34 protein-coding genes and 1 pseudogene are annotated in these 41,525 nt (G+C 43.6%); 20 read left to right on the top strand and 15 right to left on the bottom strand.

Annotated elements, in window-relative coordinates:
• Positions 1-258: 258 nt before the first annotated feature.
• The 3 genes from ACED59_RS20165 to ACED59_RS20175 form a co-directional block, all read right to left on the bottom strand.
• Positions 259-876, bottom strand: coding sequence for a hypothetical protein (locus tag ACED59_RS20165; protein ID WP_241762565.1), 618 nt, complete (start codon positions 874-876; stop codon positions 259-261).
• A 152-nt stretch (positions 877-1,028) separates the two neighbouring features.
• Positions 1,029-1,592 carry a hypothetical protein gene (locus tag ACED59_RS20170; protein WP_017091626.1) on the bottom strand — a complete coding sequence of 188 codons (564 nt, stop codon included), beginning with the start codon at positions 1,590-1,592 and terminating at the stop codon, positions 1,029-1,031.
• 420 nt (positions 1,593-2,012) lie between these two features.
• On the bottom strand, positions 2,013-3,152 hold the full coding sequence (locus ACED59_RS20175) for an HNH endonuclease (protein ID WP_017098759.1): 1,140 nt from the start codon (positions 3,150-3,152) through the stop codon (positions 2,013-2,015).
• A gap of 307 nt (positions 3,153-3,459) precedes the next feature.
• Here ACED59_RS20175 and ACED59_RS20180 point away from each other — a divergent pair.
• A pseudogene (locus tag ACED59_RS20180) lies at positions 3,460-3,636 on the top strand (DUF3187 family protein); the annotation flags it as partial.
• 96 nt (positions 3,637-3,732) lie between these two features.
• On the opposite strand, the gene ACED59_RS20185 reads toward ACED59_RS20180, so the two are convergent.
• Positions 3,733-4,476 carry a sporulation protein gene (locus ACED59_RS20185; RefSeq protein ID WP_016789246.1) on the bottom strand — a complete coding sequence of 248 codons (744 nt, stop codon included), beginning with the start codon at positions 4,474-4,476 and terminating at the stop codon, positions 3,733-3,735.
• 181 nt (positions 4,477-4,657) lie between these two features.
• On the opposite strand from ACED59_RS20185, the gene hutC reads away from it, so the two are divergent.
• The 7 genes from hutC (at position 4,658) to ACED59_RS20220 (ending at position 13,180) form a co-directional block, all read left to right on the top strand.
• On the top strand, positions 4,658-5,371 hold the full coding sequence (hutC, locus tag ACED59_RS20190; protein WP_017098758.1) for a histidine utilization repressor: 714 nt from the start codon (positions 4,658-4,660) through the stop codon (positions 5,369-5,371).
• A gap of 113 nt (positions 5,372-5,484) precedes the next feature.
• The gene (hutI, locus tag ACED59_RS20195) at positions 5,485-6,735 is read left to right on the top strand and encodes an imidazolonepropionase (RefSeq protein WP_029224033.1); all 1,251 of its coding nucleotides are present in this window, start codon (positions 5,485-5,487) and stop codon (positions 6,733-6,735) included.
• Positions 6,722-7,768 (top strand): formimidoylglutamase, encoded by a 1,047-nt coding sequence (gene hutG / locus ACED59_RS20200; protein ID WP_017098756.1) that lies wholly within the window; start codon positions 6,722-6,724, stop codon positions 7,766-7,768. The genes hutI and hutG overlap by 14 nt, the downstream gene beginning before the upstream one ends.
• A gap of 96 nt (positions 7,769-7,864) precedes the next feature.
• Positions 7,865-9,559, top strand: coding sequence for a urocanate hydratase (gene hutU, locus ACED59_RS20205; RefSeq protein ID WP_017098755.1), 1,695 nt, complete (start codon positions 7,865-7,867; stop codon positions 9,557-9,559).
• Between the two features lie 14 nt (positions 9,560-9,573).
• A complete protein-coding gene (gene hutH / locus ACED59_RS20210; protein ID WP_032499955.1) occupies positions 9,574-11,106 on the top strand; it encodes a histidine ammonia-lyase in 1,533 nt (510 codons plus the stop codon).
• Between the two features lie 75 nt (positions 11,107-11,181).
• Positions 11,182-12,288 (top strand): histidine ammonia-lyase, encoded by a 1,107-nt coding sequence (locus ACED59_RS20215; RefSeq protein WP_371705094.1) that lies wholly within the window; start codon positions 11,182-11,184, stop codon positions 12,286-12,288.
• A 166-nt stretch (positions 12,289-12,454) separates the two neighbouring features.
• Positions 12,455-13,180: a DUF3581 domain-containing protein gene (locus ACED59_RS20220; RefSeq protein ID WP_010438254.1), complete on the top strand. Its 726-nt coding sequence runs from the start codon at positions 12,455-12,457 to the stop codon at positions 13,178-13,180.
• Positions 13,181-13,318: 138 nt separating this feature from the next.
• Here ACED59_RS20220 and ACED59_RS20225 read toward each other — a convergent pair whose 3' ends face one another.
• Both ACED59_RS20225 and ACED59_RS20230 read right to left on the bottom strand, forming a co-directional pair.
• Positions 13,319-13,780, bottom strand: coding sequence for an isoprenylcysteine carboxylmethyltransferase family protein (locus tag ACED59_RS20225; protein ID WP_017098752.1), 462 nt, complete (start codon positions 13,778-13,780; stop codon positions 13,319-13,321).
• A 66-nt stretch (positions 13,781-13,846) separates the two neighbouring features.
• Positions 13,847-16,882 carry an FAD-binding and (Fe-S)-binding domain-containing protein gene (locus ACED59_RS20230; RefSeq protein WP_017098751.1) on the bottom strand — a complete coding sequence of 1,012 codons (3,036 nt, stop codon included), beginning with the start codon at positions 16,880-16,882 and terminating at the stop codon, positions 13,847-13,849.
• Between the two features lie 219 nt (positions 16,883-17,101).
• Here ACED59_RS20230 and ACED59_RS20235 point away from each other — a divergent pair, with 219 nt between their 5' ends.
• The 7 genes from ACED59_RS20235 to ACED59_RS20265 all read left to right on the top strand — a co-directional run bounded on the left by ACED59_RS20235 (position 17,102) and on the right by ACED59_RS20265 (position 23,191).
• Positions 17,102-17,785: a DUF3334 family protein gene (locus ACED59_RS20235; protein ID WP_009846485.1), complete on the top strand. Its 684-nt coding sequence runs from the start codon at positions 17,102-17,104 to the stop codon at positions 17,783-17,785.
• A 220-nt stretch (positions 17,786-18,005) separates the two neighbouring features.
• The gene (locus ACED59_RS20240) at positions 18,006-18,695 is read left to right on the top strand and encodes a DUF2786 domain-containing protein (RefSeq protein ID WP_009846484.1); all 690 of its coding nucleotides are present in this window, start codon (positions 18,006-18,008) and stop codon (positions 18,693-18,695) included.
• Between the two features lie 105 nt (positions 18,696-18,800).
• The gene (locus ACED59_RS20245; protein ID WP_009846483.1) at positions 18,801-19,469 is read left to right on the top strand and encodes an OmpA family protein; all 669 of its coding nucleotides are present in this window, start codon (positions 18,801-18,803) and stop codon (positions 19,467-19,469) included.
• A 142-nt stretch (positions 19,470-19,611) separates the two neighbouring features.
• Positions 19,612-20,712, top strand: a complete 1,101-nt coding sequence (locus ACED59_RS20250; protein WP_017098750.1) for a tetratricopeptide repeat protein — start codon at positions 19,612-19,614, stop codon at positions 20,710-20,712.
• Between the two features lie 165 nt (positions 20,713-20,877).
• Complete coding sequence (locus ACED59_RS20255) at positions 20,878-21,066, top strand: hypothetical protein (RefSeq protein WP_017098749.1); 189 nt, start codon at positions 20,878-20,880, stop codon at positions 21,064-21,066.
• A 360-nt stretch (positions 21,067-21,426) separates the two neighbouring features.
• Positions 21,427-21,834 carry a SulA-like leucine-rich domain-containing protein gene (locus tag ACED59_RS20260; protein WP_009846480.1) on the top strand — a complete coding sequence of 136 codons (408 nt, stop codon included), beginning with the start codon at positions 21,427-21,429 and terminating at the stop codon, positions 21,832-21,834.
• A gap of 253 nt (positions 21,835-22,087) precedes the next feature.
• Positions 22,088-23,191, top strand: a complete 1,104-nt coding sequence (locus tag ACED59_RS20265) for a phosphoribosylaminoimidazolesuccinocarboxamide synthase (protein WP_017098747.1) — start codon at positions 22,088-22,090, stop codon at positions 23,189-23,191.
• 168 nt (positions 23,192-23,359) lie between these two features.
• Here ACED59_RS20265 and ACED59_RS20270 read toward each other — a convergent pair whose 3' ends face one another.
• Both ACED59_RS20270 and ACED59_RS20275 read right to left on the bottom strand, forming a co-directional pair.
• Positions 23,360-23,737 (bottom strand): hypothetical protein, encoded by a 378-nt coding sequence (locus ACED59_RS20270; protein WP_009846478.1) that lies wholly within the window; start codon positions 23,735-23,737, stop codon positions 23,360-23,362.
• Positions 23,738-23,940: 203 nt separating this feature from the next.
• Positions 23,941-26,325, bottom strand: coding sequence for a helicase-related protein (locus ACED59_RS20275; protein WP_017098746.1), 2,385 nt, complete (start codon positions 26,323-26,325; stop codon positions 23,941-23,943).
• A gap of 184 nt (positions 26,326-26,509) precedes the next feature.
• Between ACED59_RS20275 and ACED59_RS20280 the strand changes: the two genes are divergently transcribed.
• The 3 genes from ACED59_RS20280 to ACED59_RS20290 all read left to right on the top strand — a co-directional run bounded on the left by ACED59_RS20280 (position 26,510) and on the right by ACED59_RS20290 (position 30,775).
• Positions 26,510-28,198 (top strand): NAD-dependent malic enzyme, encoded by a 1,689-nt coding sequence (locus ACED59_RS20280; RefSeq protein WP_012603704.1) that lies wholly within the window; start codon positions 26,510-26,512, stop codon positions 28,196-28,198.
• A gap of 171 nt (positions 28,199-28,369) precedes the next feature.
• Complete coding sequence (locus tag ACED59_RS20285) at positions 28,370-29,206, top strand: ElyC/SanA/YdcF family protein (protein WP_029224031.1); 837 nt, start codon at positions 28,370-28,372, stop codon at positions 29,204-29,206.
• 198 nt (positions 29,207-29,404) lie between these two features.
• A complete protein-coding gene (locus ACED59_RS20290) occupies positions 29,405-30,775 on the top strand; it encodes a DASS family sodium-coupled anion symporter (RefSeq protein ID WP_009846474.1) in 1,371 nt (456 codons plus the stop codon).
• Between the two features lie 262 nt (positions 30,776-31,037).
• Here the strand turns inward: ACED59_RS20290 and ACED59_RS20295 are convergent, their stop codons facing one another.
• A complete protein-coding gene (locus ACED59_RS20295) occupies positions 31,038-32,333 on the bottom strand; it encodes a GGDEF domain-containing protein (RefSeq protein WP_017098744.1) in 1,296 nt (431 codons plus the stop codon).
• A gap of 303 nt (positions 32,334-32,636) precedes the next feature.
• On the opposite strand from ACED59_RS20295, the gene ACED59_RS20300 reads away from it, so the two are divergent.
• A complete protein-coding gene (locus ACED59_RS20300) occupies positions 32,637-33,461 on the top strand; it encodes a DUF2797 domain-containing protein (RefSeq protein ID WP_017098743.1) in 825 nt (274 codons plus the stop codon).
• A 132-nt stretch (positions 33,462-33,593) separates the two neighbouring features.
• On the opposite strand, the gene ACED59_RS20305 is transcribed toward ACED59_RS20300, so the two are convergent.
• Positions 33,594-34,844: a diguanylate cyclase gene (locus ACED59_RS20305; RefSeq protein ID WP_371705093.1), complete on the bottom strand. Its 1,251-nt coding sequence runs from the start codon at positions 34,842-34,844 to the stop codon at positions 33,594-33,596.
• Positions 34,845-35,091: 247 nt separating this feature from the next.
• Positions 35,092-35,976, bottom strand: a complete 885-nt coding sequence (locus ACED59_RS20310) for a LysR family transcriptional regulator (RefSeq protein WP_017103769.1) — start codon at positions 35,974-35,976, stop codon at positions 35,092-35,094.
• A 217-nt stretch (positions 35,977-36,193) separates the two neighbouring features.
• On the opposite strand from ACED59_RS20310, the gene ACED59_RS20315 reads away from it, so the two are divergent.
• Positions 36,194-36,865: a type 1 glutamine amidotransferase domain-containing protein gene (locus ACED59_RS20315; protein WP_102486484.1), complete on the top strand. Its 672-nt coding sequence runs from the start codon at positions 36,194-36,196 to the stop codon at positions 36,863-36,865.
• 192 nt (positions 36,866-37,057) lie between these two features.
• Here the strand turns inward: ACED59_RS20315 and ACED59_RS20320 are convergent, their stop codons facing one another.
• The 4 genes from ACED59_RS20320 to ACED59_RS20335 all read right to left on the bottom strand — a co-directional run.
• Complete coding sequence (locus ACED59_RS20320; protein WP_371705092.1) at positions 37,058-38,293, bottom strand: cysteine desulfurase-like protein; 1,236 nt, start codon at positions 38,291-38,293, stop codon at positions 37,058-37,060.
• Positions 38,277-38,933 (bottom strand): 2OG-Fe dioxygenase family protein, encoded by a 657-nt coding sequence (locus ACED59_RS20325; protein ID WP_371705091.1) that lies wholly within the window; start codon positions 38,931-38,933, stop codon positions 38,277-38,279. Before ACED59_RS20325 ends, ACED59_RS20320 begins: the two co-directional genes overlap by 17 nt.
• A 1,017-nt stretch (positions 38,934-39,950) precedes the next feature.
• A complete protein-coding gene (locus tag ACED59_RS20330) occupies positions 39,951-40,781 on the bottom strand; it encodes a hypothetical protein (RefSeq protein ID WP_102548917.1) in 831 nt (276 codons plus the stop codon).
• A partial coding sequence (locus ACED59_RS20335) for a hypothetical protein (RefSeq protein WP_371705090.1) occupies positions 40,781-41,525 on the bottom strand: 745 nt, incomplete at its 5' end. The genes ACED59_RS20335 and ACED59_RS20330, both read right to left, overlap by 1 nt.

Consider the following 41,525-nt stretch of genomic DNA (forward strand, 5'->3'; position numbering starts at 1 on the left):
GTTAGTGATTGTACTCACTTAACTCAGTGTCCAAAACTTCTGGTGCGGATCAGTCGTTGCACACCCACTCAATACAAACAAGAAAACAACCCAAAAACCATACTTCATACAAGACAATTCCTTTAACAAACGATGACTTGGTAGTCAATTGACAACGAACACCTACATCAAGCAACACAGAAGCCATCGCGTACCACACAACGCACAATAAAAACACCATGCGTTTTTAATTAATCTTGAACGGTTTGTTATATGAATTTATTTTAACCGTTGTTCTAAACAGAAATCGATAAAATCTTTTCCAAAATCAGAGAGTGTGAATGCTGTAATTTCCCCCCAACTAATACCAGGACTAATGGGACCACTTAAGCTAGAGTTAAAGAAACCGCCAGATTTTAAACGCTCAAGAGCGACATTAATATCAGAAGAATTTGGTGTATCACTTTTCAAATATTTGTAGCATGACCCTGACTCCGCCTTGTATAGATCTGTTAAAAGATTTATATCCAATTCTGACATTTTCATCAGCTGAGAGATAAAATACTTCTTTTTCTCGTATTCTTGCTCCGCACCTTCAGACAATGAATTAATAAAACAATTATGAAGATAATCTAATTTACTCTCTGTAAAATCCGACTCCACAGCTTCATTTATTTCTTCAATGATAGAAGCTAAAGCAGAACTATCCATTTTGTCAAAATTGATAGCGCTTGGTTCTTGGATCTTATCTTTGAGTTCACTGTAAAATCGCTCTAAACGCTTAAACCGTTTCTCTTGCTTCGCCCCAAAATACAACGCAGAAAGCGAGCCACCAACAACAGGAATTGCACATAAACCGGCATCAATAACTAATGCCCCTTGATCTTTTAAGCTCAATTTATCTTCCGACCTCAATTGTTTCTCCTTATTTACATAACGTCTTGCTAAGTAGCAAGTAGCAGCTAAAGACACTCAAGCAAAGCCACCGTAAACACTCATCTCGACCGAACCAAAAGTGCCAAACGTTAACTGTCTGTTTGAGTGATTTATTAGACTTGCGATTCTGGTGATAGCTGATTTGAGGCTTTATGAAACTGCTCTATCGGGAAAACTTCACCGTTTACATAAAAATACTTTTTAGTGATTTTTCCCTTTAAGCAATCCGGTTGGTTAAGCTCTAACGAGTATTTAGATTCGTAGAAATAATCTAACTCTAGGGAATTGTTTTTTATCTTACTCGTATCAACTCCCGCTTTGAATAAGAATACTCGTTGTTCGGGAGTTGGTGTACTTACAGGCTTTTCTAACTGTATACCTGACACAATCTCATTATTTGTTGTTTTGATATGCCAACTTGAAGTGAAGGGAGTCTCATTTTTCGCGGTTATTTGAAGCACTAGTTCACCTGTTGGCAGAAACTTAGCCAGCGTAACATCCAAATCAGGTGCAGTGTTCTTAAGTGTAATTTCTGCTTCTTGTTTCAAAAACACTACTCGTTCTTCCACTTTCGCTTTTACAAACTGACCCGAAAGTGCCACAACAAAACCCAACGAAATAAAAGCGTAAGGGATAAATTTTATGATCTTTGTTAATTGTTCAACATCATTCCACATTCTGATTATCCTACAAAAAGCCTAACACTTTATCTACTGCAAGCCGCCGCAGAGCATACTTACATTTCCGTCATCCATTTCTCACTCATGCCATTACACATTTATAACTAACCACATGAAAACAGCCGGTTGCACTATGTAGCAACTATCATAGATCAGATTATGTTGTTTTTTGCGACATAACTTGATTAAGGCAAACCAAATGCAGAAATAGTCCAATCAACCAGCGCTAAGTATGCAATTAGCTGAACTTCAAATTGACGCACATCATATCAACATAAGCGTTACGCATAACGTGATCGACATCTAAAGCCTATTTATCAAATTACGGCTTACACTGTGGTGGTGACCATAAGACCCGAAAAATTTTTATTCCGCGGGGTGTGTCCGCGTTTGCAACCCTTAAGGCGTCAGAGGTACCTACAGACCAAAAGTATTACGATGTATAGATAAGCAAGCTTTAGAAGGTCTGTCATTTACGTCTTCAGGTAATGACACCGCCTTCCCTTTCAAATCAGAATAGACACTACCTTTAAGCTCATCGGCAATCAGGACCGTGTATGTCTCTTCGTCAATAGCTAATAAGTCCAGATCCCATAAAGTATGTATCTCAGCTCGTAATAGAATGCCATTGGTAACATGGTTTGAATCAGCGCCGTTATATGGCGTTATATGAGCAGCCTCCAGAACACCTTCAATGCTTGTTCCAGTAATGGCACAACGAGAGTTATAAGCTCTTAACAATGAACGTCTGAAAGCAGCCTGACCGCGTCTTGCGACTATCTGTCGATAAGCTCGTTCACGGCCATCTTGTTCATCTCTCGGGTCATATTGGTTATTCGCACTTTGTGAATCAGAGATCTTATCAATAGCTAAATCTTGATGACGTTTATACGTGAGAGTGTTGATACTTTGAATGGTAAAAATTCCATCCTTCCAAGACGCAACTCGACCAATACCCACAATCTTATACGTTACAGGTTGCGGCTTTTTAGCTTCCTGAATGCAAACTACAACAGGGATATTATTCAGCTTGCAGTAATTTAGACCTTGATTGGTCGCATAATTATCGGCCTTAGAATTTGGTTCACCTTCTTGGTAATACTTATAGCTCCAATTCCCATCTTCATCATAAACGGGTAATTCATCTGCATATGGACTACTTAACGTTTGCTTTACTGACAATGCAAAAGGCATATCTTTGGGCTTATATATACCTTTCGCCGTTGAGCAAATCATGAAATCAGATTGATTTATATCTTTCCAAGGTACGATTTCACCCTGTTTCTGCATTGCCCATTGAAGACGTTTCGAGTGCCACTCTTCCAGGCTCTTAAAAAAGTAATTTTGATATATCAAATCTAGGTTAGAGAGGCGAACCTCAATTTTGGATGCATGCTTCTCGAAAATCAGTGCTTCTTTGTCAATTTCGAACTTCAGAGGAGATAACTCAGCAATAATCGAACTTAGGTCTATTTGATACCTAGACGGGTCTTTTTGCGTAACATTTGCGCTTATCAGCTTACCGTTGACTTCCAGCTCGACAACCTGCCTTTTCACTGTTGTATCAATGCCAAAAAACTCATGGAGCTCACTAGGAAGCCCACTTTTTTTTCACTAACGAGTGTTTTATCTGCTCGTTTAGCAAACATAGATTCACGTAACGGATACCAACTTGTCCCAATAGTCTTACAGCCCATGCTATCTCTTTGATTTTAATATAATGAATTGCTATAAAAATACATGATATTCCTCTAGGTTCCTATAAGTTCTAACCAACATGTATCAAAACTCACAACTTAAGATATTGGAACTCAGTTCCTCCAAAATCTCTTATTATAATTTGGCCCTGAATGGGGGGATATCACACCACGAGTTGCACCTTGAGTATCGTTGGTATGAAGACGGTGACACTGAATTTTCAGAAGCCGCGAATGAAGTGATGTTTGGGTATCGCTATCTCATGCAACGCTCAGCGGTCGAGATATCCGTTATCGAGAACATCTTCAACATGAACAACTCCACCGATGTGACCTTCCAATAGGCCTATCGTCATCAGTGGTAAATGGCAGAAACAAAAAAGTCGAACGGTTAAATTCGACTTTGGAATACTATGTTATTTCTATATAAGTCAGAGCAACTACGCACTCATGATTCTTGAGACTGCGTTGCGAATGTCAGAATCGGCCGCGTTAGCAGGCAAGCTGAATGAGATATATTGATCGCCACGGAAGCTCATTGAGCGATCGATTTCTGCTAAGCAGTGAACCATTGAGCCTTCAACGATGAATGATAGCTCGATCTCTTTGTTATTCATGAAACCGCCGCTACGAAATTCAATCTCTTGGTAACAGCCCGAACGAGAAGCAAAGCTGTTGCCTTTCAAGAAACCCTTCTCTACGTCTGCTTTCACCATTGCCATACCCGATGCTTCAACACCTTGGATAATTTTAGCGACCGTTGGCAATGGGTGTACGGAGATGAAGTCACGGTCTTTAGGGTCAATCGCGAAACCGATATCTAGGTTGGTTTCAACCCATACATGGCATTGATTCATTTGCGCGTTCAACGCGGTGACTGGCGTTTCATCATTTAACTTAAGACGGAATGGAACCAGTTTGGTTTCGCCCGGTTGGATAACGAAAGGCTCTACCGCTTGAATACGACCCAGTGAAAAGGTTTCGTAGCTGGTACTGTCTTCCGTTTCTACTTTTACTTCTGTGTTGAGAACCAAGTTAATCAAGTCGATTTGTTGCTCAACGTCGCCGCCAACAATGTGAACATTGCCAGACAACTCTCCACCTTGGAAAACTTCAATATTATCTAAGACGGTATCAACCTTTGCTGCACCGATGCCCAACGAGGCCTTTAATTTCTTAAACATATTATTTCCCTTCCTAATTATCTGATTTACGAATAGTTATTGCGTGACAATTTGCGACACTTGCCTCACAGAATCAAGCAATTTGCCCTATCTATGTTGAATAAGGTCACATTGCCCGAGGAAATGTTGAAATCGTGAAAAATTCCGTTACTCTATTTGTATAGTCAAATAAGGTTTCACTATGTCGAAAGCGCCGCTCTACCTTCAGATAAAACAGTTCATAGATGACAAGATCAACAATGGTCACTGGCCAGTGGGTTACCAGATAACCACAGAACTCGAACTCACAGAGCAGTTCAATGTGAGTCGAATGACGGTCAATAAAGCCATTCGAGATCTGGTGTCTGAAGGCAAGCTCATCAGGAAACCAAGACTGGGGACTTTTGTTTGTGAACCAGACGAAAAAGCGCAATCTCCGCTGCTTGATATCAACAACATAGCGCAAGAGATCAAAGACCGAGGCCAAACGTATACTAGCCAAGTTATCAAACACGATAGCATTAAGGCTGATGAAAGCACCGCCACACGGTTAGGTGTAATGATTAACGCAGAAGTATTCTATAGTGAAATCATCCACTTTGCGGACAGCGCGCCGATACAATTGGAAGCGCGTTGGGTGAACTCTCAAGCCGCTCCAAAATATCTAAAGCAAGACTTTTCAACCTCTACACCCAACGAATACCTTTCAAAAAGCTGTCCGTTGAGTGCTATCGAGCATACGGTTGAAGCCATTATTCCTGACTCTCAAATCAGAACGTCACTAAAACTTTCTGAATCAGAGCCTTGCCTACTTTTGAATAGAAGAACGTGGAGCAAAGAGCGCCTAATCAGCTTTACATTACTCTACCATCCTGGTTCTAAGTACAAATTAAGCTCCAAGATACTTCTAGATTAAAGAACATCATCCTGATCGCCGATCACATTTTTGCAACATCAACTTGATTCGGGTTAGCGTTTAGCCTATTTATTTGTATATACATTTAATGTTTGGCAAAGATCTAGGTGATTATGAATTTGATCCTCAAAAACGCACGAGTGGTCTCCATGAGCTCGGGAGCCGATGGTTATCAGCCCTCTTCCCCTCAAGATATCGTTATCGAAAGCGGTAAAATCGTGTCCATCTCTTGTTCAAACCAAGGCGTACTTGCTTCTGAGTTAGAACAAGTAAGTGTTGATGATTCTTTGGATTACATCACCTATGATTGCAAGAACAAGTTAGTCACCCCAGGGCTGATTGATTGCCACACCCACCTTGTATTTGCAGGTAATCGTGCCAACGAGTTTGAGCAGCGTTTGAATGGTGTGTCTTACACCGACATCGCCAAGCAAGGCGGTGGTATTTTAGCGACAGTAACCGCAACGCGCGCAGCACAAGAGTCTGAACTGGTTGAAATGGCACTACCTAGGCTCGATGGCCTACTAAGAAGTGGCGTAACCAGCATCGAAGTAAAATCCGGCTATGGTTTAACTCTTGAAGATGAGCTCAAGATGTTACGTGCAGCCAAAGCGTTAGAGAATCATCGCCGAATTAAGATCACCACCACTCTCCTTGCAGCCCATGCTGTGCCACCCGAATATAAAGAACAACCGGACAGCTATATCGATCTGGTTTGCCAAGAGATCATTCCTAAAGCTGCAGAGCAAGGCCTAGCCGATGCGGTTGACGTGTTCTGTGAATCTATCGGCTTCAACCTTGAACAAACCGAACGTGTATTTGCAGCAGCCAAAAAGCATGGGCTAGCGATTAAAGGCCACACTGAACAACTCTCGAATATGGGTGGCAGCGCACTTGCAGCAAAATACGACGCACTCTCTGTTGACCATGTTGAATACCTTGATGAAACCGGAGTAAAAGCACTGGCAGAATCAGGCACAGTTGCCACCTTGCTACCCGGTGCTTTCTACTTCCTGAAAGAGACTCAACAGCCGCCCGTCGCCCTACTTCGTGAACACAACATTCCAATGGCGATCGCGACCGACTTAAACCCCGGCACGTCTCCCTTTGCTGATTTAACACTGATGATGAACATGAGCTGCACCCTATTTGGCACAACGCCTGAAGAAGCGCTACGCGGTGTAACTTGTAACGCTGCGGCCGCCATTGGCGACTCACAAACCAAAGGCAAAATCGAAGTGGGTTATGCCGCTGATTTAGCTATCTGGAATATCGATCACCCTGCCGACTTAAGCTATCAAGTTGGTGTTCCTCATCTTCATAAACGCATTGTTAATGGCGAGGTGTGTCATGACTCAATCTAAATCCAACGGTATTCAAGAGAACACAAAAACCGTACATAACTTTGTGTGGACAGGGCGTAATGATCTTGAAGATGGCGCACTCGGTACACGCGTTCATCACATTACCAAACAAGTGCAACATAGTGATTTAAGTGACGAGCTGAATGACCGCGCAATCGCCTTGGTAGGCTTTGCCAGCGATGCAGGCGTTGCAAGAAACAAAGGTCGAGTGGGCGCGAAACAAGCACCCAACCTGATTCGTCAAGCGTTAGCTAATATGACTTGGCACAGTGACGCACACATCGCTGACCTTGGTGATATCGAGTGCAATGATGGTCAGCTCGAAGTCAGTCAAAAACAGTGTGCTTCTGTGATTGCCAATGCTTTATCAACCAACAAAGTGATTACCCTTGGCGGTGGTCACGAAGTTGCTTGGGCATCGTTCCAAGGGCTCGCTGAGCATTTACATCAAACGGAACGCCTTGATAAAGATCAGCCTGCACGCAAACCTAAAATAGGCATCGTTAACTTTGATGCTCATTTTGATCTTCGAGAATTCGAAAGCGACATTGCTGATGTTAAACCCAGTTCAGGTACGCCTTTTAATCAAATCAGCGATTACTGCCACAAGCATCAATGGCCGTTTCATTACGCTTGTCTTGGCGTTAGCGCGGCCAGCAATACCAAAGCACTGTTTAACAAAGCTGACCAACTGGGTGTTTGGTATGAACACGACCGCAACATGACCCAAGTTAACCAAGTCGCTCAACTGGTTAAGTTGCAAAAATTCATCGCTGAGTGTGATTACCTCTATCTCACCATTGATCTAGATGTATTCCCCGCGGCGACTGCGTCGGGCGTAAGTGCACCAGCGGCAAGAGGCGTGAGCTATGAAGCGCTCGCTCCTTTTCTAGAGCAGATTTTCAAACACAGTGAAAAACTCATTATCGCGGACATTGCGGAATACAACCCAGACTACGACATCGATGGTCAAACGGCTCGATTGGCGGCACGTTTGTGTTGGGATATAGCCAGTGCAATGGCCAGCGACTAATCCAGCTATACCGATAACTACAACTACAACTACAACTACAACTACAACTACAACTACAACTACAACGATATAACGTGAAACAGAAGGAATTCCAAAATGACGGAACACCACAACAGTGACCCTCGTCTCGACACGACTCGCGAAATTCGCGCACCTCATGGCACCACTTTGCGCGCTAAATCTTGGTTAACAGAAGCACCACTGCGTATGCTGATGAACAACCTAGACCCTGATGTGGCAGAACATCCACATGCACTGGTTGTGTATGGCGGTATTGGTCGCGCGGCACGTGATTGGAAATGCTATGACAAGATTGTTGAAGTATTAGAGCGTTTAGAAGACGACCAAACGTTACTTGTTCAATCAGGTAAACCTGTTGGCGTGTTCCCGACTCATAAAAACGCACCCCGCGTACTGATCGCGAATTCTAACCTTGTTCCACACTGGGCGAACTGGGAGCACTTCAACGAGCTCGATAAAGAAGGCTTGATGATGTACGGACAGATGACAGCAGGCAGCTGGATTTACATTGGCTCACAAGGCATCGTTCAAGGTACTTATGAAACGTTTGTTGCTATCGCGAAAAAGCACTTCCAAGGCGAAGCAAACGGCAAGTGGGTTCTAACGGGTGGTCTTGGCGGCATGGGTGGTGCTCAACCTCTTGCTGCGACAATGGCTGGCTTCTCAATGATCGCGGTTGAATGTGATGAATCACGAATCGACTACCGCTTGCGTACTGGCTATGTCGACAGAAAAGCCACCAGCATCGATGAAGCGATGGCCATGATTAAAGAATCAGACACGCCAATCTCTGTTGGCTTGCTTGGTAACGCAGCAGACGTATTCCCAGAGCTTGTTGAACGCAATATCACGCCTGACGTAGTGACTGACCAAACCTCTGCCCACGATCCGCTGAACGGATACTTGCCGCAAGGTTGGACGATGGAGAAAGCAGCACAAGAACGAACCATTGATGAAGCTAAAGTAGTGAAAGCCGCTAAGCAGTCCATGGCCATTCAAGTACAAGCTATGCTAGATCTTCAGTACCGTGGCGCTGCGACCGTAGATTACGGCAACAACATTCGCCAAATGGCACTGGAAGAAGGCGTAGAAAACGCATTTGATTTCCCAGGTTTCGTTCCTGCTTATATTCGTCCTCTGTTCTGTGAAGGCATCGGTCCGTTCCGTTGGGCTGCCCTTTCTGGCGACCCAGAAGACATCTACAAAACAGACCAAAAAGTAAAAGAACTGATTCCTGACAACCCACATCTACATAACTGGCTAGATATGGCGCGTGAACGCATTCAGTTCCAAGGCCTACCAGCTCGTATCTGTTGGGTTGGATTGAAAGATCGTGAACGTTTAGGACAAGCATTCAATGAAATGGTGAAAAATGGCGAACTGAAAGCACCCGTTGTTATCGGTCGTGACCACCTAGATTCGGGCTCAGTAGCAAGCCCGAACCGCGAAACAGAAGGCATGATGGATGGCTCTGATGCAGTTTCTGATTGGCCTCTTTTGAATGCCCTTCTGAACACAGCTGGTGGCGCAACATGGGTTTCTCTGCACCATGGCGGCGGCGTTGGCATGGGCTTCTCACAACACTCGGGTATGGTGATTTGTTGTGACGGTAGCGAAGATGCATCACAACGTATTGCTCGTGTACTTCACAATGATCCGGCTACTGGCGTTATGCGTCATGCTGATGCGGGTTACGATATTGCCAAGCAGTGTGCTAAAGAGCAGAAGCTTGATTTACCTATGCTAAACGAAGAACTTCGTCGCCTTTAATGTCTGGAGAAAACATGTTGAATTTATTACTTAAGCCAGGACTTCTAGGCCTGCCTGAACTGCGTAAGATTAGCCGTAGCCCTGTGAATTTATCTCTCGATCCTGCAGCGATTCCTGATATAGAAGCGAGCATGCACGTTGTCGAACAAGTGATTGCTGAAGATCGCACCGTGTATGGCATCAACACGGGTTTTGGCTTGTTAGCAAATACCAAAATCGCCCCTGAGGATTTAGAAGTACTACAGAAAAGTATCGTGCTTTCTCACGCGGCGGGCATTGGTAAATTCATGTCTGATGAAACTGTTCGCTTGATGATGGTGTTAAAGATTAACAGCTTGTCTCGCGGTTACTCTGGTATCCGCCTCAAAGTGATTAATGCCCTTATCGATCTTGTGAACGCACAGGTTTACCCATGTGTTCCACAAAAAGGATCTGTGGGTGCTTCAGGAGATCTTGCTCCCCTCGCCCACATGAGTACGGTACTGCTAGGTGAAGGCCAAGCACGCCACAACGGCAAGATCATCACTGGCTTAGAAGCAATGCAGATCGCAGGCTTGGAGCCTATAACGCTAGCACCTAAAGAAGGTCTGGCGCTGTTAAACGGCACACAAGCATCGACAGCCTTTGCACTAGAAGGTCTGTTCGCAGCTGAAGACTTATTCGCGTCTGCAACCGTGTGTGGTGCAATGTCTGTAGAAGCCGCGCTGGGTAGCCGTCGTCCGTTTGATCCGCGTATTCATCGCGTTCGTGGTCATCGTGGCCAGATGGATGCAGCACTTGCTTACCGTCATATGCTTGATCAAAAGAGTGAGATTGGTGAATCACACACTTGTTGTGAAAAGGTTCAAGACCCTTACTCACTGCGTTGTCAGCCTCAAGTGATGGGGGCATGTTTACAGCAGATTCGTAATTCAGCAGAAACCTTAAACATTGAAGCAAATGCCGTATCCGACAACCCGCTAGTTTTCGCTGACGATGGCGACATCATTTCGGGCGGTAACTTCCACGCAGAACCTGTCGCAATGGCAGCAGATAACCTTGCATTGGCCATTACCGAGATCGGTAGCTTGTCAGAGCGTAGAATGGCGCTGCTGATTGATAGCGCGCTAAGCAAACTACCGCCTTTCTTAGTCGATAACGGTGGCGTGAACTCAGGCTTTATGATTGCTCAAGTAACGTCTGCAGCACTCGCTAGTGAGAACAAAACATTGGCTCATCCTGCGTCAATTGACAGCCTACCTACTTCTGCAAACCAAGAAGACCACGTATCAATGGCCACCTTTGCCGCTCGTAGGCTTAGATACATGGCTGAAAATACCCGTGGGATATTGGCAGTAGAATATTTAGCAGCAGCACAAGGGCTAGACTTCCGCGCTCCGAATCTATCTTCTCCTCGTGTGGAAGAAGCGAAGCAAATTTTGCGTGAGAAAGTGAGCTTCTACGACAAAGACAGATATTTTGCTCCAGATATTGAGCAAGCTAACCTGTTACTCAAGTTATCCGTTCATAACCACTTAATGCCAGAAGGTACGCTGTCAAGTTTTTAATACTTTCCGTATACTGGGCTGTACTCTCGTTACAGCCCACTTGTCCATAAAAAATGAATACACTTATTGATAGGAGTGATACTATCCGAAAAATCATCACTCACCGTCGGAAAGTTCATTACCAATGATAACAAAAAATCCCCAATCCTGCTTACAACAGCCCTTATCAGCACCTTATTCTTAGCCGGCTGTGGATCAGACTCAAGCAATAAAGCACCAGCGAAACCTACGACTCCAACGACTCCAACGACTCCAACGACTCCAACGACTCCAACGCTAACGAAAGTCGCGACCTATACCAGCATTAAAAACTGTTCAACAGCAGCTGAAGTGCCAAACTGTGCTTTTGAAAAAGGTATTTACATTCTGCCGATTGGTCCAAACATTACTCAAACACAACAAGACGCAGTTAAAACTCAAGTCGAAAATTTGCTTAAATGGGCTCATGACGACGTGAGAAAACAGTTTAGCCAGAAAAAGATACTCATTGGCATAACAGAAGGAGAACCAGATCCTTCTACAGCTCATGGTAAATTCGTGCTTGCACTTGCACAAAATATGTATGCGAGCACCCCTAACATCAATGGTTTAGAGCTTATTTATACTGACCTGTCAGGCGTAGATGAAACAAAAAGCACCACGACATACCAAAAGCTGCTGCAAGTTTTCGATTACTATGTTGATGGTGACAACAATACAGCCGTTGGTGCTGAATTGGCCAAAAGCTACGATGGTTTCAAAACTCTCATCAATAAGAAAATAGGAACAGGTACACAAGCTTTAGGTTATCTAAAATACGATGAATGTAACTACGGCAACGGGCAGTTAGGTGCAGATCGTATTGATGGTACTCCAAGCAAATGTCTCTCAAGTAATGGTACAAGTATTAATGACGATGGTGATGACATTTCGAATGGCAAATTAGACTCAGTCCATACTGTCAAAAAGAACCTCAACCCAGGCGCATTTTTAGGATTGGTTTACGAATACAAAGTGAACCCTGCTAACGGTAAGTTCCCGAATGAGCTGAAAGACGCAAACCAGCCAAAAGGCTTTACTGCGGTCGGCAAAATCGCAAGTGGTGAAACAACAACCGCTAATTACCCATTTAACTATGCGAACCTTGCTTTTACACCGATGAGTGATTATTTAGATAAGTGGTTCTTCCCTAATAAAAAATAAGCTTATATAAATAAAGGTCTAGATTTTCTAGACCTTTATTATTTTTCTCACCAGCCCGCCTTCTCATCAATCTCCCTCCTTTTCGGCCCTCGTAAACTGGATAGACCATTAAAACCAAGTTAGTTAGCTATAATCCCCGCCAGATTTGATGACTAATAGCGATACTATGTTTCTGACACCTTACTTTTCTACTGAAGACAATCAATTTCAATTCACTCGTGAACAGGCTAGCCACTTTGCTAAAAAAGTAGCTGCTGACTTCAACCCAATTCACGATGAAGACAACAAACGCTTCTGCGTGCCTGGCGATCTTTTGTTTGCAGTACTTCTGCAAAAAGAAGGCATCAGCCAAAAAATGCGTTTTGATTTTTCAGGTATGGTGGGTAACGGTATTGCGCTAAGCGTTGACAACAAGTGTGAGAAAGAAAGCTCACTGGTTGACGAGAAAGGCAAAGAGTACCTACACATGTCTTGTGAAGGTGAAAAGAGCCACGATCAAGCATTCATCGAACACGTAGTAACAAACTACGTTAAGTTCTCAGGCATGAACTTCCCACACATCATGGTTCCTCTTATGGAAGAACAACAAATGATGATCAACTGCCAACGTCCTCTTGTGATTTACGAGAGCATGGAAGTTGAATTTACTCGCCTAGACCTATCTCACCCAGAAGTTGAATTCTCTGGTGCGACTTTTGATGTTGAAGGCAAGCGTGGCATCGTGACACTGAACTTTGATTTCAAAGAAGACGGTGAAGTAGTCGGTAAAGGCGTAAAGCGCATGGTAGCAAGTGGTCTTAAGCCATACGACCAAGCTTCTGTAGACGACCTAGTAAACCGCTTCAACGAACGTAAAGAGATGTTTCTAGCTCAGTTCGCAGCTGCCGCTTAATCAGCACTCTTATTTACATCACTTGATGTAAATAACTAGAGACAAGATCAATAAAGCCCAGCTTGGTATCACAAGCTGGGCTTTTTTATTTCGATGACTAATGACATCAAGTCACTCAAGCCTGTATTCAAGTCAGAACTAAATCCAGCGCCTAACCTTTTGTTTGTAATCAACATATTCCGCACCGAATAATTGCTCTAGAGCGCGTTCTTCTGGCTTAATTTGGAACTGATTCATGTAGATTACGAATACAAAACTGAGTAAGACACTGAACAGGTTTTGGAAGAAGTAGCCAAAACAAAACAGTAGGATAAATAGCCCTAGATACATTGGGTTTCGCGTGTAGCCAAAGATTCCACTGTCCACAACTGCAGAAGCGGTGTCGACTTTGATCGGATTAACGGTGGTTTTCTGTTTGCGAAACTCCCATATGCCTGATATCCCAATAACACCACTCAAGACAATCCCGATACCGAGCACAACCATTCGATAAGGCATTGCCAATGTTCCTTGGCTCAACTGCTGAGCGCAGAAGTATGATGCTACGAATACAATAATGAACAGTGCAACGGGTGGTACTTTTAATTCTAGAAAATTCATACTTTTCCTTATTAACATTCCTTTGTTAGTTTAGAAAAAAGCCCAGCAATTGCTGGGCTAAATGTATTAAAGAATTTTTGCTAGCGCTTGTAATGGGTGAGCAAGCTTCTCACCTTCAAAACGCTTCACTTGGCTACGGCAAGAATAACCCGTCACCAAACAACGATCTTTTGGTAAGTCCTGCATTTGAGGCTTCCAGCTTAAACCGTATATGTCTTTCGACATTTGTAACTTATCAACTTCATGCCCGAAGGTGCCCGCCATACCACAACAGCCAACCGGAACGCTGGTTAACGCAGCACCAAAGTGCTTGAAGATAGTGCCCCACTCTTTTTCAGCGTTCGGCATTTTGGTTTTCTCAGTACAGTGAGCAAACAAGTACCACATATCTTCACTTGCTGAACGTGCTTCGAACTCACCTAACGATGGCATTAACCATTCATGCACGGTAAGCACATCAAAGTCGCCACGTTTGTCACCTAAGATCTCTACGTATTCATCGCGGTAACAAAGCACAAGAGCCGGGTCCACACCCACCAAAGGAATACCGATATCCGCCACCATCGACAAGAAATCCGATGTTGATTTCGCTTCACGCGCAAAACGACTTAAGAAGCCTTTAATGTGCAGAGCTTTACCATTTGGCTTAAACGGCAGCAACACCGGAGTTTTACCAAGTTTTTGAGCCAGAGTGACGAAGTCTTCAATCACCTCCGCATCATAAAAGCTAGTGAACGGGTCTTGAACGATCAGCACATGCTGTTTCTTCTCTTCAGAAGACAAGCCTTCTAAGTACTGTAAGTCGAAGAGTTGCAGCTCTTTGCTCGCCAGACGATTTTTAAGTGTAGGTACCGACATCAAAGGAGCATCAACATAACCGACCGTCCTAGCCGTTGCCGTTTGTATCCACTTTTGACCCAATGCAGCGTTCACTACTTTTGGCGCTTTCGCCATCAGCGGCAGCATGGTTTCAATGTTAGCGACTAAATAGTCTTTTGCTGGGCGCTGGTAACGCGAATAGTAGATGTTTAAGAATCGAGAACGGAAACTTGGTACATCAACTTTAATAGGACACTGGCTCGCACACGCTTTACACGCCAAACAACCGTTCATCGCTTCATGAACTTCATGCGAGAAATCGTACTCATGCCGTTTGTTCATCGTGTTACGAACACGTTCCACCATGGTTTTAATCGGAGTATTGTCCTTCAGCGCTTCTTGCTCTAAATCGAGAATATCGACGCCTTGTTCCGTTAACTGACGCAACCATTCACGAACCAAGCCTGCACGGCCCTTTGGTGAATGACGACGGTCAGCCGTGACTTTCATCGAAGGACACATTGGCGAACTCGTATCGTAGTTGAAACACAAGCCGTTACCATTACATTCCATCGCTTGCTTGAAGCTATCACGGACTTGTACGTCGATCTGGCGATCGTAGAAACCACGCTTGGTATCAGTGACTTTCACCAACTCAGCATCGCTTTCTAACGGCGTACAGATCTTGCCTGGGTTCATCTGGTTATGCGGGTCAAATGCCGCTTTAACACGTCTTAATTCGGTAAACAGCTCTTCACCAAAGAAGTCAGGACCATACTCAGAACGGAAGCCTTTACCGTGTTCACCCCACATCAAGCCGCCGTATTTAGCCACCAGCTTAACCACTTCATCAGAGACTTCATGCATCAATGCTTCTTGCATCGGATCACACAAATCTAAAGCAGGACGAACGTGCAGTACGCCCGCATCCACGTGACCAAACATGCCGTAGTTCAACTCTTTTGAATCGAGTAAGACTCTAAATTCAGAGATGAAGTCGGCCAAGTTTTCTGGTGGTACACAGGTATCTTCAGCAAAAGCGACTGGCTTAGCTCGGCCTTTCGCCGCACCTAATAGACCTACCGCTTTCTTACGCATGTTGTAGATTCGGCCAATGCTCGCCAAATCACTGCACACTTGGAAGCCAATCACACCCGCGTCTTCAGTTTCTACCATGCTTTCAAGCTTTGCGGTCAGCGCTTGAACTTGTTGTTCAACTTCCGCTTCATCTTGGCCTGCAAACTCAACCATGTTGATGCCAAGCATCTCTTTATTTGGAACGTCCATAAGCAAATCGCTCACGGTGTGCCAAACAATGTCTTGTTTCGCTAGGTTCAATACTCTTGAATCCACCGTTTCTACAGACAGCGCTTTCGCTTCTACCATGAACGGCGCATTACGCAGTGCAGAATCGAACGTGTTGTATTTCACGTTGACCAACGTTCGTGCTTTTGGAATCGGCGTGAGGTTCAGCTTTGCTTCAGTGATGAATGCTAATGAACCTTCTGCACCACATAGAACACGAGTCAGGTCAAAGCTATCGTCTTCTTCGTTGATTGCGTTCTTTAAATCGTAACCAGTTAAGAAGCGGTTCAATGGTGGGAATTTATTAAGAATTTGAGCGCGCTTATCTCGACAAACTGCCTCAGTAACCGCAAGGGCATGGTGAGCAAATTCACCTTCAGCAGGTAAGCCGTGTGATAAATCGGATTCGAGACATGAACCATCTGCGAAGACGGCTTGCAGCGACAACACATGGTCAGACGTTTTACCGTACTTCAATGACCCTTGGCCCGAAGCATCGGTATTGATCATTCCACCTAAGGTTGCTCGGTTACTGGTAGAAAGGTCTGGAGAGAAAAAGTAACCATACGGACGCACAGCATCGTTCAATTGGTCTTTAACGATACCTGACTGAACTCTTACCCAGCCTTCTTGCTCGTTAATCTCAAGAACCTTGTTCATATAACGAGAAAGGTCAACCACGACGCCTTTTGTTAAAGACTGTCCGTTAGTACCGGTACCACCGCCACGAGGGGAAAAGGTCACGCGTTCGTAAGCAGATTTTGCACCCACTTTACCGATCAACACAACGTCTTGAGTTGTTTTAGGGAGAATAACTGCCTGCGGCAATTGCTGATAGACACTGTTATCAGTCGCCACAGCCAAACGGCTAGAATATTGAGATTCAATGTCGCCAGTAAAGCCCGCTGTTTTTAGTTCATCTAAAAAGCGTACGACTACTGGATCGACATCAGCATTGAGTTGAAGTCTTGGTAACATTTGCTTCCTGCCCCTACTTCGCTGATCCTATCAGCATTGGGTTATCTGAGATTTTTAATATTTTTCTTTGAATTTCGTCACTTTACTACTATTAAGATCATATAAAAAGGTGATCAAATAAGAATCTCGGTGCAAGAATGGAGAAATAGTCACTTTCGTCTTAATTCAGTAGTAAGATAGTAGATAACTTTTTTACGACATCTCCATGAGCAAATAACAATGAAAAAAAGCAAAACAGTCACAACTGAAGATATTCTTCTTAAGCTATGCCAATCAGTCTCAAACGTACTTACTTCAGCGACGGCTTCACAGGTGTCCTACTCAGCAATGGTTCAAAAGATCAACAAGACAAGCCTTAAGCCAGATTTTGGTTGTTTCGTCTTGTTCGACGGCGGTTTTTCAGGTCTTGTTGTTATCAATTTTACGTCGAAAGCAGCGCTAGAGATCTACACAAATTACATGCGTAATATGGGCATGCCTGAAGACGAACTCGCTGTACTTCATACTTCAGACGAAGTAGGTGATGTATTAGGTGAGTTGATGAACCAGTTGGTTGGCGACTTTACAAACAAAATCCGTAAAGAACTGCAAACTAACATCACACAAAACCAACCGAAAATGCTGGCACTGAACAAGCAAGTGAACCTTTCTGTTGATACTAACTTAGATCGCCCGCAAGCTCGTCGTGTTACTTTCTCTACTGCCGACAACAACATTTTCTACCTTGAGCTTGCAATGGACAAAACTGAATTCATCCAATTGGAAGAATTTGAAATCGCTGAAGACGAATGTCCAGACAGCATTCTTGAAGCGACTCAGAAAAAAATGCAAGAACCAAAGCAGCCAGAGCAAAGTTCAGGCAACGATTCTGCAGCTGATTTACTCGATGAACTTGGAATCTAGTTTGCGAAAGCTCTAGCACATCCTAAAAATCGTGTCACTAACGCCATCAATCCTCTTGATGGCGTTTTGTTTTGTCCGGGACCCGCCGCTTCCTTCCTATATCCTTATCTTCCACAATCGTTCACCACATTCCTACAAATGACTTTTGACTTTGCTGTTGCTCGCCAAAACATGTAAAATGTTGGACTTTTAAAAATTTGCGGTAATGATTAAGTTGTCGATGGATAAGAAAAAAGCCCTAAAGAAAATTGCCAAGTGTCTTGAGCTTGGAAACTCTGCGAACGTCAATGAAGCTGCCAATGCGATAAAAATGGCACATAACTTGATGCTGAAATATGGTCTCGAAAAGGACGATATTGAATTTATCAAGATGGGAAAAACTCAATCCAGTCACCTGTTACCTGCAAATATCAGCTCTACACTGCTGCGTGTTATTCGTGGTATTAACACCAAGTTTGGCGTAGAAGCCGTGTTACTGAATCACAAAGGCCTTAAGCGCGTTGAATTCATTGGTGAAGCCGATCGCGCTATCTTCGCAGCTTTTGCGTTCGATATTATTTATCGCGAACTGAATGAGCACACTGGCCAATTCAGAAACAGTTTTGCGGGCTCGGGAACAGGGACACTAGAAGTAACACGTCGCGTAAACTCTTACGTTTCGGGTTGGGTAGAAGGTGCACTTGAAAAACTGCCTGTTATCACCCCAGACGACGAGTCAAACAACAAGATCAATAACTACATTGATAAAGAGTTCCAAAACATCGACCGCGAAACGTTCAAACAACAACTCAGAGAAGCGATGAAAAACCTCACCGCAGACTATGAAGTTGGTTTGAAGAAAGGTCGAAAACTGTCTGTAAATCGACCAGTTGGCGGAACTCAAGCGGTTAAAAAGATAACTAAATCATAGAGCCACTTTACATTGCTTCAGCGTATTGATAAAAACCACCAATAGGACTTATTGTTGTCTTTCGTAATTCATGCGTTTGACAGAAGTACATGATGGAGAAATACGTTGAAAAAAATCACACTAGCCCTGGCACTCACTGTTGCTCTAACGGGCTGTCAAGCGACACAACGCCAAAACGCGACAACCGGCGAATCTGAGACTAATTCCGCAACTCAAGGCGCTTTAATTGGTGCAATCGCCGGCGCTGTTGCTGGTGCAGCTACGGGTGACGACTCTAAAGACCGTCGTAAGCGTGCACTCATCGGCGCAGCAGGTGGCGCCGCAGTTGGCGGTGGTATCGGTTACTACTTTGACCAGCAAGAAGCTGCACTTCGTGAAGAACTCATGAACTCAGGCGTTCAAGTAGAGCGTGTTGGTGAGAACCAACTTCTACTTCGCCTAGAGAACGGCATTGGCTTCGATTCTGGTTCTTACGCTTTAGAATCAAGCATCCACAAAACACTTCGCGGCGTTGCGCGCATCTTAGTTGAATACCCAGACACTAGCCTAGTGATCGAAGGTCACACTGACAGCACAGGCAGCGAGTCTTCTAACCAAGTTCTTTCTGAGCGTCGTGCTGAATCGGTTCGTGCATTCTTGATCTCTCAAGACGTTGCTGCAGGCCGTGCCATTGCTCGTGGTAACGGTGAGCGTTACCCTCTATGTGACAACAACACCTCTCAAGGTCGTGCTTGTAACCGTCGCGTAGAAATTCAAATCTTGCCGCTTAAGTAGCACGATCAAAGCCCAGTCGCCTTTATCTATTGAATTAACCTCTATATAGTTGCTTGTCAGTCGTGTTGCTTGTTCAAAGTCACACGACTAGCCATATTCATACTGATATTCCGACTCTGGGCTTTTTTACGAGACTTATCTATTGTTTATCCTATCCAACTTTCTGTCATCATCACTTCTTAGAATTCTATTTTTCACCCTCATCTTTTCTACAATACAGTTCTCTACTGCACACATCGTTCATGCAGAAAGCAACGTTGCATTCTCGATAGAATCTCAACCTCAAGATCCAGTTTCTCAATACCAACTAGCTCAAGCTTATGAATCAGGTAATGATGTCCCTTTGAGCACCAACGATGCATTTTATTGGTACTCGCAATCCGCAGAAAACGGCAATGCAGATGCGCAATTTAGGCTGGGTGAATGGTACTTGGCAGGATCAGGTGTAGAGCAAAGCAACAAGCTAGCTTTAGAATGGTTTATTAAATCAGCCTTACAAGGTAACCAACGCGCGCCTATCGAAGTCGCAAAGCTCTACGAATCCTCACTTCAGGAAGAACTCCTAAAACCATTAGATGAAGCACAGCTATGGTATGAAGCGGCCTTAAAAAACAATCCAACAGCCGAAGATGGCTATAACCGTATTCTGGAAGCGCAATTCAACCAGCAACGTGCCAAGCAGATCTCTTCGATTGAGAAGCTCAATCACAACGTCATTGCTGAAAGCAGCACGAATCAGAGGCTATCTAATCCAGAGCGAGCAAGTAGCTCCCCTTCTTATCTGCCCTCTAGAGAGCAGGTAACACGTTCTAACCTAACGTATTCAGACTATCTAATTGGCACAGCCTTAGCCATGTTGATTTCAATTGTCAGCATTATCATGACTCTGGTGATATCAAAAAGAAGACATGCTCTGAAATCGGGTGAATTGGGGCAACAAAAGCAGACACTTGAAGCACAACTTAGCTCGAAGGACTTCACTATTAAGCAGCAGAAACGTCAGTTGCACACGATGTTCCATGAGTTAAAAAAACAGAAAAATGACAACAGCCTGAATAATTTACAAGTAGCCTGCGCTCTATTTGGGTATACACCTAGCTCAATTCCGAATCAAAAAAGCATTAAAATTCGATATAAACAGCTATCCAAAATCTACCACCCAGATGGTTACGGATGTGACGAAGAGATGAAACGTTTGAACAATTCGCTAAAAACCATCCTTAAGAGTGTTGCAAAAACGTAAACAACCAAGCAAGCTCGATTTCCAAAGTCGCAAAGATATCGATTTTATTAGTACTGCAATCGATCCCCCTCTCAAAAACAGGTAACAAACTATTAACTAATGAGTCTTACTTGTGTCATAATTTGCGCCGAAAATACACCTGACTTAAACAGGTGAGGAGAGAATATGTTCACAATAGAAGGCGTTTGTGATTGGTGCAAAAAGCCAAGCCTAGTTAAAAAGCACGACTACCTAGATGGTAAGTGTCATCATGCATGTAAAGAGTGCAATGATATGGCCACCATTGATGTTCGCCAGTTCAATATTGGTGAAATGGAAATGAGAGCAAAACTCTCCCAAGCGACATTGAGATAAGCAACACCGTTGAAATATAAGAAAGCGCCTAAGGCGCTTTTTTGTATCTGAGATTTATCTTCCTATCTTCTTATCTTCTTATCTTCTTATCTTCTTATCTTCTTATCTTCTATACAGGTGTATACAGTGCTTTTCTGTCAAAACCACTGTGTACACCTGTATAAAGCTCACATTTCTTCAACTTATGAGACAAAACAACAAATTCATTCAAATTTAATTTTTACCATACTTTCAACAACTTAAATAAAAACCACTTACCCAACCAAGCAAGATCGGCCAATAATCCCTCAAAAAACGCTTGATCTTATAAGTAACAAAAACTACTGTATGCGTATACAGCATGTATATAAGGACAGCAAAATGATTCCAGCACACGTTAAAGCACAACACTCTAGCCCGCTAACTCACTGCGCATTTACATCCGTCTCTCGTGACACAAAAAGTTCAAACGAAGAAGCGTTGTTTGCCAAAATGGCGTTGCTGTCCAATCAACATCAGTGGTTACTGTTTACGGCTCAAACACCAAGACCATCGGCTAAACAGTTGCAGCAACATAATGTTTGCTGTGATCGTGTTATTCACATGAAAGCCTCTAATCAAATGACAGAAGTAGAAACCGTAGAGAAAGCCATTCGATCTAAGAATGCGAGCGCGATTGTTGCGAGTGCTTCGATTGATCAATTCAGTCAGCAATACCTAAGAACATTAGGAATGCGCTTTCAGTGCGAAGTCTTCTTTATTGATGCCAATTCAGAGCGTATTCACTAAACCACCTTGCTTAATAACATTTTGGCTCAAAAACATAGCTCAAAAACACAGTCCAAATATACTGCCTTCCCCTGCCCTACAATTCGCCAATTTTTTAGCGGATTGTTAGGCGGGGGTTTTTATTTAAACAATAGATTTAGCAATCGTTTGCTTTTTCTCTGGAAGCAAATAGTAGATTGGGTATAATGCCCGTCTAATCATGTGCACACCGCACTTCTCTGTATGACGTTTGATAAAAGATAGGAATGTCTAAATGAGCCTTGCTGATCAAGTTCTTGCCGTAAATGATGACCTGCCAATCCGTACTGATAAACCTGTCCACAGTGGCAAGGTTCGTTCGGTCTACTGGTTAACTGAAGAAGATAGCCAACGACTAATTAAAGAGAAAGGCTACGATGTAGCACCAGATGCGCCTTTAGCAATCATGGTGATCAGTGACCGTATCTCTGCATTTGATTGTATCTGGCGTGGTGAAGGGAATCTAAAAGGTGTCCCAGGTAAAGGAGCGGCTCTGAATGCTATCTCTAACCACTGGTTCAAATTGTTTAAAGACAACGGCCTTGCTGACAGTCACATTCTTGATATCCCTCATCCATTCGTATGGATTGTACAAAAAGCTCGCCCAGTCATGATCGAAGCGATTTGTCGTCAATACATCACAGGTTCAATGTGGCGTGCATACGCAAACGGCGAACGCGAATTCTGTGGTATCGAGATGCCAGAAGGCCTTGAGAAAGACAAGAAATTGCCTGAGCTACTGATCACACCTTCTACAAAAGGGATTTTGAAAGGTATTCCTGGCGTTCCAGAAGCTGATGATGTGAACATCACACGTAACAACATCGAAGATAACTTCGCAGCGTTCAACTTTACTCAAGCAAGTGACATTGCGCATTACGAGAAACTTCTAAAAGAAGGCTTCAACGTAATTAGCCAAGCGCTAGCAAAAGTCGATCAAACCTTTGTCGATACGAAATTTGAGTTCGGCTATGTGAACGATGCTCAAGGCAAAGAAAAGCTTATCTACATGGATGAAGTCGGTACTCCAGATTCATCTCGCATTTGGGATACTCAGGAATACAATAACGGCAACATCGTTGAGAATTCAAAAGAAGGTTTCCGCCAGTTCCTGCTTAACTACTTCCCTGATCCGGACATTCTTTTGAACAAAGAGCGTATGCCAGAGCGTGAAGCGTTAGCTCGTGACAATGAGCTGCCTCTTGATTCACTGATGTCTCTGTCTCGTACTTATCTTGATATCGCAGCGAAAATCACAGGTGCAGAGATCGTACTGAGCGAGAATCCTAAGCAAGAAATCATCGATGTACTGCGTGCTGACTATGGTCTAGTCGACTGATTGACTGATTGCATTCTAGAAGGCTAAAAAGCTTCTAAACACAAATTTCAGATACTAAAAGGGCCTCATCATTATTGAGGCCCTTTTTCGTGTGCGATTTTTAATACTCTTTGAGCTCGCTCCTAAGCTCTAAGCTCTAAGCTCTAAGCTCTAAGCAATACTGATAGATTAAAGCTTAATAGTAAACTCTTCTCCAGTATTCTCGGCAATCACCAAATGACTGCGCGATTCAATGTACTCGATCTGCTCTTCTTCAAGAGAATATGGCATAGCAACTTTGAGTTCATTGATCCCCTCTAGCTTGGCTAGCTTGAGTAAGGTAACAATGTTTGACTCATCACTTTTACGCGTCGACATCGATTTCAATGCCATCTGCCATAAACGATCTTCAGGGCTGGCTAGCTCTTTAATGCTATCTCGCCAGACGGTACTAAATACTGGCGCAATCGTGGTTAGTGCTTCCAGAAAAGTCCATTTTTTACTGCATGAGGCGCCAAGAAATGTTGTGTAATCAAACTCTACACGCGTCTCTGTCTGTTTATCCATGATGTCCCCCGACACTTTGACAACACAATATACTCAATATCTATCAACTCTTTCTTTATAGCAATAGGATATAGAAGAATAGTCTTTTATGACCTTTTGATTGGTTAAAAAGGCATATAAAAATCAAACTTGTAACAAAATAAGTACTGAAAAAACATATATGCACCTATTTGATTAATATTTTAGAGATAAAACTAATCCATCTATTTGATATCAATTATCCGACTCGCTTTTTTGTACTGAATACGCCAGCCAGACCATGTCGGGAGCTCCCAACGTTTTGGCGATAACTTTCGACTGCCCGATTGATAGTGAACGTAAATCAGCTTGCGTGCCGGCAGGTATTCGACTTCGAGTTGCAAGTCGGCAAGGCTCAATGCAAACGGATACTTTTCCGAAAACTCTAAATAGAGCCAAGTCGGGATACCATCGAATGGAATATCAGCATGGTCGAACATTTCCAATTCGCTCACATCAGTGACACCTAACACTTCAAGCTGTTCTATGAACCATAACTCAAAGTTCATTTGGTCAATTTCTGGAGTGTATTGGGTTTGTTCATTGAGACCGAGTTTCACATACAACTGCCAATGTTTGATTTGTTGAGTGCGAGCTTCTGCAAAACCGGGAAGTTTAACCCCATTCGATACAAGATCGACGATCGGCTTTAACGATAGTTGCCCTTCCGCTGCCACGAGCTTGGTCGTGATCGTGCGGCCGGCATACACCAACGCCATCCCAGTATAGACGCCGTCATCATTCACAATCGTTTCACCTTGCTCCCACTCTCCTAGCTCAGCATCAATGATAAGCTCAAGAGGAATGGGGGCCGTGACCGTCGCTAAGGTCAGTGTTTGCTTAACGCCTCTTCCCGGCAAACTATGGGTATCAAGCACCAACATCGCTTGTTCATTATCAGGGAAACGATTCTGACGGCCGAGTACTACCTCTAAAACTCCATTAGCAAAGGCTTCTTTTCGTTTCAGTCTGCGTACGAACACCAGTTCAGGGTGAAGTTGAACAATAGTGTTAAGCAGTTCAATACGCTGGAAACGGGACGCGACTTCTAATTGAGGAAGTTCAAACACCTCACGCATTTGCTTAGCCAGTCCCTGTGCTTCATTCAATGCCTGCTGATCGATTTCTAGATTTGGATACTCGCGACCGCGAACGATCTGAATCAACAGGCTTAGATCACACCCTTCCTTTTCTTGCTGAGCGAGTGCTTCCAAATGTTCTGCATTGTTCGGTAACTGATACAAGCGAGCCGGAACGGACAACGCAGCTGTGAGATCGACCATCGCTTCTTTTAATGCTTTGGTTTTGATTCGAGTAACGATATCGGCATACAAAGCATCAATCGGCAGCGGATACAGCTTTTTGCCATGCTCGGTAATTTGATGGTCGGCTTTAATCGCTTCCATCGTCAGCAAGGTTTGAGTAGCACTGTTTAGTGATTTTTCAGGAATAGGATCAAGGAAAGACAAGCTCTCAAGCGGAGCACCACAACAGGCCGCGGCCAACATCGGTGAGATCAGCTCTTCACGCTGCAATTCAGGCGGTGTGACTAACTCTAACGCCGCATGCTCACCATACAGACGCACACAAGCGCCGTCCATTACCCTACCCGCACGACCAGCTCGTTGCTTGGCACTGGCTCGTGATATGGATTTAAGCATCAGAGTCGTTCTACCGTTTCGTTGAACGGTGCGTCTTTCTAATCCTGAATCTACCACCACACCAATATCGGGAATGGTTAATGAGGTTTCTGCCACGTTGGTTGCAAGAATGACCTTTCTCAGGCCATAACCGTTAGCATTGATATCGATATTACGACCCGATAACGCTAAATCTCGCTCCTTATCACTGACCGACGCATGCAATTTCACCACTTGGATATCTGGATTTGTCGCTAAGGCTTGTTCGCATTGCACGATCTCTTTTTTACCCGGCAGAAAAACCAACATGTCACCAGAAGATGCTATCAGTTGGTGATTCACTTCTTCGGCAATGCGTTGCTCTAGGTGTCGAATATCGGGCAATGCTCTGGACTCATTCGCTCGGTGTTCAATAGCAACTTGATAAGTTCGGCCTTCACAGCTTATTCGATTCGCATCCAAATAATGAGCAAGGCGTTCCCCTTCGATGGTTGCAGACGTGATCACCAAGCGATGGCTCGCTTTTTGTTTGAGAATCGCCACCAGCAAATCGATATCCCAACGCCTTTCGTGAAATTCATCGACAACGATGACATCAAAGCCAGCGAGTCCATCTTCAGATAACCAACGCAGCGCGATACCGGGCGTCACAAAAACGACGTTAGTTTTCTCGTTGTATTCAGACTCAAGTTTGATCGCATAACCAATTTTGTCACCAAGCTTTTCGCCCGATTGTAGGGCGAGATATTTAGCTAATGAGGTACAAGCTATTCGTCTTGGTTCAACCACCAGTACTCGCCCATGTTGGCAAGCCCAAATTGGCAAACGCGTTGATTTGCCCGATCCGGTTTCAGCTTCTACTACTAGATGAGAATTAGCGATTTGTTCGTGAAATACGTTTTGATAAGCATCGATGGGCAGTAATGACATAAAAAAGAGGCGTCGCGAAAAAGTGTGAGCAAAGTATAACGAATTATGGTGCTAAAATTCGATAAGTGTGGGACATGGGTAAGAATATCATTTTGTTTGCAAAGATCGGAGGTAAACTATTTACAATTGAATAACTAAACCGTTATCATTTTTCGGTTACCCTTTCTCCCATATTAGGCATCTAATGAACAACGATAAACGCCCTCTATATATCCCTTATGCTGGTCCTGCTCTACTAAGTACCCCTCTTCTAAACAAAGGCAGCGCATTCTCTGCTGAAGAGCGCAGTTCTTTCAACCTTGAAGGCTTGTTACCGGAAACAACCGAAACAATCCAAGAGCAAGTAGGACGTGCATACAAGCAATATTGTAACTTCGAAAGTGATATGGATAAGCATATCTACCTTCGTAACATCCAAGACACTAATGAAACGCTTTTTTATCGTTTAGTTCAAAACCACATCTCTGAAATGATGCCTATCATTTACACGCCAACAGTTGGCGCAGCATGTGAGAACTTCTCAAATATTTACCGTCGTGGCCGTGGTCTGTTTATCTCATACCCGAACCGCGATCGTATCGATGACCTACTGAACAATGCGACAAACCACAACGTTAAAGTTATCGTGGTTACGGATGGTGAGCGTATTCTTGGTTTGGGAGACCAAGGTATCGGTGGCATGGGTATTCCAATTGGTAAACTAGCACTTTACACAGCTTGTGGCGGCATCAGCCCAGCTTACATGCTACCAATCGTGCTCGATGTGGGTACAAACAACCCGCAGCGTCTTGCTGACCCAATGTACATGGGCTGGCGTCACCCTCGTATCACGGGTGCTGATTACGATGCATTTGTTGAAGAATTCATTCAAGCCGTTCAACGCCGTTGGCCTGATGCATTAGTTCAGTTCGAAGATTTCGCACAAAAGAACGCAATGCCACTGCTTGAACGCTACAAAGATCGCCTCTGTTGTTTCAACGATGATATCCAAGGTACAGCCGCTGTAACGGTTGGTTCTCTACTTGCAGCATGTAAAGCAGCGAACAGCAAACTATCAGACCAACGCATCACCTTCTTAGGTGCGGGTTCTGCAGGTTGTGGTATTGCTGAAGCTATCATTGCTCAAATGGTGTCTGAAGGTATCAGCGATGCACAAGCTCGCTCTCAAGTTTACATGGTTGACCGTTGGGGTCTGCTACAGGAAGGCATGCAAAACCTGCTTGATTTCCAACAGCGTCTAGTTCAAACCAACGCGAACACCAAAGATTGGGAAAGCGACGGCACTGGTTTCTCTCTACTAGACGTTGTTCGCCACGCGAAACCAACAGTATTAGTTGGTGTATCTGGTGCGCCGGGTCTGTTCAGCAAAGAAGTCATCAAAGAGATGAACCTTCACTGCGAACGCCCTATCGTGTTCCCACTGTCAAACCCAACAAGCCGTGTTGAAGCAACACCAAATGACATTATTCGTTGGACTGACGGCCAAGCGCTTGTTGCGACAGGTAGCCCGTTTGAGCCAGTGGTTCACAACGGCACCACTTACCCAATCGCTCAGTGTAATAACAGCTACATCTTCCCAGGTATTGGCCTTGGTGTATTGGCTGTGAATGCTTCACGCATCACTGACGAAATGCTAATGGAATCAAGCCGAGCACTTGCAACGTGCTCCCCACTTGCTATCAATGGCTCAGGTGCTCTACTTCCACCATTGGAAGAGATCCACACCGTATCTAAAAAGATTGCTTTTGCCGTTGGTAAAAAAGCGATTGAGCAAGGTGTTGCTCTAGAGATCACTGAAGAAGCACTACAACAAGCGATTGACCAGCACTTCTGGCAGCCGGTTTACCGTCGCTACAAGCGTACTGCATTCTAATAAACGTGCTGCGCTTGGAATAAAGAGCGTTAACTACTCTTACAAGAGCCTCTGCAACTGCGGGGGCTTTTTTCTTTACACTGTCTTGTCTTTTTAACTGATTTTTCTCATTTTTATTTGGTATTATCGAGCACTCAAAAATTATTGCTCAGTCAAAGGACCATACCGAGAGTGAAATTTGATTCTCACATTTTCCGTAGCCACTTATTAAAAGCTTACAAAAAACTGCAAGGTTTTCTGTTTGGCGCTTTCCTCGTGTTCTTAATAGGCAGCGCTGCGGTTATTGCGATCGATTATTGGGTTTCATGGCAAGCAGAAGATCGCATCATCTACGATATAGATGAAGTGCCCGAGCTTGAGGTCGCCGTAGTGCTTGGCACAAGCAAATATTTAGGTAGAACACTCAACGACTATTATAAGCACCGAATCGAAGCGGCAATTGAGCTGTTCGATCGTGAAAAGGTAGACCAATTTCTACTGAGTGGCGATAACGCTCATCGCTCTTACAATGAGCCGTGGACGATGAAACGCGACTTGTTAAAAGCGGGCGTCCCCGATGAACGCATCAATCTAGATTATGCGGGGTTCAGAACCCTAGATTCGATTGTTCGCGCCAAAAAGATATTCGATACCGATAACTTCCTAATCATCACTCAGAAGTTCCACTGTGAAAGAGCGCTATTTATCGCTAACTCTTACGATATTAATGCGCAGTGTTTGGCGGTTTCAGGACCAACCCATCATTCAGGAACCTCAATACGTTTACGTGAAGTGTTTGCACGTACCAAAGCGTTTCTTGATCTGTATATTATTGGTACTACGCCAAAATTCCTTGGCCCTAAAGAGCCGATCCAACCCAGTCCAAAACCAGAATCATTGCCGATTCCTAGCCCTATTGCTGACCCCAGTGCAAACCCTATAGCAGACCCCACAGCAAGCCCTACTGAAAATCCGATTGCAACTCCTTCAGTAAGCCCTATTTTAGAACCAGCAGAGACCGATGTGTAGAAAACTACACATTTTGAATTTGTTGCCTCACACTTCCCCATTGTTAAGCAAAAACACACCAACACTCCTTTATTAACTTGAGTAACATTCTCCCAACAAAGTCTGACCCTACATCAAGTCTATATACTTCGAAAATAATAAGCACCGCTCAACGAAGTCGTGCACCAATAAAACGAGGATAAACAAAAGGAGCGTCTTATGACGGCACTTGTTACTACACTGAAACACTGGTTGTTTACCCGCAACAGCATGATATTAATTGGTAATTTCACGCTATTTGCAGTTTTGCTCAATTCCCTGCCATTCGAAGCGCAAGTGAATACGGGTTTAAGTATTCTCGTGTTCGTTGCCATTCTATGGTTAACAGAAGCTATCCACGTCAGCATCACCGCTTTGCTCGTTCCCCTATTGGCTGTCTTGTTTGGTGTATTCAACACGCCCGCAGCACTGGCTAACTTTTCGAATCCCATCATATTCTTATTCATGGGCGGATTCGCGTTGGCAGCCGCACTGAACAAGCAAGAGCTGGATAAAGCGATAGCTGACAAAGTATTGCTCATAGCAAAAGGCAGAATGTCGGTAGCCGTGTTCATGTTGTTCGGTGTGAGTGCGGGTTTATCCATGTGGATCTCAAACACCGCCACCACAGCAATGATGCTCCCTCTTGTTCTTGGTATCATGAACAAAGTCGACCAAAGTGAAGACCGAAACACCTACGTGTTCGTGCTATTGGGTATCGCTTACTGTGCTTCAATCGGTGGTATCGCAACTTTAGTTGGTAGCCCGCCAAACGCCATTGCTGCGGCAGAAGTTGGCTTGAGCTTCACAGAATGGATGGCGCTTGGGCTACCTATCTCAATGATCTTACTGCCAATCACGATGATTATTTTGTACGTGATGACTAAGCCAAAACTTGACCACAAATTCGAGTTAGACCATGCACCTGTCGAGTGGACAAACAGCAAGAAAATCACACTGTCTATCTTCCTTTTAACCGTAACGCTTTGGATATTCGGCAAGCCGATCAACGCAATGATTGGCGGGTTCTCTAAGTTTGATAGTTTGGTAGCGATTGGCGCCATTGTACTGCTTGGCGCTTCTAGAGCCGTGGAATGGAAAGACGTTGAGAAGACAACGGATTGGGGTGTACTTATCCTGTTCGGTGGTGGTATCTGTTTAAGTAACATTCTGAAAGCGACCGGAACCAGCGTATTCCTAGCACACTCACTAAGCGGATTTTTAGAAACAGCAGGTATACTTCTTACGATTCTAGCCGTAGTAGCGTTCGTGGTATTCCTAACGGAGTTTGCGAGTAACACAGCGAGTGCGGCATTGCTTGTCCCTGTATTTGCAACCATTGCTGAAGCGCTGGGTATGTCACCTGTTATCTTATCTGCACTGATTGCGATTGCCGCATCTTGTGCTTTCATGCTACCAGTCGCGACACCACCTAATGCGATTGTATTTGGCTCTGGTCATATCAAACAAAAAGAAATGATGCGAGTCGGTATGGTGTTGAACCTAGTTTGTATCCTAGTTCTGACTCTGTTCGCTTGGATCTTCTGGTAAGCACTAACGCTTATAGAGAAAGCTTTACAGGCAAGTGCTTAGAAACACATATTTATAGGTAAATACTTATAGATAAATGTTTACAGGAATGCCCGCTCAGCTAACAAGATCAGCCAAACGGGCATCTAAAAACAAGAAACGCTTTTCCCTTTTGGTGGCCCCGCGCCACCTTTTTTGTTTTGGCTATTAGGATAAGAGCCATAAAAATGCCACACGTCACATATGCACGTGTGGCTTATAAACCAATAAACTCTACTTCAGATTAGTGGCTCAAGATCACCTGATTTCGCCCTGAATGCTTCGCTTGATATAAGGCTTCATCAGCGCGGGCAATGGTCTCTGTCACCCGCTCTTGTTTCATCTCGGCAATGCCGATACTGCAAGTGAGAGAATCCCCATGAATCCAAAGATGTTGGCTAACCAAAAGTCGGATTTTCTCTGCCTTTCTCTGCGCTTCGCCAGCTTCGGTTTCAGGGCAAAAAACAATAAACTCTTCACCACCCCAACGTACAAGTTTGTCCGTCGCACTGATAGAGCTGCCAACCACCATACTGAATTCACGCAAGATATGATCACCCATCTGGTGTCCGTATTTGTCATTCACACTTTTAAAGTAGTCAATGTCCAGGTAGATCATACTTAACTTGCCGTGGCCTTTCTTCACCTGTTGCGACTGCATTTTCAACCAATCACGAATCGCGTGTCGGTTAAGTATCCCAGTCAATTCGTCACGATGAGCCCTTTCAGAGAACTCAAAGTTTTGCTCTCTCAATGCCCGATTAACGTTCTTTAAGTGATGATGTCTTTTTTCAGCGATCGCGATACGTTTTCTTGAGCGGTGTAATTCTGAAAGCAGGAACACAGTGCCTGTACCCACCCAGATAAACAGCAAGATCAGGAACAGGCTTTCAGCCGAAATATACGAACCCTCAAACTCAATACTTCGAATAATTATTCGATGATGACCTAATTTAGCACCAGAAGCAGTAGCAAACTCAACCATGTTCACATTTGAAAACTCGGGGGCCGAATGCTCTAACGCAATCTCGTTATCCGCTAACCACCACGTCATGACTTGCAAATTTTTGATCGGAATTTCTATCACGCCACCATCGATTCCTGGAGAAAACTCCATCCCGTTATACTTATGTGTATATTCGTCATCAGGCACCGAATAAGCAGGATTGTAATTACGTAGGTACGTTCTCAGACGACCACTAGAATCAGCCTTCGCATGGTAATCAATATTGACTCTAAAGGTGTGGTACTGCGAAAGGTCAAGACCAGTGGTTATGTCTGGGCTAATACGAATCGATAGCCCACAGTAAGGCCACGGATATTCGGATTTTTTAAGCTCACAATCGAGAATATACTGCCCATTTTCATAGGATAATTGGGAGGTACTGACTCCTCTATCAACTTGATCGCTGGTCGCGATAAATTCATATTGTTCAGGAGTAATTGTTGTTATCACACGATTTCCACTTACCTGGTAATACTGCACAATGGCAAGTGTTGCGATAACTAAAAAGATGACTATTTTATGGATCCACTTCACGTCTAAGCTTCCGGCTTAAGGTCCCTATAGTTGGGATTTCACGATAAAAATAAGTTAGGTAAATTAGTGATCTTAATGCCAATAATTTACTAAAAAACGTTATATCACGCCTGAACAAAATGTCATACTATAATTTTAAACGAGCGTTTACTCATCAATTATCCATCGCAATAATCAAGTAATATTGCGTATTAAAACGGACTCTATTTGTTATACTCATCGCATAATCATCGTTAACCGCAGCGACTGCTTACAAGGCGTTCGAGTCGACGAAATAATAATCAAAATACAACGAGTAATGTCATGTCTTTATTAGCAAAAGGAACACTCAGAAAAATGAGTGCTTCCCTTGATGGTGCGGTTACCTACCGTTTACCTGTAGGGGAAGAGTTTGTAGAGCTAAACCCTCTGATTGGAAAAACCATCAACCTTACCCACACTGGTAATATTTTTTGTTGTTCGTGTGGTAAGAAAACTAAGAAAAGCTACTCTCAAGGCCACTGCTTTGTGTGCATGAAAAAGCTAGCAAGCTGCGACATGTGCATCATGAAGCCTGAGACTTGCCACTACGAACAAGGCACTTGTCGTGAGCCTCAATGGGGTGAAGAAAATTGCTTCGTCGATCACTTCGTTTACCTGTCGAACACATCAAGCCTTAAGGTAGGAATCACTCGCCATACTCAGATTCCAACTCGCTGGATTGATCAAGGTGCCACTCAAGGCCTACCTATTTTGAAGGTAAAAACGCGTCAGATTTCTGGTCTTATTGAAGTCGAATTAGCGAAGCACATTGCTGACAAAACCAACTGGCGCACACTGCTAAAAGGCGACGGCGACGATATGGAGTTGGTAGAAAAAGCCAAAGAACTATTGCCACTTGTAGAAGATAAGATTCAAGAGATCAGAACGAAGTTTGGTGATGATGCTATCGAGGTACTCAGTGAGAGCATTACTTCATTGAGCTACCCGGTTGAACAGCACCCAGTGAAAATTGTATCGCACAACTTTGATAAGAACCCTGAAGTGACGGGCGTACTTCAAGGCATTAAAGGCCAATACCTTATCTTGGATACTGGTGTGATTAACATCCGTAAATTTGGCTCTTACGAAGTAGAAGTGTCTGCCTAATTTATAGAACTTAAGCGTTTCTCATAGTGAGAAGCGTTAAGTTAATAGCCAAAAACTAAAATGCCCTCAAGTGATGACTTGAGGGCATTTTTTGTTGTCGATTCTATTCGCTTTCGATGACGGTTTTAGGCGTTAAAGCGCGACTACATCTCCGTCTACACAATTCTTGCCATTGGCTTTAGCGCGATAGAGAGATTGGTCGGTTAAATTCACGAGTGCGTCAATAGTGACACCGTCTTCACACGCTCGGCTATCACTGATTCCGATACTCACGCTAGAGTTAAAACGAATTTGTTCACCCACTTTGAACTCGACTTGATTGAACTGTTGGCGAATCTCTTCTGAAACTTCGAGAGCTGTTTCAAGAGGCGTATTCGGGATAAATATAATGAACTCTTCACCACCCCAACGGCCTGCTACTCCACCAACTTTCTCGGCATTGCGCTTGGTTATACTAGCCAAAGCACAAATTACCTCATCACCCACCATATGGCCATAAGTGTCATTAATCGACTTGAAGTCATCGATATCTAATAGCATACAGACAAGGTAGTTTTTAGAGAACATGTGCTCTCTCAACCATTCATAAATCGCCCTACGATTAAGCAGATCCGTCATTTCATCGAAATTCGCTTGGTGAACCAACTGCTTCTCCAGCATCACCTTTTGAGTCACATCTTCGAGTACTACTTGAACGGCCCGCTGACCTTTCCAAGTAATTGCATTATCGTAAATATTAAAGAAGCGATGAACACCGTCAAAGCCAATATTTTCAACCACGGTACTGGTTCCCGACAACTCACCCGACACGATCGCTTGATAGTGTTTATAGATGCCTTCACTATTCTGCTGCGGCACTAAGTCAAGAATCGAATCCAGCGCTAAGACTTGCTCTATGGAAGATCCACCTTGCAGTTTTACCCATGATTGATTGACCATCAACGGTTTGAAATCTCGGTGAACCAAGATGCCCTGCCCTGATTGCATGATCATGTCGTGATACATCTTATCTTGCTCACGCACTGCATTTTGCAGCTGAATCGCAGGGGAAAGATCGATAACCGTGACTTGCAGTGCAGGTCTTCCCTGCCACTCCGTCACATGATCGATAGAAAACACGGTGAACTCTCTGCCGTTGCGATCAATATTGGTATAGGTGTGAACCTGAGGGTCTCGTTGACCACTGACCGTTTCAAGGTAATTTTGATAGGCTAAAACATGGTACTCTTCTGAGATGAGATCTAGAAAGCTATCGATATCAGAAAGTAGTTCTTCCGGTGATTGGTATCCATAGATGCGAGCATAGTTAGCGTCAACACTCACTACATTCATATCTTGAATCGTTATTACACCGTACGTGGATTCGAAATTTATTGAAGACATTGCCAACTCCGCATTCTCGCTACACTTCATAAGCCGAAGCATAACAACACATCCTGCCAACGCTTCCACACAATCTATCACGCGTTAGGGACATTAATATGATATCTAGTATATCGTACTGCTTTAGGCTTCTCTACAACTCAATCGTAAGCGTAAGTCATCAAAAGTAGACAAATAGCACCTTCTTATTACGCACATCAAAAAACAACAAGGATATTGTATAGCTATGTAAGCATTATCTATTCGGTTATTCATTCCAATCGGAAAAATAAGAGACTAAGAAGTCGATAGCCAGCCTTGCTCTCTGGGGTAAAAAACGACGATTTTGATATACGACCCAACTGCTGGTTCCTGCTCCCCAATACTCTTCAAGCACCGGGACAAGCTTTCCATTAGTCAGGCCACCATTGAAACTGCTTTTAGGAAGGTAGACAACACCAAGCCCCTCTTCACATGCTTTCAGTACTGCGCTCGAATTGTTACTGCGCCATCGCCCGTGCACTCGCACTGCATTTAGCGGTTTGCCCTCTTTCTCAAATAGCCACTGATCACTGTTGGCGATAATGCAGCTGTGCATTTTTAACTGCTCTGGATGAGTGGGCGTACCAAATTGCTCTATATAGTCTTTACTGGCTGCTGCCGCCATTGGGCGATCGACGAGCTTTCTTGCCACCAAACCGGAATCGTCTAATCGGCCGTAACGAATGGCGAAGTCGATACCATCTTCGATGAAGTTAACCATCTTAGTATTGAAGTTCATCTCTATGGTGAGCTCAGGATGATCTTTCGCAAATTCCATCAAAGCTGCTGCAACATGATTCTCGGCAAACGCACCCGCCGCACTGACACGCAAAGTACCGCTCAGCTGAGCTTGTTGAGACGTGACTTGTTCATTCGCCTGTTGCAGTCCGATAACCAGATCTTTGCATTGTTGATAATAGGTATGCCCAGACTCAGTCAAACTTACCATACGAGTGGATCGAGCGAGTAAAGCCACACCCACCCGCTCTTCTAATCTCGATACTTGGCGGCTGACATGGCTGGTACTGCACCCCAGCTGTTTTGCTGCTGCAGAAAAGCCGTGACATTCCGCTACCGCCACAAATTCATTAATACCTTCAAAGCTATCCATACTTCACCTGTTACATCTAACGAATTCACATCCGATTAATTCACACCCACTATTGCTATATAGCAATAATGTTTTGTCTATTCGGCATATTATCACTCAAATGGTTTACTACTAGTATTACAGGTAACGAAACAGCGGTATCTAAATTGAAAGCTTTGGTTTTCTAAATAAAAGCCACGACGCTGAAACCAAACAAACGTACTCAAAGGAACGAATCATGAAAAAAATACTAATCCCAGTAACTAACCACGCAACATTAGGCGATACAGACCAAGCGAACGGTACTTACGCTCCAGAACTGACTCATGCACTGAAAGAGATCATTGCTGCGGGTTTTGAGTACGACATCGCGTCTATCAAGGGTGGTAAAGGTCCACTGTATGGAACCGATATTGAAGGTGATTCAGTAAACGCAGAGATCTTGGCTGACGATGACTTCCAGAACCGCATTAACAATACGATTCCTGTAAGCCAAATTAACGTAGAAAGCTACGATGCTATCTTCTACCCAGGTGGATTCGGCCTACTTTCTGACTTAGCAACCGACGAGCAATTCGCAACGATTGCCGCTAAGCATTATGAAGATGGCGGTGTGATCGCATCAGTATGTCACGGCCCAGCAGCACTGCTTCCGATTGTTCTAAGCAATGGCGAGAAGCTACTAAGCTCTAAATCGGTGACTGGCTTTACTCGTGAAGAAGAAATCGACTTTGGCACCATCAACGACATTCCGTTTCTACTAGAAGAGTCTCTTGCTCGCAGCGCTGCGCGTTTCAACAAGGTTCAACCTTGGCATGAGCTTGTAATTGTTGATGAGCGAGTGATTACCGGCCAAAACCCAACCAGTGCGCACGCAGTAGGTGCAGCTCTGGTTAAGCAACTGTCTTAGTTAAATCACGGGCTTTTTCGATTAGCGGCTTTAGTCTTAGTAACCGTCCTAATAGAATAACTGCCGTTAAACAGATATAAGCTCAATCAAACAAAAAAGAGCATACTTCCTACTCAATATTATTGAGAGAAGTATGCTCTTTTCTAATTCTATAGCTATTAAGTGCTAGTGACTTCTTGCTAATTACTTCTGCTAGTTACTTCGCAAGATCCCTTCAAGCACATTGAACAACAAGTCGATCTCTTCAATCGAGTTGTAATGCATACAACCAATACGCACCACGCCCTGCTCTTCAATACCCAATTGCTTTACCAATCCTAGTGCGTAGAAGTGACCATTCCACACACAGATATTATGCTCACCCAACTTCTTAGCGATGAACTCTGGAGAATGGTTCTCAAAGGTAATCGCAAAGGTTGGGGTTCTTAGGTTCGAATCAAATTCGGTTTTTCCGTAAAGCTTTGCCCCTTCAAGATCGGACAAGCGTTTAAGGAAGTACTCACTGAGTTGGCTTTCATGCTTATTATACAGCGCGTAACTTTGCTCTAAACGAGAACGCAATGAATCGGCGGGATCACCTAACTGCGCCAAGTAATCTACCGCCGCAATCACACCGGCAAGGCCTTCGAAGCTTTGCGTACCTGTCTCAAATCGACCTGGGCCGATATTGGTTGCAGGCTCAACCTTGTAAGGCTTTAACGTGTGTAGCCATTGAGGCGCAACATAAGCAATGCCCACATGCGGGCCGAAGAACTTATACGCTGAACACGCTAAGAAATCACAATTCAGTTGCTGAACATCGACCAAATGGTGTGGCGCGTAATGCACGGCATCGACATAAACCTGAGCGCCATGCTGATGTGCAAGCTCAATAACTTTTGCCATGTCGACAATCGAGCCTGTCGTGTTCGAAGCAAACGTCACCGCGACAAGCTTGGTTTTCTCGTTAAGCAGCGATTCAAAATGCGCCATATCCAAACTGCAATCCGACTCGTCTACGCGAACTTGGCGAACAATCGCGCCTTTGTCGTCTGCCGCTTGCTGCCAGCTCGATACATTTGAGTAATGGTCTAACGCAGTGACGATAACTTCATCGCCCTCTTTCCAATCGCGACTGATCGCTCGGCTAAGTTGGAAGGTTAACGATGTCATATTCGCACCGAACACAACGTTGCCAGAAGACTCCGCATTGATCAGTGCTTGCGCCGCTTCTCGCGCTTGCTGCATTAAGCTTGTAGTCTTTTGGCTAGAAAAATAGTGGCCGCCTAGGTTTGAATTGAAATGCCCTAGGTATTCGGTCATTGATGCTAAAACATTCTCAGGCACCTGAGAGCCACCCGGCCCATCAAAGAAAGTGACTGGCTTGCCATTATGATATTGACCTAACGCGCTAAACTGTTGGCGCACATCATTAAGAGTGAAGGACATTGCGCGCATCCTTAGCCGTTAGAACAAACACATCCATGTAGCCCATCTCGCCGTGGTCTATGGTACGAATCGGTTGTGCATTGTGCCAAAGCTTACTATCAGCAAGCATTGCCACCTCGCCATCTCCTAACACTTTTCTAAAAAATGGCGCTTCGTGGCTATCTTGATAAAGCATCACTTCACCACCAACGATGTTGTGACGAGTAACACCAATGATCGCGATGTGGTCAAAACCGTCTTGGTGAACACCTTCTGGTGCAACCTGAGTTTCTTCAAAAATAGCGGCAATGCGGATTTGATGGATTTCGATTTCTTGTCCGTCTTCAAGCCCGTTGGTTTCAATAAACAGTTCACACATCTCTTGCATGCCTTCGCTGCTTAGAATATTCGCTTCAATCGGCTCGAACTGACGAACAACATCACCTTGAAAGTGATTAATTTTTTCAGACTGAACAAAGTTATGTTTGTCTAGCTCAACGACTTGTCCATTACTGAATTCAACCACTGAGTACCTTCTCAATCGGAACTGGCCATCTGCATGCTCTGTGCTTGGTAGCTTAGAGAATGAAGGTGACAACTCCTTAACTGCATGGTTACTGAGGTGGGTAATATGTAGGGTATTTTCGTGAGCATGTAACATCATCGACTCCTTAATGATTGTTAATTAACTTTCGATATTTAACGTTTTATTTACATAAAGGATACTTGAAGATCTTGCCAGATCAACATTAAACAATCATTTATCCCGTCAGATTTAATAATTCAGACACTAAGTCCAGTCTAGAAATAAAAAGCAGTGTATAACACCAGAATAAAAGATGACCAACTCTTAAAACTAGCACACTCCACTAGCCAGTTATAAATACCTACAATTTAAATAATAACGATATTATTAACTAGAAAGACAAGTTTCATATTGTGTCGGCCCTTTCACTTCAATACGCCAGCCTCCTTGCATGAACTGAGGCACCACGGTTGCCATCATTCATTTCTATGATTTGCACATCGAAATACGATCTACCTATCAGTTGCCAAACTATTGATTATTTACACAACAAACTGAAATTGGTTAATTTATCAGTAAGCCAGAAACCAAACGCCTTTGCTTGCGCGTCTGGAACAGGTCGAGTTCGGGGGGAACTCGGCCGCCCCAAGTCAATTAGCTTCCTTTAAAGACTAAGACTTCACTGATCTTTCAGTCTCGAAAACACTCAGATTTAAACGGTGTACACCTAATTCGAATTGATGATGCAGTTTATGTGGATTGCTTGAAATGGAATATTACGAAGGTAGTTTACTTAGTATTTTTGACTGCCCAGAGCATCAGTAGATGTTCACAAATGTTTGATGTTCTTCGCCAATACTTTTATGCTTTTTTGGATAGACCTTTTACTCATTCACATCCTGTTTATGGGCTTTGCACTACTAGAAGTTATCCATTCTTCTAATGCTGTTCGTCGTGAATCCCCGTGTTGTATCACGGGGGGGAAATTCGACGTAATGACTAGTGTTAAACCTGTGCGTAGTGTTCAAAACCTGTCAAAACTTGGTCTAAACTTCGAGAAAGTTATGAATTCGATTATGAGGTAAGAGGCTAGTTTAAGACTAAGTATCAGCCTCTTCTATCATCTTTAATATTAATTGAGAGGATAAAAGTTTAAACATTAAACTCTTTCTTCACTTCATTTCGACATTTTATCCAAGTAATATCTCGTGTAATTAAACTATTAGATGAATCCATATTAGAACGAAATAAGAACCAAATTTGCTTAAATTTTTCATTTTCTTTACTTGAAGTCCAAGACGGATTTGATCTCCAAGACTTAGCCCAACGCTCACACATGACACCAAATAGCGTTGAATTTGTCGAAATTATCAATGCTTGGCATACCGCCAATATTTCCTGAAGTTCTGCAAATTTCACATCAATCAAAGTAAGATTAGCCGAAGACTCGAGCTTAAGTTTTATCCCATTTTTACCGGCTAAGACCCTATTTGAGTGAACAATACCATGCCGTAATTCACATATCTTATCGAACTCTGCAAGTATTGCTTCAAGCCCAAGCGACTTAAGCTTTATACCTAGATATTTATCACTTGTTTTACAAATGTTTTCCGATGCAGCTAACGATGTATGTTCGAAAGCACCTTTAGCCATTTCAGAATTGGGGTGCCAAATTACTGATCCCATATTGATTGTTTGTGACGCCGCATTCTTTTGAGCATCACTACAGATGCTAAGTATTTCACTAAAGATTTGACGAAAATAATTTTCACAACATGACACAATTCCAACGGTACTTAATGCACCTAAAGTAGGTGAACTATTGATATTCTGAGGCGTCGCAAAAGATATAATATTTCTAGTTTCTTTGTAGAATTGATCAATAGGTGAATCAGTAGAGATTGAAACCCTAGACACATAACGATTCAGATCAGTGACTCTTTCCACACCACTTTGCTGGCATATGCTATTTCTCCATGACATTACGCAATAAACTCCTCTGCATAATTACGGATTTTTTTAGCCCATGTGGGACCAATCATTCTTACGCTACGTAACTCTTTATTATCATGATCCATCAAGATATCTTTGATAATTCTAATCTTTGATGACTCTTTTATCGATTGTGCACGAGCTTCTGTGATCGGTAATTTCGATATATCTTGATTAACAATGTCTTCAAATATAGATGCATCTTTTAGTTTTGAACCACAACTCATGCAAAACCTTGCTTCATCCGACAGCCTAGGTGTTTTACATACTTCGCACGCTGGTAATGCTAGGACAAAAGAACACTCTATCGCTTCTAACAGTGATTGTTCACCGTGCCTTGGGTAATGGTGGTTAGGCCGACTACTAAATGCTAAACAGTAGTTTTCAACATTAATACCACGGCTACTAAAGAACACATTTCTATCAATTATCGCTGCATAATGAAGCTCATAAAGTTCATATACACCTTTATTACCTCTACTACTTATACCTGATGGCGATATTATCCCTGAATACTGAAAAAAACCGATTACTTTACCTAATTCTGGGCTAATAGGCCTTTTTATGGCGATAATTGAGCTCTGCTTAGTTGTATCTGGTCCTTTATTAAATTCTTTTAAAAGTTTCAAACTGTTTTCAAAAAATGATGCACCTGTGTCAATAAAGTTACTATACATAGGTTGATCTGCTCCAGTAAGACTGGACACCGCATTAAGCGACATATTGTTTTTCAAA

Source organism: Vibrio sp. FF266 (assembly GCF_041439695.1).
GTDB classification, from domain to species: domain Bacteria; phylum Pseudomonadota; class Gammaproteobacteria; order Enterobacterales; family Vibrionaceae; genus Vibrio; species Vibrio tasmaniensis_A.

Excerpts from the sequence above, each read along its gene's own strand:
- ACED59_RS20265 (WP_017098747.1), top strand. The coding sequence starts at position 22,088 with ATGAGCCTTGCTGATCAAGTTCTTGCCGTAAATGATGACCTGCCAATC.
- ACED59_RS20255 (WP_017098749.1), top strand. The coding sequence starts at position 20,878 with ATGTTCACAATAGAAGGCGTTTGTGATTGGTGCAAAAAGCCAAGCCTA.
- ACED59_RS20330 (WP_102548917.1), bottom strand. The coding sequence starts at position 40,781 with ATGTCATGGAGAAATAGCATATGCCAGCAAAGTGGTGTGGAAAGAGTC.
- ACED59_RS20260 (WP_009846480.1), top strand. The coding sequence starts at position 21,427 with ATGATTCCAGCACACGTTAAAGCACAACACTCTAGCCCGCTAACTCAC.
- ACED59_RS20275 (WP_017098746.1), bottom strand. The coding sequence starts at position 26,325 with ATGTCATTACTGCCCATCGATGCTTATCAAAACGTATTTCACGAACAA.
- ACED59_RS20230 (WP_017098751.1), bottom strand. The coding sequence starts at position 16,882 with ATGTTACCAAGACTTCAACTCAATGCTGATGTCGATCCAGTAGTCGTA.
- ACED59_RS20315 (WP_102486484.1), top strand. The coding sequence starts at position 36,194 with ATGAAAAAAATACTAATCCCAGTAACTAACCACGCAACATTAGGCGAT.
- ACED59_RS20300 (WP_017098743.1), top strand. The coding sequence starts at position 32,637 with ATGTCTTTATTAGCAAAAGGAACACTCAGAAAAATGAGTGCTTCCCTT.
- ACED59_RS20225 (WP_017098752.1), bottom strand. The coding sequence starts at position 13,780 with ATGAATTTTCTAGAATTAAAAGTACCACCCGTTGCACTGTTCATTATT.
- ACED59_RS20310 (WP_017103769.1), bottom strand. The coding sequence starts at position 35,976 with ATGGATAGCTTTGAAGGTATTAATGAATTTGTGGCGGTAGCGGAATGT.
- ACED59_RS20325 (WP_371705091.1), bottom strand. The coding sequence starts at position 38,933 with ATGTTACATGCTCACGAAAATACCCTACATATTACCCACCTCAGTAAC.
- hutC (WP_017098758.1), top strand. The coding sequence starts at position 4,658 with ATGTCGAAAGCGCCGCTCTACCTTCAGATAAAACAGTTCATAGATGAC.
- hutU (WP_017098755.1), top strand. The coding sequence starts at position 7,865 with ATGACGGAACACCACAACAGTGACCCTCGTCTCGACACGACTCGCGAA.
- ACED59_RS20170 (WP_017091626.1), bottom strand. The coding sequence starts at position 1,592 with ATGTGGAATGATGTTGAACAATTAACAAAGATCATAAAATTTATCCCT.
- hutG (WP_017098756.1), top strand. The coding sequence starts at position 6,722 with ATGACTCAATCTAAATCCAACGGTATTCAAGAGAACACAAAAACCGTA.
- ACED59_RS20305 (WP_371705093.1), bottom strand. The coding sequence starts at position 34,844 with ATGTCTTCAATAAATTTCGAATCCACGTACGGTGTAATAACGATTCAA.
- ACED59_RS20240 (WP_009846484.1), top strand. The coding sequence starts at position 18,006 with ATGGATAAGAAAAAAGCCCTAAAGAAAATTGCCAAGTGTCTTGAGCTT.
- hutI (WP_029224033.1), top strand. The coding sequence starts at position 5,485 with ATGAATTTGATCCTCAAAAACGCACGAGTGGTCTCCATGAGCTCGGGA.
- ACED59_RS20290 (WP_009846474.1), top strand. The coding sequence starts at position 29,405 with ATGACGGCACTTGTTACTACACTGAAACACTGGTTGTTTACCCGCAAC.
- ACED59_RS20185 (WP_016789246.1), bottom strand. The coding sequence starts at position 4,476 with ATGTTTAAGAAATTAAAGGCCTCGTTGGGCATCGGTGCAGCAAAGGTT.
- ACED59_RS20270 (WP_009846478.1), bottom strand. The coding sequence starts at position 23,737 with ATGGATAAACAGACAGAGACGCGTGTAGAGTTTGATTACACAACATTT.
- ACED59_RS20235 (WP_009846485.1), top strand. The coding sequence starts at position 17,102 with ATGAAAAAAAGCAAAACAGTCACAACTGAAGATATTCTTCTTAAGCTA.
- ACED59_RS20320 (WP_371705092.1), bottom strand. The coding sequence starts at position 38,293 with ATGTCCTTCACTCTTAATGATGTGCGCCAACAGTTTAGCGCGTTAGGT.
- ACED59_RS20280 (WP_012603704.1), top strand. The coding sequence starts at position 26,510 with ATGAACAACGATAAACGCCCTCTATATATCCCTTATGCTGGTCCTGCT.
- hutH (WP_032499955.1), top strand. The coding sequence starts at position 9,574 with ATGTTGAATTTATTACTTAAGCCAGGACTTCTAGGCCTGCCTGAACTG.
- ACED59_RS20220 (WP_010438254.1), top strand. The coding sequence starts at position 12,455 with ATGTTTCTGACACCTTACTTTTCTACTGAAGACAATCAATTTCAATTC.